This window comes from Streptomyces sp. NPDC057697 (assembly GCF_042799335.1).
In the GTDB taxonomy this organism is placed as follows: domain Bacteria; phylum Actinomycetota; class Actinomycetes; order Streptomycetales; family Streptomycetaceae; genus Streptomyces.
Window position 1 is genome coordinate 439,376 of record NZ_JBHVJA010000001.1, and the last position, 56,575, is coordinate 495,950.

Annotated in this window: 45 protein-coding genes and 1 pseudogene (1 of these 46 only partly in view); 23 read left to right on the top strand and 23 right to left on the bottom strand. The window is 72.7% G+C overall.

Going from position 1 to position 56,575, the window contains the following annotated elements; translation table 11 throughout:
* Positions 1–84: 84 nt before the first annotated feature.
* Entirely contained in the window at positions 85–552 is a 468-nt protein-coding gene (locus ACFVFH_RS01975; protein WP_383762033.1) for an RDD family protein, read from the bottom strand.
* Between the two features lie 256 nt (positions 553–808).
* Here ACFVFH_RS01975 and glnA (ACFVFH_RS01980) point away from each other — a divergent pair, with 256 nt between their 5' ends.
* Complete coding sequence (gene glnA, locus ACFVFH_RS01980) at positions 809–2,218, top strand: type I glutamate--ammonia ligase (protein WP_383762036.1); 1,410 nt, start codon at positions 809–811, stop codon at positions 2,216–2,218.
* Positions 2,219–2,308: 90 nt separating this feature from the next.
* On the opposite strand, the gene ACFVFH_RS01985 is transcribed toward glnA (ACFVFH_RS01980), so the two are convergent.
* Positions 2,309–2,791 (bottom strand): hypothetical protein, encoded by a 483-nt coding sequence (locus tag ACFVFH_RS01985; protein ID WP_383762039.1) that lies wholly within the window; start codon positions 2,789–2,791, stop codon positions 2,309–2,311.
* A 134-nt stretch (positions 2,792–2,925) separates the two neighbouring features.
* Here ACFVFH_RS01985 and ACFVFH_RS01990 point away from each other — a divergent pair, with 134 nt between their 5' ends.
* Positions 2,926–3,363, top strand: a complete 438-nt coding sequence (locus ACFVFH_RS01990) for a hypothetical protein (RefSeq protein ID WP_383762042.1) — start codon at positions 2,926–2,928, stop codon at positions 3,361–3,363.
* Between the two features lie 110 nt (positions 3,364–3,473).
* Here the strand turns inward: ACFVFH_RS01990 and ACFVFH_RS01995 are convergent, their stop codons facing one another.
* Positions 3,474–3,773, bottom strand: a complete 300-nt coding sequence (locus ACFVFH_RS01995; RefSeq protein ID WP_383762045.1) for a hypothetical protein — start codon at positions 3,771–3,773, stop codon at positions 3,474–3,476.
* 119 nt (positions 3,774–3,892) lie between these two features.
* Between ACFVFH_RS01995 and ACFVFH_RS02000 the strand changes: the two genes are divergently transcribed.
* Entirely contained in the window at positions 3,893–4,252 is a 360-nt protein-coding gene (locus tag ACFVFH_RS02000) for an arsenate reductase family protein (protein ID WP_383762047.1), read from the top strand.
* Positions 4,253–4,281: 29 nt separating this feature from the next.
* On the opposite strand, the gene ACFVFH_RS02005 is transcribed toward ACFVFH_RS02000, so the two are convergent.
* The gene (locus ACFVFH_RS02005; protein WP_383762050.1) at positions 4,282–5,139 is read right to left on the bottom strand and encodes an alpha/beta fold hydrolase; all 858 of its coding nucleotides are present in this window, start codon (positions 5,137–5,139) and stop codon (positions 4,282–4,284) included.
* 91 nt (positions 5,140–5,230) lie between these two features.
* On the opposite strand from ACFVFH_RS02005, the gene ACFVFH_RS02010 reads away from it, so the two are divergent.
* Positions 5,231–5,704, top strand: a complete 474-nt coding sequence (locus ACFVFH_RS02010; RefSeq protein WP_383762053.1) for a MarR family transcriptional regulator — start codon at positions 5,231–5,233, stop codon at positions 5,702–5,704.
* Between the two features lie 218 nt (positions 5,705–5,922).
* Here the strand turns inward: ACFVFH_RS02010 and ACFVFH_RS02015 are convergent, their stop codons facing one another.
* Complete coding sequence (locus ACFVFH_RS02015; RefSeq protein ID WP_383762056.1) at positions 5,923–6,834, bottom strand: Gfo/Idh/MocA family protein; 912 nt, start codon at positions 6,832–6,834, stop codon at positions 5,923–5,925.
* Positions 6,835–7,045: 211 nt separating this feature from the next.
* Here ACFVFH_RS02015 and ACFVFH_RS02020 point away from each other — a divergent pair, with 211 nt between their 5' ends.
* From ACFVFH_RS02020 to ACFVFH_RS02035, 4 genes are all read left to right on the top strand, one after another.
* Positions 7,046–8,521: a hypothetical protein gene (locus ACFVFH_RS02020; RefSeq protein WP_383762059.1), complete on the top strand. Its 1,476-nt coding sequence runs from the start codon at positions 7,046–7,048 to the stop codon at positions 8,519–8,521.
* Complete coding sequence (locus ACFVFH_RS02025; protein ID WP_383762062.1) at positions 8,518–9,657, top strand: hypothetical protein; 1,140 nt, start codon at positions 8,518–8,520, stop codon at positions 9,655–9,657. Before ACFVFH_RS02020 ends, ACFVFH_RS02025 begins: the two co-directional genes overlap by 4 nt.
* 93 nt (positions 9,658–9,750) lie before the next feature.
* Positions 9,751–10,794, top strand: a complete 1,044-nt coding sequence (gene glnII / locus ACFVFH_RS02030; RefSeq protein ID WP_383762064.1) for a glutamine synthetase — start codon at positions 9,751–9,753, stop codon at positions 10,792–10,794.
* 452 nt (positions 10,795–11,246) lie between these two features.
* On the top strand, positions 11,247–11,867 hold the full coding sequence (locus tag ACFVFH_RS02035) for a winged helix-turn-helix domain-containing protein (RefSeq protein WP_383762067.1): 621 nt from the start codon (positions 11,247–11,249) through the stop codon (positions 11,865–11,867).
* Between the two features lie 71 nt (positions 11,868–11,938).
* Here ACFVFH_RS02035 and ACFVFH_RS02040 read toward each other — a convergent pair whose 3' ends face one another.
* The gene (locus ACFVFH_RS02040; protein WP_383762070.1) at positions 11,939–12,091 is read right to left on the bottom strand and encodes a hypothetical protein; all 153 of its coding nucleotides are present in this window, start codon (positions 12,089–12,091) and stop codon (positions 11,939–11,941) included.
* 214 nt (positions 12,092–12,305) lie between these two features.
* Between ACFVFH_RS02040 and ACFVFH_RS02045 the strand changes: the two genes are divergently transcribed.
* Positions 12,306–13,574 (top strand): sensor domain-containing protein, encoded by a 1,269-nt coding sequence (locus tag ACFVFH_RS02045; RefSeq protein WP_383762073.1) that lies wholly within the window; start codon positions 12,306–12,308, stop codon positions 13,572–13,574.
* Positions 13,559–14,206, top strand: coding sequence for a LuxR C-terminal-related transcriptional regulator (locus ACFVFH_RS02050; protein ID WP_383762076.1), 648 nt, complete (start codon positions 13,559–13,561; stop codon positions 14,204–14,206). Before ACFVFH_RS02045 ends, ACFVFH_RS02050 begins: the two co-directional genes overlap by 16 nt.
* A gap of 95 nt (positions 14,207–14,301) precedes the next feature.
* Here ACFVFH_RS02050 and ACFVFH_RS02055 read toward each other — a convergent pair whose 3' ends face one another.
* A complete protein-coding gene (locus ACFVFH_RS02055; RefSeq protein ID WP_383762078.1) occupies positions 14,302–14,793 on the bottom strand; it encodes a MarR family winged helix-turn-helix transcriptional regulator in 492 nt (163 codons plus the stop codon).
* A 97-nt stretch (positions 14,794–14,890) separates the two neighbouring features.
* Here ACFVFH_RS02055 and ACFVFH_RS02060 point away from each other — a divergent pair, with 97 nt between their 5' ends.
* From ACFVFH_RS02060 to ACFVFH_RS02085, 6 genes are all read left to right on the top strand, one after another.
* Positions 14,891–15,436, top strand: a complete 546-nt coding sequence (locus ACFVFH_RS02060) for a carboxymuconolactone decarboxylase family protein (RefSeq protein WP_383763494.1) — start codon at positions 14,891–14,893, stop codon at positions 15,434–15,436.
* A 160-nt stretch (positions 15,437–15,596) separates the two neighbouring features.
* Positions 15,597–18,692 carry an alpha-N-acetylglucosaminidase gene (locus ACFVFH_RS02065; protein ID WP_383762081.1) on the top strand — a complete coding sequence of 1,032 codons (3,096 nt, stop codon included), beginning with the start codon at positions 15,597–15,599 and terminating at the stop codon, positions 18,690–18,692.
* 504 nt (positions 18,693–19,196) lie between these two features.
* Positions 19,197–21,128, top strand: a complete 1,932-nt coding sequence (locus tag ACFVFH_RS02070) for a hypothetical protein (protein WP_383762084.1) — start codon at positions 19,197–19,199, stop codon at positions 21,126–21,128.
* A gap of 75 nt (positions 21,129–21,203) precedes the next feature.
* The gene (locus tag ACFVFH_RS02075) at positions 21,204–22,109 is read left to right on the top strand and encodes a metal-dependent hydrolase (protein ID WP_383762087.1); all 906 of its coding nucleotides are present in this window, start codon (positions 21,204–21,206) and stop codon (positions 22,107–22,109) included.
* A gap of 2 nt (positions 22,110–22,111) precedes the next feature.
* Positions 22,112–23,188 (top strand): PDR/VanB family oxidoreductase, encoded by a 1,077-nt coding sequence (locus tag ACFVFH_RS02080; RefSeq protein WP_383762089.1) that lies wholly within the window; start codon positions 22,112–22,114, stop codon positions 23,186–23,188.
* A gap of 60 nt (positions 23,189–23,248) precedes the next feature.
* On the top strand, positions 23,249–23,971 hold the full coding sequence (locus tag ACFVFH_RS02085; protein ID WP_383762092.1) for a TetR/AcrR family transcriptional regulator: 723 nt from the start codon (positions 23,249–23,251) through the stop codon (positions 23,969–23,971).
* Between the two features lie 111 nt (positions 23,972–24,082).
* On the opposite strand, the gene ACFVFH_RS02090 is transcribed toward ACFVFH_RS02085, so the two are convergent.
* The 8 genes from ACFVFH_RS02090 to ACFVFH_RS02125 form a co-directional block, all read right to left on the bottom strand.
* Positions 24,083–26,119 (bottom strand): ATP-binding protein, encoded by a 2,037-nt coding sequence (locus ACFVFH_RS02090; protein ID WP_383762094.1) that lies wholly within the window; start codon positions 26,117–26,119, stop codon positions 24,083–24,085.
* Positions 26,120–26,306: 187 nt separating this feature from the next.
* Positions 26,307–31,628: a pullulanase-type alpha-1,6-glucosidase gene (pulA, locus tag ACFVFH_RS02095; RefSeq protein ID WP_383763497.1), complete on the bottom strand. Its 5,322-nt coding sequence runs from the start codon at positions 31,626–31,628 to the stop codon at positions 26,307–26,309.
* A gap of 251 nt (positions 31,629–31,879) precedes the next feature.
* Positions 31,880–33,586 (bottom strand): carbohydrate-binding module family 20 domain-containing protein, encoded by a 1,707-nt coding sequence (locus tag ACFVFH_RS02100; RefSeq protein ID WP_383762097.1) that lies wholly within the window; start codon positions 33,584–33,586, stop codon positions 31,880–31,882.
* Between the two features lie 404 nt (positions 33,587–33,990).
* Positions 33,991–35,097, bottom strand: coding sequence for a LacI family DNA-binding transcriptional regulator (locus tag ACFVFH_RS02105; RefSeq protein WP_383762100.1), 1,107 nt, complete (start codon positions 35,095–35,097; stop codon positions 33,991–33,993).
* Positions 35,082–36,758, bottom strand: coding sequence for an alpha-amylase family glycosyl hydrolase (locus ACFVFH_RS02110; RefSeq protein WP_383762102.1), 1,677 nt, complete (start codon positions 36,756–36,758; stop codon positions 35,082–35,084). The genes ACFVFH_RS02105 and ACFVFH_RS02110 overlap by 16 nt, the downstream gene beginning before the upstream one ends.
* Positions 36,759–36,936: 178 nt before the next feature.
* Positions 36,937–37,815, bottom strand: coding sequence for a sugar ABC transporter permease (locus tag ACFVFH_RS02115; RefSeq protein ID WP_383762105.1), 879 nt, complete (start codon positions 37,813–37,815; stop codon positions 36,937–36,939).
* Positions 37,812–38,834: a carbohydrate ABC transporter permease gene (locus ACFVFH_RS02120; RefSeq protein ID WP_383763500.1), complete on the bottom strand. Its 1,023-nt coding sequence runs from the start codon at positions 38,832–38,834 to the stop codon at positions 37,812–37,814. Before ACFVFH_RS02120 ends, ACFVFH_RS02115 begins: the two co-directional genes overlap by 4 nt.
* 24 nt (positions 38,835–38,858) lie before the next feature.
* On the bottom strand, positions 38,859–40,133 hold the full coding sequence (locus tag ACFVFH_RS02125) for an extracellular solute-binding protein (protein WP_383762108.1): 1,275 nt from the start codon (positions 40,131–40,133) through the stop codon (positions 38,859–38,861).
* Positions 40,134–40,490: 357 nt separating this feature from the next.
* Between ACFVFH_RS02125 and ACFVFH_RS02130 the strand changes: the two genes are divergently transcribed.
* A complete protein-coding gene (locus ACFVFH_RS02130) occupies positions 40,491–41,528 on the top strand; it encodes a LacI family DNA-binding transcriptional regulator (protein ID WP_383762110.1) in 1,038 nt (345 codons plus the stop codon).
* 267 nt (positions 41,529–41,795) lie between these two features.
* Positions 41,796–42,704, top strand: a complete 909-nt coding sequence (locus ACFVFH_RS02135; RefSeq protein ID WP_383763503.1) for a phosphatase PAP2 family protein — start codon at positions 41,796–41,798, stop codon at positions 42,702–42,704.
* Between the two features lie 36 nt (positions 42,705–42,740).
* Here the strand turns inward: ACFVFH_RS02135 and ACFVFH_RS02140 are convergent.
* Positions 42,741–43,083: pseudogene (locus ACFVFH_RS02140) on the bottom strand (amidohydrolase family protein); the annotation flags it as partial.
* A gap of 38 nt (positions 43,084–43,121) precedes the next feature.
* Between ACFVFH_RS02140 and ACFVFH_RS02145 the strand changes: the two are divergent.
* A complete protein-coding gene (locus ACFVFH_RS02145; protein ID WP_383762113.1) occupies positions 43,122–43,274 on the top strand; it encodes a hypothetical protein in 153 nt (50 codons plus the stop codon).
* A gap of 406 nt (positions 43,275–43,680) precedes the next feature.
* On the opposite strand, the gene ACFVFH_RS02150 is transcribed toward ACFVFH_RS02145, so the two are convergent.
* Entirely contained in the window at positions 43,681–46,671 is a 2,991-nt protein-coding gene (locus tag ACFVFH_RS02150) for a bifunctional [glutamine synthetase] adenylyltransferase/[glutamine synthetase]-adenylyl-L-tyrosine phosphorylase (protein ID WP_383762115.1), read from the bottom strand.
* A gap of 135 nt (positions 46,672–46,806) precedes the next feature.
* On the opposite strand from ACFVFH_RS02150, the gene ACFVFH_RS02155 reads away from it, so the two are divergent.
* Positions 46,807–47,319: a pyridoxamine 5'-phosphate oxidase family protein gene (locus ACFVFH_RS02155; protein WP_383762117.1), complete on the top strand. Its 513-nt coding sequence runs from the start codon at positions 46,807–46,809 to the stop codon at positions 47,317–47,319.
* A 445-nt stretch (positions 47,320–47,764) separates the two neighbouring features.
* Here the strand turns inward: ACFVFH_RS02155 and ACFVFH_RS02160 are convergent, their stop codons facing one another.
* The 6 genes from ACFVFH_RS02160 to glnA (ACFVFH_RS02185) all read right to left on the bottom strand — a co-directional run bounded on the left by ACFVFH_RS02160 (position 47,765) and on the right by glnA (ACFVFH_RS02185) (position 54,745).
* Positions 47,765–48,574, bottom strand: a complete 810-nt coding sequence (locus ACFVFH_RS02160; RefSeq protein WP_383762119.1) for a putative protein N(5)-glutamine methyltransferase — start codon at positions 48,572–48,574, stop codon at positions 47,765–47,767.
* A gap of 170 nt (positions 48,575–48,744) precedes the next feature.
* Positions 48,745–49,809, bottom strand: a complete 1,065-nt coding sequence (locus ACFVFH_RS02165; RefSeq protein WP_383762122.1) for a hypothetical protein — start codon at positions 49,807–49,809, stop codon at positions 48,745–48,747.
* Positions 49,806–51,116: an MFS transporter gene (locus tag ACFVFH_RS02170; protein WP_383762125.1), complete on the bottom strand. Its 1,311-nt coding sequence runs from the start codon at positions 51,114–51,116 to the stop codon at positions 49,806–49,808. Before ACFVFH_RS02170 ends, ACFVFH_RS02165 begins: the two co-directional genes overlap by 4 nt.
* Entirely contained in the window at positions 51,116–52,462 is a 1,347-nt protein-coding gene (locus tag ACFVFH_RS02175) for a discoidin domain-containing protein (RefSeq protein ID WP_383762127.1), read from the bottom strand. The genes ACFVFH_RS02170 and ACFVFH_RS02175 overlap by 1 nt, the downstream gene beginning before the upstream one ends.
* A 283-nt stretch (positions 52,463–52,745) precedes the next feature.
* Positions 52,746–53,141, bottom strand: a complete 396-nt coding sequence (locus ACFVFH_RS02180) for a hypothetical protein (protein ID WP_383762129.1) — start codon at positions 53,139–53,141, stop codon at positions 52,746–52,748.
* A gap of 242 nt (positions 53,142–53,383) precedes the next feature.
* Positions 53,384–54,745: a type I glutamate--ammonia ligase gene (gene glnA / locus ACFVFH_RS02185; RefSeq protein ID WP_093543233.1), complete on the bottom strand. Its 1,362-nt coding sequence runs from the start codon at positions 54,743–54,745 to the stop codon at positions 53,384–53,386.
* Positions 54,746–55,044: 299 nt separating this feature from the next.
* Here glnA (ACFVFH_RS02185) and ACFVFH_RS02190 point away from each other — a divergent pair, with 299 nt between their 5' ends.
* From ACFVFH_RS02190 to ACFVFH_RS02200, 3 genes are all read left to right on the top strand, one after another.
* Positions 55,045–55,722 (top strand): DUF3105 domain-containing protein, encoded by a 678-nt coding sequence (locus ACFVFH_RS02190; protein WP_383762132.1) that lies wholly within the window; start codon positions 55,045–55,047, stop codon positions 55,720–55,722.
* A complete protein-coding gene (locus ACFVFH_RS02195) occupies positions 55,719–56,447 on the top strand; it encodes a DUF305 domain-containing protein (protein WP_383762135.1) in 729 nt (242 codons plus the stop codon). Before ACFVFH_RS02190 ends, ACFVFH_RS02195 begins: the two co-directional genes overlap by 4 nt.
* 127 nt (positions 56,448–56,574) lie before the next feature.
* Position 56,575 carries a 1-nt sliver of a CBS domain-containing protein gene (locus ACFVFH_RS02200; protein ID WP_383762138.1) on the top strand. It continues 425 nt past the right edge of the window, so just 1 of its 426 coding nucleotides falls inside the window; its start codon straddles the right edge of the window (only 1 of its three bases is visible, at position 56,575); its stop codon lies beyond the right edge, outside the window.

Below are 56,575 nucleotides of genomic sequence, written 5' to 3' on the forward strand. Positions count from 1 at the left end.
ATCCGGTTCGCACCCCGCCTCTTCGTCTTCCGCGGTCTTCTGCCGCCTTCTGCGGCCTTCTGCCGTCCGCTGCGCGTCCTCGCCTCAGATGCGGACCTGGACGGCGCGGGCCAGCCGGTCGTGCAGGCCGCGGCCGTCGCGGTCCCAGACCAGGGCCGGGATCACCAGGCAGACCAGCACGCTGCGGACGAGCACCCGTCCGGACGTCAGCCGCCCGCCGTCCTCGGCGACGACCCTGAGGCCCAGGAGGCGCTTGCCCGGCGTACAGCCGATGGTGCCGACGGTGAGCACGCTCAGTACGAAGAAGATGCCGAGCGCCCAGTTTCCGGCCGCCTGCTGGTCACCGCGGGCGAACAGCCCGTATGCGATCAGCAGGCACAGGGCCCAGTCGATGAAGATCGCACCGAAACGGCGGCCGAGCGGAGCCACGGAGCCCGGTCCGTGCTCGGGCAGGCCCAGCCGCTTGCCCCGGTAGCCGAAGTCGGCCCCCATCTCCTCGGCGGCCGCGCGAGGACCGGAGAGCCACGATCCGATTACTTGCCTGTTGTCCACCCGAACACGGTACTGCGCCCGTCCGCCCGCCCGGCCCGGCGGGTGGGTGCAACCGGGCGCCGGAGCGGCCGGGACACGCGCCCCCTACCGGGCCGCGAGGCGCCGGTCACACCCGCCCCGGTTAACTTCTGCGAAACAAATGGGTCATGCTTGAGAAATCCGGTCTGCCTATGGTCGGGTCCAGCGTGTGCCACCGCACTGGCCGCACCACGAGCTACAACCCCGTCCCTCCCGGGCCGGGAGTAGGAGGAGTTGGATGTTCCAGAACGCCGACGACGCGAAGAAGTACATCGCCGACAATGACGTCAAGTTCATCGACGTCCGGTTCTGTGACCTGCCCGGTGTGATGCAGCACGTCACCGTCCCGGCGGCGACCTTCGACCCGGCCGACGAGCTTGCCTTCGACGGCTCGTCGATCCGCGGCTTCCAGGCCATCCACGAGTCCGACATGGCGCTGCGCGCGGACCTGTCGACCGCCCGGCTCGACCCCTTCCGCCGCGACAAGACCGTCAACATCAACTTCTTCATCCACGACCCGATCACCGGCGAGCAGTACAGCCGTGACCCGCGGAACGTGGCCAAGAAGGCCGAGGCGTACCTCGCCTCCACCGGCATCGCCGACACCGCGTACTTCGGCCCCGAGGCCGAGTTCTACGTCTTCGACAACGTCCGCTTCCAGACGTCGGCGAACGAGAGCTTCTACCACATCGACTCCGAGGCCGGCGCCTGGAACACCGGTGCGGTCGAGAACAACCGCGGCTACAAGGTCCGCTACAAGGGCGGCTACTTCCCGGTCCCGCCGGTCGACCACTTCGCCGACCTGCGCGCCGAGATGTCCCTGGAGCTGGAGAACAGCGGCCTCCAGATCGAGCGCCAGCACCACGAGGTCGGCACCGCCGGCCAGGCCGAGATCAACTACAAGTTCAACACGCTGCTCGCCGCGGCCGACGACCTGATGCTCTTCAAGTACATCGTGAAGAACGTCGCCTGGCGCAACGGCAAGACCGCGACCTTCATGCCGAAGCCGATCTTCGGCGACAACGGCTCGGGCATGCACGTCCACCAGTCCCTGTGGGCCGGCGGCACCCCGCTCTTCTACGACGAGCAGGGTTACGCGGGCCTGTCGGACGTGGCCCGCTACTACATCGGCGGCATCCTCAAGCACGCCCCGTCGCTGCTGGCCTTCACCAACCCGACGGTGAACTCCTACCACCGTCTGGTCCCCGGCTTCGAGGCCCCGGTCAACATGGTGTACTCGCAGCGCAACCGCTCGGCCGCGATGCGCATCCCGATCACGGGCTCCAACCCGAAGGCCAAGCGCGTCGAGTTCCGCGCCCCGGACCCGTCGTCCAACCCGTACCTGGCCTTCTCCGCGCTGCTGATGGCGGGCCTCGACGGCATCAGGAACAAGATCGAGCCCGCCGAGCCGATCGACAAGGACCTCTACGAGCTGGCCCCCGAGGAGCACGCGAACGTCCAGCAGGTCCCGACCTCCCTCCCGGCCGTCCTGGACGCGCTGGAGGCGGACAACGAGTACCTCCAGGCCGGCGGCGTCTTCACGTCCGACCTGATCGAGACCTGGATCGACTACAAGCGCACCCACGAGATCGCCCCGATCCAGCTGCGCCCGCACCCGCACGAGTTCGAGCTGTACTTCGACCTCTAGGCCGCGGGGCCCAACACGAGGGCCGCCACCCCACGACCGGGGTGGCGGCCCTCGTCCGCGTTCCGGGGGCCCCGCCGGGGCGCCCGCGCCTCAGTGCCGCAGGGCCGTGCCCACGTCGGCCTTGATGTCGCCCGACAGTCTGCGGTTGCTGCGGGCCACGGCGTCCTTGGTGGAGCCGGCCGGGACGTCGGCGACGGTCACCACCACGGTGTCCTTCAGATTTCCTTGTGCGTCACGGAAGTTGACCTGCACCGCGTACGACTTCGACGAGTCGGTGCTGTTCTTCACGGTGACCTTCGCGGTGACGCGGCCGTCGCCGCCGGTGGCCGGCCGGCCCAGTTCGACGTCGCCCTCGGCGTTCACGCCGTTCTTGAAGTTCTTGAGCTTCTCGCCCGCGGCGGCGGTCGCGGAGGCGACCACGTCGGCGCCCCGGGAGGCGGCCGAGGCCGCGACGGACGCGGCCCTGGACGCGGTGCTGGAGGTGCCGCCGCCGTCGGAGCAGGCGGCGGCCGTGGAGATCACGGCTGTGGTCAGCAGTACGGCCCACACGCCTCGCGCGGCTTTCCTCGTCATCGTGCCTCCAGCGGTTGCCCCTTCGTCCCAGTCAACGGGGCGGTGGTGCGGGGCGCATGCCGTGCATGCCGGACGGGTGAGCCGTGCGGCGGCGCCGATTCGCGGGGTGGCACGGGGTGGCCGAGGCTGGGGGCATGGGCGAGCGGAACCCGGACGGGGCGGTGGAGGCGGTGCCGTGCGGGCGACGGCGGTGGCCCTGGGTGCTGCTGGTGGTCGTGCTCGCGCTGGCCACCGGGGGCGCCGTGGCCGTCGAGCTGGTCGCCGGTGCGCTGTCGCGGGAGGGGACGGAACCGCGCCGGATCGGCTACCGGGTCACCGGCACCGCCAAGGACGTCACCGTCACCTATCCGACCTGGCACGACGGCGACCTCGCGACCGCGCGGCTGAGGCTGCGGACGCTGCCGTGGGCCGCGGAGACACGGACCAGGGGCTTCATGAGCGGCGGCTCCCTCGACGTCGCCCTCGGCGCGTCCGGCGGAGAGGTGGCCTGCGCCGTCACGGTGGACGACGGGACCGTACGGACCGCCACCGCCTCCGGGGCCTTCGCCACGGCGAGCTGCGACGGGTTCTGAGAGCAGGGCGCAGCCCGGCACGGCCGCACCCCGGCCCCAAAGGGCGCAGCCCGGCACGGCCGCACCCCGGCGCCGAAGGGCGCGGGGTGCGGCCGCGGGTGCGTCGGCCGTCAGCGGCCGTAGCGGATCAGGGCACGGACCATGCGGCAGGTGGTGTCGGACGGCGGGTGGATGCCGGTGCTCTCGGCGGTGGCCCGTATCTTGTCGTTGGTCGCGGTCGACGGGTAGTAGACGCCCGTGTCGAGCAGGGCGATCGCCAGCCGCATGGCCTTCAGGCGGCGGTTGTGGGAGATGTACCACTCGCGGGGTCGGCCCGCAGGGAGCGGCTTCTTCGTCAGCGGCTTCTTCGTCTGTGGCTTCTTCGCCGGCGGCTTGTGGAGCGGCTTGGTCGTGACTGCGGCAACGGCCATGGGCAACCTCCTGGCACGGTCGTGGAACCCTCACGAACTGCCTCCATTTTACTGCCCGGCACTGACAATCGGCCCTGGCCAGAGGCGCTTTCGGGAGTACCTCGCGTACCTTGGGCCCCATGGAGATCTGGATCAATCCCGCCTGTTCGAAGTGCCGCGGCGCGGTGCAGCTGCTCGACGCGGAGGGTGCCGAGTACACCGTCCGCCGCTATCTGGAGGACGTGCCCTCGCCGGACGAGATCCGGGCCGTGCTCGACCGGCTCGGGCTGGAGCCGTGGGACATCACGCGGACGCAGGAGGCCGACGCGAAGGAGCTCGGGCTCAAGGAGTGGCCGCGCGAGGCAGGTTCGCGCGAGCGGTGGATCTCCGCCCTCGCCGAGCGCCCCAAGCTCATCCAGCGGCCGATCATCACCGCGGACGACGGGACCGCCGTCGTGGCGCGCACGGACGAGGCGGTACGCGACGCACTGGGGCGCTGAGCCTCCCCCGGCAGCCCCCCGGCGGCCCCTCACCCGAGGAACTCCTCGATCCTGCGGTTCAGTTCGCCGGCCGACGGCGCGTGCAGCGGCAGTGTGTGGTGGGTCGCGTCGGGAAGCGTCGCCGTCGTCACCCGGGGGAGCAGCCGGTTCGCGGCGGCGGCGACACGGGCCGGGTCGTGGGCCCGGCCGCGTCCGGCGAGCAGGACCAGGGTCGGCACCTCCAGTCCGCGCAGGGCCTCCGGCGTCGGGCGGGGTCCGGTGACCGGCCGGGCGGACGGGAATGCGGTGGCCGCCTCGCGCAGGCGCAGCCAGGCGGGGTCGAGTGCGGCGCCGCCCGTCTCCCACTCCAGGAAGGCCCGGGTCCGCCTCGCCCCGGGGCGGAGCAGCATCGGCAGCGCGTGCAGCAGGTAGCCGGGCCGGAACCCGGCGAAGCACTGCGTCGGGTCCACGAGGACCAGCTCCCGGACGCGGTGGGGCGCGTGCAGGGCGTACCGGAGGGCGATCCAGGCCCCGTAGGAGTGGCCGCCCAGCGCGGCGTGGTCGGCGCCCAGCCCGTCCAGTACCCCGTCGAGCCAGGACGTCAGGTCCCGCGCCGTGCGGAGCGGGCGCTCCCCCGCGACGCTGCGGCCCGGGTCGCCGATCAGGTCGACGGCGTGGACGCGGTGGGTACGGCCCAGGTGGGCCACCTGGGCGGACCAGACGGTGGAGGTGGCGCCGCCGCCGGGCAGCAGCACCAGGGGCGGCGCGTCCGCGGGGCCGCAGCTGTTGACGTGGGTCGTGCCGTACGGGGTGGTGATCCGGGAGTGCGTCGTTCCGGCCGGCCAGGCGGTGGCCAGGACCTCGTCGTACGCCGTGAGGAACGACGCGGGTGCCGACGTGACTGTCATGGGTGCTGCCTCCCTGGCCGTACCGGTGCGTGGTCCCGCATATTATCTCGCTCAGCGAGATAATGGAGCCGTACGAGCGGAAGGAGCGTCGATGAGCGACCAGGGAGCGGGGGCGCGGGCGGTGTCGGAGCCGGAGCTGGAGCTCGTGCATCTGCTACGCGGGGTGACCGTCGAATTCGGGCTGCGCCAGGCGGAGTTCGCGGCCCTCCACCACATGCACGGCACCGATGTCCGTGCCCTGATCTGTCTGCTGGACGCCGGGCGGGCGGGGACGGACGCCACCGCCGGGTGGCTCGGCGCGCAGCTCGGCCTCAACTCCGCGGGCACCACCGCCGTCATCGACCGGCTCGAACGGCTCGGTCATCTCACCCGCACCCGCGATCCGCGTGACCGGCGGCGGGTGCTGCTGACGGTCGACGAGCGGGCGGTGGAGCTGGGGTGGGCGTTCTTCGGGCCCCTGATCGAGAATACGGTGGCGGTGCTGCGCGACTTCGACGAGAGCGAGACGGCCGCCGTCCGGCGCTTCCTGTACGCCGCGCACCGGGCGCTGGCCCCGGCTCCCTGACCCATGGGCCGCGTCCGGCCGGGCGGCGCCCGGCGGGCCGGGGCGGGTGTCGAAAGTGGCGTCGTCCGCCGGGGGGGGCGGGCCCGGCGGCGTCCGGTGCGCCCGAGCGCACGGCGGCGGGCTGCCCCGATACCGGGCGTATCAGGGCGATCCCGGCAACAAGGCGAGCGTGGGTGCCGGGCGCCGCCGCCGGGCGGACGGGACCTTCGATACGCGCCCTACGCGCCCGCCTGCTCCTCCGCCCGGGCCAGCAGCTCCGTCAGGCGCAGCCCGAACCGTACGTCGCAGGGGTGCGGGTCCCCCGTGCGCACCGAGTGGATCAGCGCGTCGACCGCCGCCCGGAACGAGCCGACCGCGTCGCCCCAGCGCGGCAGGGCGGCCGTTCCCTGTTCGCCCCTGAGCTCGATCTCCATGGCGGTGGCGCCCACGGGTGCCCCCAGTGCGAGCGTCACGGTGCTGGAGGCGCCGGAGGTGTGGCGGAGGATCAGGTGCGTGGTGTCGGCGGGGCCGCGGGCCGCGGTCAGCTCGGTCACATCGCCCAGTACCGGGATCAGGACCGACAGGACGTGCGGGCCCACGTCCCACAGACCGCCCTTGTCGCGGCGCCACGGCGAGGCGGCGTACTCGCTCGTCGCGCCCGGCGCGAAGAGGGCCCCGATCCATTCGCCCCGGGCGGTGAACCAGCCGTCCACGGCGGCCTGTTCGCCGATCCATTCGGAGGTCCCGGCCGCGAACCGCAGGGTGCAGAAGACGATGGAGGCCACCCCGCTCTGCTCGGCGGCCCGGACCACCTCGCGGGCGCCCGCGACGGTGGTGGCGACCGGCTTGTCCAGCAGCAGATGACGGCCGGTGGCCGCGGCGCGGGCGGCGAGCGGGGCCTGGACGTCCGGCGGCAGCGCGAACGCGACGGCGTCGCTGGCGGCGAAGAGCTCGTCGATGCCCGCCTCTCCGCTGTACGCCGTGGCGCCGTGCGCGGCGGCCAGCTCCTCCGCGGCCTCCGGCCGGCGGCCCCAGACACCGCTCAGTACGGCGTCGGGATGGGCGGCGAGGGCGGGGGCCTGGGTGTTGCGGGCCCAGGGGCCCGTACCGACGAGGCCGATGCGCAGGGGGGTCGGGGGAAGTGTCGTCATGGGGCAAGTCTGCCGGGTGTGCCGGGCCGGACCCGTATTGAGTTGGCGCGGGGCGGTGTCGGTGGTTACGTTTACGGGGCCGGCCGCGGGACTCCGGCTGCGACTTCCGGGACTTGCCTATGAAGCAGTGATTTCGCTGTTCGCGCCCCCATTCCCCGGCCGGCGCCCCGCCCGGCGTGCCGGGCGGCGCGCGACATCACGGGGGGGGACGATGACCACCAGCACCGGTACCGACACGGGCCTCGTCGCGGCCGAGGACGTCCTGCTCTTCGTCAACGCGGCGATCACCGCGACCGGGCAGCGCGAGTTCCGTTCGACCGCTTACCAGCAGCAGCTCTCGCTGGACTTCCTCCATGAGTACGTACGGGTCAACTACCGCCGGGTGTACGCCGCCGCGCTCGCCCTCGACATCAATGACCACAACGCCGCGCTCATCGTCCGGGGACTGCTGGAGCACGCCGCCGACGCGAGCGCCGAGGAGCGGCGCGCCGAGGGCCGGCTGATCGCCGCCCGGCTGGCGAAGCTGCCGCCGCAGCGCGTGTACCGGCTGTTCCGGGCGCTGCGCGCGGCCGGGGTGAACAACCGGCGCACCCGCGCGATCATGCGGGACTGGCTGACCGCCCGGCCCGATCCGGCGCACGACGCGGTGAAGTACCGCGCCGGGCTGAAGTCCGCGGCCCGCCATGTCCATCTGCGGTTCGGGTCCGCCGGGGAGCCGGACGAGACGGGGGACTTCCTGTTCCGGCCGGGGCGCCGGACGAGCTACCGTCACGGGCTGCTCGACGCCTGGCGGCGCGCCCACTACGAGCAGGGGGCCGTCGAGGAGCTGCCGCTCACCGTCGCCGAGGGCTTCGCCGCCCGGCGCGGGATGAAGCGTGAGGTGTTCCTGGAGCGGATGGCGCCGCGGATGACCCGGCTGGAGCGGCTGCGGACCCTGGAGCAGCGCGGTACCGGCAAGGACGCGGCACCCACCGCCGATGTGGACCTGGCCGCGATGCCGCTCACCCGGCTCGCCCTGTACGTCCTCTCGCTCGGCTTCGAGGCGCGGCACCGGCGCCGCGCGGAGCTGACCGGGGCGCTGCGCGCGGCGGCCCGTCGCGCGGCGGGTCCGCACGCCGGGAGCTGGGGCCGGGTCGCCGCCGTGCTGGACGACAGCTACTCCTCCTCCGGGTCGGGCGAGAAGCGGCGGCGCCCGCTCGCCGTGGCGCTGGCCTGTCACTTCCTGCTGGAGGCGCTGGCCGCGCCGGGGGCGTACAGCGCGCTGTGGACCTCGGGCCGTACCGATCCGCTGCTGGTCCGGCCGTGGGGGGCGACCCCGCTCGGCAGCCGTGTGCTGGACGCCCTGGAGCTTTCCCCCGACCGGCTGGTCATCGTCTCGGACGGCTGGGACAACGCTCCGCCGGGTCTCGCCGGTGAGGTGCTGCGGGTCTGGCGGACCCGGATCGATCCGGACCGGCGCACCGCGGTGGTGCATGTGAACCCCGTATACGACGCGGACGGTTTCGACGTGCGGCGCCTGGCGCCGGGGGTGCCGACGGCGGGCGTCCGGGACGCGGAGGACCTGCCGGCGCTGGTGGAGATCGCGGGGTTCGCCGAGGGGCGCACCGGAGCGGCGGCGCTGTACGCCTATCTGGACCGGCGGGTGGCGCGGTTCGTGGGCGGCGACGGGGCGGGAGCGACTGCGTGAACAGGCTCGAACTGACCGGGCTCACCACCCGTCCCGCCCAGGTGTGGGGCGGCGTCCGGCTGGTGCCGCTGGTGCGCGAACAACCCGTCGAGGGGCTGCGGCTCCACGAGGAGCTCTACGCGGACGACGGGTACGGCGTCGTGGACCTCGGGTCGCGCACGCACTACGTCTCGGTGGTCCCGCACGGCTTCGTCGCCGACTGGTCGGGCGAGGGCGAGCAGTCCGCCGCGTACGGGACGCAGCTCGGCGCCGCGGGCTCCCGGCCCCGGACCGCGCGGCTCCCGCGCCACCGGCACCACCGGATGGCGAAGCGCCGGCCGGGCGACCGGCTGCGGTTCCTGCCGCTGCACCTCGCGCTGGAGGGCTATCTCGCCCTGCACTTCGGCGGCCCCGCCGTCGCCTGGGAGGAGTGGTCGCGGCGGGCGCTGCGCGACGGGCTCTCGCCGCGTGCCGAGGACGCGTACCTGGGGTGGTCGGTGCGCGGGCTCAAGGACGCGCTGCGGGTCTTCGAGATCCATCCCGGCCAGTGCGGGGTGATGGTGTACGTGGCCGACGCGCTCGCCGCCGCGTTCGTCGTGCCGCACCCGGACGACTACCGGGCGCTGCACCCCTCCCTCGTGGAGGACCTGTACGGCGAGCTGATCCACCAGTACGCGCTGTACGGGGCGCCCGTGCCGGAGTTCTCGGCGCGGATATCCGACGGCCCCGGCCTGCGGACGCTCGCGGGTCTGCGGGCGGCCGCGCGGGAGCAGGAGCGGGCGTGGGCCGAGGCGCACGACACCCTGTTCGCGGGTGAGCTGCTGGACGGCTCGTACGCCTTCGACCGGGTGTACCGGATGGGGGCGTTCACGCTGTGGCGGTTCCTGCCGCCGTTCCGGACGGGCGGGGCGGGGCAGCACATCGGTGAGACGATCACCGATCACAAGGGGCGGGTCGCGTATCTGAAGACGTTCCGGCTGTCCGAGGCCCAGATCAGGCGCGGCCATCTGCTGCACCGGCTCGCCGCCGCCGACTGGCGGCTCGCGGGGGCGGCCGAGGCGCTGGGCACCACGCCGGAGGAGCTGGTCCGCCGGATCCGCTCGGCCGGTTTCGAGTCGCTGCTGAGCGCCCGTGCGCAGCAGGGAAATGTCCGGTAACACGGGGTTCACATCCGGGCAACGGACGGGAAATCGCGTCTTGCGAAGCTGCGCGGAGAAGACCGGACCGCAGCACCGCAAAGGATGGCTTCCGTGACGTTCAAGGCCGAGTACATCTGGATGGACGGCACCGAGCCGACCGCCAAACTCCGCTCCAAGACGAAGATCATGACCGGGGACTCCTCCCGGGAGCCGGCCGGGCTGCCGCTCTGGGGCTTCGACGGTTCGAGCACCGGCCAGGCCGAGGGCCACGCCTCGGACCGGGTGCTGAAGCCGGTCTTCAGCTGCCCGGACCCGATCCGCGGCGGCGACGACGTCCTCGTGCTGTGCGAGGTCTTCGACATCGACATGACGCCGCACGCCTCCAACACCCGTGCCGCGCTGCGCCCGGTGGCCGAGCGGTTCGCGGGCCAGGAGCCGGTCTTCGGCATCGAGCAGGAGTACACCTTCTTCGACGGCCACCGGCCGCTCGGCTTCCCGGAGGGCGGCTTCCCGGCCGCGCAGGGCGGTTACTACTGCGGGGTGGGCGCCGATGAGATCTTCGGCCGCGAGATCGTCGAGAAGCACCTCGACAACTGTCTGGCGGCGGGCCTCGGCATCTCCGGCATCAACGCCGAGGTCATGCCCGGCCAGTGGGAGTTCCAGGTCGGCCCGCTGTCCCCGCTGGAGGTCTCCGACCAGCTGTGGGTGGCCCGCTGGCTGCTGTACCGCACCGCCGAGGACTTCGGTGTCTCCGCGACCCTCGATCCGAAGCCGGTCAAGGGCGACTGGAACGGGGCGGGCGCGCACACCAACTTCTCCACCCGGTCGATGCGGGAAGGGCCCGACGGCTACGGCGCGATCATCTCGGCGTGCGAGTCGCTGGGCGAGGGCTCGAAGCCGATGGACCACGTCAAGAACTACGGCGCGGGCATCGACGACCGGCTGACGGGTCTGCACGAGACCGCCCCGTGGAACGAGTACAGCTACGGGGTCTCCGACCGCGGCGCCTCGGTCCGCATCCCCTGGCAGGTCGAGAAGGACCGGAAGGGCTACATCGAGGACCGCCGCCCGAACGCCAACGTCGACCCGTACGTCGTCACGCGGCTGATCGTCGACACCTGCTGCACCGCGCTGGAGAAGGCCGGCCAGGTCTGAGCCCGGTCCGCCGTCCGGGCGAGGGGGCACCGGTCCTTCGGGGCGGGCGCCCCCTCGCCGTCGTACGTCGCCGGGCAACCGGCACGGGCCGCCGGGCGGTTGGACGGTTGGACGGTTGGACGGGCACCGGCCGAGGCCGGTGCCGGGCCGCCGGTCGCGGCGGGCCGGGGTGAGGAAGGTAACGCGGAGGGTTGGTACCGGCGGGCGGAAGGGGCCTGCTGCGCCATGCGGTTCTCTGGTTCAATGGGGACATGGCCAGCCTCCAGCACACCTCGACAGGTCGCAGCGACCTCGAACCGTTCTGGCCTTCCCGTCAGCACCATGACTTCGACCGGGTGTGTTGTCGCGCGTCGAACGCGCAGGCCCTCTAAAGCCGCTCACCCCGGCCTTCGGCCCGCGCGCAAGCAAGTCCGTCCACCGACGACTCCTTCGCGCGAAAGAGCTGACCCCTCATGGCGAACACCCGTACCTTCTCCGCCGCGGCCGCTGCCACCTCAGCGCCCCCGGCGTCCGCTGCGGCCACCACTCCCGCCCGCTCCCTCTCCCCCAACCGCCACCGGCTGCGTTCCGTCGCCCCCGACGAGGTCGTGCAGCTGGCCGATGTGGCCGAGTTCCTGCCGCCGGGTGCCACCTGGCTGCCCGCGCCCCAGCACACCCTGCCGGCGCTGCCCGGCCGGCCGCCGATGATCGGCTATCTGGTGCTCGTCCCGGCCGACCAGCAGCCCGCCGTCACCGCGGCGGCCGCCTCGGCCGCCCAGTACGTGGTGCCGACGCCGGTGGAGGAACCGGCCACGGGCCCGGTGCGCATCGATCCCGTGCAGCGCACCGCGGCGGTGGACGGGACCACCCTCGACCTCACGTATCTGGAGTTCGAGCTGCTCGCCCATCTGGTCGCGCACCCGCACCGGGTGCACACCCGCGACCAGTTGGTGACCACGGTCTGGGGCTACGGACACGTGGGGGACGGCCGCACCGTGGACGTCCACATCGCCCGGCTGCGCCGCAAGCTGGGCGCCGAGCACCGCCGTTCGATCCAGACGGTGCGGCGCGTCGGCTACAAATACACGCCCTGACGACAGCGCGCGGCGCGAGGAGCGGCCCCGGCCCGGTGCGTACCGGGCCGGGGCCGCTCCCCCGTGGCGGGTCAGCCGCGGTGACCGGCCACCGCCGGTTCCCGTGCCGGCTCCTCGTGCCCCCGGCCCGGCAGCCGGGCCGGGGCGCGCGGGGTGCGGGCGGAGACCGGGACGATGGCGCGCCCGAGCTGGTCGTCGACGGATCCGGCGGTCTCCCCGGTCACGTACACCTGGGCGCCCGTGCCGTCGGAGGCGGCGGGCGGCCGCCCGTCCCGGCCGCCGAAGCCCCCTCCCGGAGCCCTGGGGCCAGGTCGCGGGGGTGGTGCTGGGTACACCCCGCCCGGGTGTCGAACCGGCTGACACCCGGGGCCGCCGTCGGGTGAGACTGTCTGCGGAACGGGCCCGGTACGAGGGCCCGGCGAGGGGAGACGGGCCGGAATGAACACGGAAAAGGGACGGATACGCGGCGCGGTGCGGGCGGCCGGGCGCGGAATCGTGGTGTCGGTCGCGAGCCTGGCCGGTTCGATCACCCTCTTCGTATGCGCCGTGCTCTCGATCGCCTTCATCCCGCTGGGCGTCGGACTGGTCACCACGCCCCAGGTGCTGGAGCTGGTCCGCAAGCACGCCAACCGGCGCCGGCTGCTCGCGGTCACCTGGTCCGGCGTCCGCGTACCGGTCCCGTACCGCCCCTTCCCGAAGGACGTGCGCTCCGGGTTCACCGGGCAGGTGGAGCGGACCACGCTGATGCTGAAGGACCCGGCGACCTGGCGCGATCTGCGGTGGCTGCTGGTCGACATGACGGTCGGCTATGTGACGGCGACCCTGCCGCCCGCGCTGCTCCTGTACGCGCTGGAGGGGTTCGTCCTGGCGGCGGGCCTGTGGCGGGTCTTCACCGACGACCGCTACTGGTACGGCTTCGTCCCGGTCTCCAGCCAGACGACGGCGCTGGCCGCCGCCGCGCTCGGTGCGGTGCTGTTCACCACGGGGGTGCTGTTCGGCGAACGGCTGCTCCGGCTGCACTTCGTGATCGTCCGCGCGATGCTGGCCCCCACCCAGGAGGAGGAACTGACGCGGCGGATCGACCGGCTGACCGAGACCCGGCACGAGGCCGTGGACACCGCCGCCTCCGAACTGCGGCGCATCGAACGCGATCTGCACGACGGGGCGCAGGCCCGGCTGGTCGCGATGGGCATGAATCTGGGCACGGTGGAGGCGCTGATCGAGAAGGACCCGGCGCAGGCGAAGAAGGTCCTGGCCATGGCCCGGGAGTCGTCGGCGGAGGCGCTGACGGAGCTGCGCGACCTGGTCCGGGGCATCCATCCGCCGGTCCTCGCCGAGCGCGGGCTCGGGGACGCGGTGCGGGCGCTGGCGCTGCGGCTGCCCTTCGAGTCGGAGGTCGTGGCCGAGCTGGGGGGCCGTATGGACGCCGCGGTGGAGTCGGCGGCGTACTTCGCGGTGAGCGAGACGCTGACGAACGCCGCCAAGCACTCGGGGGCGGACCGCGTCTGGGTGGACATCCACCACGAGAACGCCGCGCTGCACATCTCCGTCACCGACAACGGAGGTGGCGGTGCGAGGGTCGGCGGGGGCTCCGGACTGAGCGGAATCGAACGCCGGCTCGGTACATTCGACGGCATCATGGCCGTCAGCAGCCCTGCGGGCGGTCCCACGATGGTGACCATGGAGATCCCTTGCGAGTTGTCCTAGCCGAAGATCTCTTCCTGCTCCGCGACGGTCTGGTCCGCCTGTTGGAGGCGTACGGCTTCGAGATCGCGGCGGCCGTCGAGACCGGGCCCGAACTGACCCGCGCCTTCGCCGAGTCGGAGCCGGACGTCGCCGTCGTCGACGTCCGGCTCCCGCCGTCCCACACGGACGAGGGCCTGCAGTGCGCGCTGGCGGCCCGGCGGGCCAGGCCGGGGCTGCCGGTGCTCGTGCTCTCCCAGCACGTGGAGCAGTTGTACGCCCGTGAGCTGCTGGCGGACGGCAACGGGGGCATCGGCTATCTGCTCAAGGACCGGGTCTTCGACGCCGACCAGTTCGTCGACGCGGTGCGCCGGGTCGCGGCGGGCGGCACCGCGATGGACCCGCAGGTCATCTCGCAGCTGCTGTCGCGGCGGTCGCAGGACAAGCCGATGGGCATGCTCACCCCGCGCGAGCTGGAGGTCATGGAGCTGATGGCCCAGGGCCGTTCGAACACGGCGATCGCCTCGCAGATGGTGATCACGGAACGGGCCGTGGCCAAGCACACGTCCAACATCTTCGCGAAGCTCGCCCTGCCGCCGTCCGACGACGACAACCGCCGCGTCCTCGCGGTGCTCGCCTATCTGGACCGGGGCTGAGCGACCCGCGCGGCGGGGCGGCGCGGGCGACGGGGGCGACCCGCGCGACGGGGTGACGTGGGCGACGGGGCGACGCGTGCGGGGCCGCCGCCGTCTCAGTCGTTGAACCAGCCCGGCGCGTCGAGCCGGAGCGCCTCGGCGGGCACCATCGCGCGCAGATCGTCCTCCATCGCGCGCACCCTCTCGGCGCCGAGCGCCTCGGCCCAGCGGGCCCGCAGCCGGTCGAACCCCTCGGCCGAGGCGACCAGGACGTCGATGCCCCGCGCGGTCAGCCGGACCAGCTTGCGCCGGCCGTCCCGGGGGTCGTCGACGCGCTCCACGTAGCCGAGCCCTTCGAGCTTCTCCACGGTCTTCCCGGCCGCCTGCTTGGAGACCCCGAGCCGTCGGCCGATCTCGCTGGCGGTCGCCCCGTCCCGGCCGACGGCCTGGAGCGCGAAGCCGTACGCGGGGCGGACGTCGGGGTGGCCCCGTTCGGCCAGCTCGCGGTGCAACTCGTCGATGAGCGAACGGAATCCGGCGAAGAGCAGAAGGGGCAGCTCGAAGCCCGCCCCGTCCTCCCGCGCGGTCCCTGCCCGTCGCTCAGCCATTGCAGAACTCGACAACCTGGTTTACCTTTTCGTCAATCACGTTGTCGATTTTAGCGTGTGCACCCGCCTGTGTGCCCACGCACCGGAGAGGTCAGCCATACCCATGTCCGTGTTCCCCGACCACACCCTCGAATCCGCTCCCGCCGCCGCCCGCCGCACCATGGAGGCGGTGACGAGGAAGCAGGGCCATCTGCCTCCCGCCGTCGCCCGGCTCGCCACCTCGCCCGAGCTGCTCGACGGCTTCCTGAGGGCGAGCGCCGCCTTCGAGTCCACCACCCTCGACCCGCTCTCCCGCGAGGTCCTGATCATGACGATGGCCACCCGCAACGACTGCCACGTCTGCGTGGAGATGCACACGGCGAAGCTCACCGCCCTCGGCGCGGACCCCGAGCTGATCGCGGCGCTGCGCGAGCGGCGGCCCCTCGCGGACGAACGGCTGGAGGCGGTGCGGGAGTTCGCCCTGGCGGTGCTCGCGACGGCCGGTGCCGTGGACGACGCCACGCTCCGGGCGTTCCTGGCGCACGGACACACCGCCCGCAACGCGCTGGAGGTGGTCCTGGGCATCGGCGCGTACACGATGTCGACGCTGGCCAACCGGATGACCGGGGCACCGGCCGGTCCCCGGCCCGCCGCCCTCGCCTGACGGCCGGGCGCCCGGCCGCACCGCCGTGACGGCCGAACGGCTGGATCGGGGCGAACCGCCGGACGCCCCATTGCCCGCCTCCTCACCCGTCATTAGCGTGCGCACCGCACGCACTTGTTGTCGCATGCGCCACCATGAACAACACCGAGGAGTGCGGATCATGACGGAACCCTCCCTGCCCTTCGGCTCCTCCCGGCCGACGAGACGTACGCTGCTGGGCGCCGCCGGAGCCCTGGGCGCCACCGCCGTGGTCGGTACCGCCGCCCCCGCGCGCGCCACCGCTCCGGCGCCGGACCTCGCGCCCGCGCACGAGGCGCTGCGCCGGCTGCTGCCGGACCACGCGGACCAGTTCCGGCTCCGTCTCCTCCCCCGGAGCGAGGGCGCGCCGGACCGCTTCCGGGTCACCGGCGCCGCCGGGCGCGTCGAGATCGCCGCGGGCACGCCGGCCGCCGCCCTGACGGGGGCGCACTGGTACCTCAAGTACACCTGTGACGCCGTCATCTCCTGGGCGGGCAGCCGTACCGGACTGCCCCGGCGGCTGCCCGCCCCGCGCACGCCCGTCGAGCGCTCCGCGACCGTGCCGCACCGGTTCGCGCTCAACGACACCCATGACGGCTACACCGCCCCGTACGCCGACTGGCCGCGCTGGGAGCGGCTGATCGACGTGCTGGCCCTGCACGGCTGCAACGAGGTGCTGGTCACCGCCGGGCAGGAGGCGGTCTACCACCGGCTGCTCCAGGACTTCGGCTACGACGACGCCGAGGCCCGCGCCTGGCTGCCCGCCCCCTCCCACCAGCCCTGGTGGCTGCTCCAGAACATGAGCGGATACGGCGGACCGCTCGGCGCCGGGCTGATCGGGCGGCGCGCCGCCCTGGGCCGGAGGATCGCCGACCGGATGCGCGAGCTGGGCATGGCGCCGGTCCTCCCCGGCTACTTCGGCACGGTCCCGGACGGCTTCACGGACCGCAATCCGGGGGCCCGCGTCGTCCCGCAGGGCACCTGGAACGGGCTGCGCAGGCCCGACTGGCTCGACCCGCGCACCCCCGTCTTCGCCGAGGTCGCCGCCGCCTTCTACCGGCACCAGACGGAGCTGTTCGGCCCCGTGGAGCACTTCAAGATGGACCTGCTGCACGAGGGCGGCACCGCCGGTGACGTGCCGGTGCCGGACGCCGCCCGCGCCGTGGAGTCCGCCCTGCACACCGCGCACCCCGGCGCGACCTGGGTGATCCTCGGCTGGCAGGCCAACCCCCGGCCCGCGCTGCTGGAGGCGATCGACACCGACCGTGTCCTGATCGTGGACGGCCTCTCCGACCTGGACACCGTCACCGACCGGGAGAAGGACTGGGGCGGGGCGCCGTACGCCTTCGGCACCATCCCGAACTTCGGCGGCCGCACCACGATCGGGGCCAACACCGACCGCTGGACGGAGAAGTTCACCGCCTGGCGCGACAGGCCGGGCAGCGCCCTGGCCGGAACGGCGTACATGCCGGAGGCGGCCGAGCGCGATCCGGCGGCGTTCGAGCTGTTCAGCGAACTGGCCTGGCGGACCGAGAAGATCGACCGGGAGGCGTGGTTCCGGGCGTACCCGGCGTTCCGCTACGGCGGCCGCGACCGCGCGGCGCAGGCGGCCTTCGCCGCGCTGGCCGCCACGGCGTACCGGCTGACGAGCACCGACGGGCGCCCCGTCGACTCGCTCTTCTCCCGGCGCCCCGACCTCGCCGCCTCGGTCGGCACCGCCTTCGACCCGGCCGGTTTCGACCGGGCGTTCGCGGCACTCCTCGACGTCCACCCGTCCCTGCGCGACTCCGACACCTACCGCCACGACCTCACCGATCTGGCACGGCAGGCGCTCGCCGACCGCTCCCGGATGCTGCTGCCGCAGCTGCGGGCCGCCCGGGACGACCGGGACGTGGCCCGGTTCCGTGTGCTCGCCGCGCTCTGGCTGAAGCTGATGCGGCTGACGGACACGATGGCGGGGTGCCACCGGTCCTTCCTGCTGGGGCCGTGGCTGGAGGACGCCAAACGGCTGGCGACGAGCCCGGCCGAGGCGAGGACGCTGGAGTGGACGGCGCGCACGCTGATCACCACCTGGGCGGACCGGACGGCCGCCGACGACCTCAGCAACTACGCCAACCGCGACTGGCAGGGGCTGATGGGCCAGCTCCATCTCCCGCAGTGGCGGGCGTACTTGGACGAGCTGACCGACGCGCTGGTGGCGGGCCGGGCCGCGAAGCCGTTCGACTGGTACCCGGGCGAGGAGGAGTGGACCCGCCGGACCGACAGCCTTCCGGTACGGGCGACGGGCGATGCCCACCGCACGGCGCGGCGGGTCTTCGAGACCCTGTCCACCGCCCCGTACCAGGGCGGTGTCACGGTCACGGCCGATCCGGTGGTGTTCGCCCCGGGCAGCACCGGCACGGTGACGGCCGCCTTCCGCAATCTGAACGGCCTGCGCCCCACCGGCCGGGTCGACTTCGCGCTCACCGGCCTCGACGCCACCGCGACGGGCCCCGTCCACCTCGACCAGGTCGCGGCCGGCGGCTCCGGCGCGGTGGGCTGGCGGGTCACCGCCCCGTCCGAGCCGCTGACCACGCCGCTGGTGCCGATGGCGTACGGGCTGAGCACCGCGTACGGGCCGCGCGGCGAGGACCGGGTGACCGATCTGCGGCGCGGCGCGCTGTACCTGGCGGCGCCGCTGGAGCCGGGTTGGCTCACCTACACGGCGAACGCGGCGGTCTTCGGGCAGTTGGACGGGCGGTTCGCGATCAACGGGGCGGGCCAGGACCTGTGGAAGGGCACCAGCCAGTTCGGCACCGCGTACCGGGCGGGGGCGTGGACCGAGGGGTCGGAGGTGACCGTGCGGGTCGACGCGCAGGAGAACACCGGGGGCTGGGCGCGGGCGGGGATCGTGGTGCGCAACGGCCTCGGGACGCCGGGGTCCGGCGGATTCCTGAATCTGGCGGTGACCCCGTCCAACGGCGTGGTGCTCTCGTACGACACCAACGGCGACGGCACCCTGGACGCCTACCGGCGGATCACCGGCATCGGGGCCCCGGTGCTGCTCCGGCTGACCCGCTCCGGAACCGGGTGCACGGGCTCCTGCTCCACCGACGACGGGGCGAGCTGGCGCACGGTGGCCACGGTCGCCGTACCCGGCACGGCGACGGTCCAGGACGTCGGGATCTTCATGAGCGCGACGAACGGCGGCAGCGGAGTGCGCGGCACGGCCGGGTTCAGCGAGTGGCAACTGCGGTGAGACAACGACCCGTCGAGGAGCGGAAGGAAACCAGGGCGTACGCACGCCCCTGCGGGCGGCGCACGGCAACTCGTCCTCGGGCGTGGGTCGTTGAGCGGTGCAGGACCGATGCGGCGGACGGGAACCGCGACGGGCACACACCCCTGCGGGCGGCGCACGGCAACTCGACGGTGGGCGTGAGTCGTTGAGCGACGCACGACCGGTACGGCGAGCACACCCCCTTGCGCGGCGTACGGCAACACAGCGGCGCGTGCGGGCCGTTGAACGACGCAGGACCGGCGCGGCGGACGGGAACCGCGACGGGCGCACGCCCCTGCGGCGGCGCACGGCAACTCGGCGGTGGGCGCAGGCCGTTGAGCAGCGCAGGACCGGCGCAACGGGCGGTCACCACGGCGGGTGGGCGGTCCTGCGGGCGGCGTACGGGGTGGTTCGGCGGGCGGGTGTTCCGGTAGAGGTACCGCCGGGCCGGGGTGACCATCCCATGATTCCCTCGTTCTGCTGAACGTGCGTCCACTGCCAGAAGTACCTTCCGCAGCCGCCCCGTCCGGCGGGGAGCAGGCCGGGGCGGCGCTCGTCGAGCACTATCCCCGGCTGGTCCGGCTCGGCTATCTGGTGCTGCCGCCGTCCCTCGGCAGTCATCGCCGGGTGCTGAAGGCGCACGCGCTGGCCCAGCGGTGCCTGCTGTCCGGGCGCCGGGCGGGGCACCGCGACGTCCCCGTGCCGCGCGGCCCCGGCGGCTCGACGGCCCCTGACCCTTCCTACGCGCGGGCCCGGGTGCGGGTGCTGCGGGCGGCCCTGGCGGCGGGCCGTCCGCGCCGGGGGCCCCGCCTCGTCCGGCCGCCGCTGCTGCCGCTGGTGTGGGGGCTGCGGCTCTTCCCGCACTCGGGCGGATCGGACGGACTCGCCCTGGAGAACGCCCTGTCGGCGCTCACCGGTTCGGCGCGCGCCGCCCACGCCCTGCGCGGCCTGGAGGGGCTGGCCGACGCGGAGGTGCGCCGGGTGCTCGCGGCCGCCGGGGTCAAGGACCCGCACGCGGCACTCGCGGCGGCGGAGGGCGTTCCCGCGCCGTACGCGCTCCTGGGCTCCCCGGAGTTCGACCCCTGCTCGCTCCAGGCCCGGCCGCCGGACCTGCTGCGCCGCCGCCAGTACGCGAAGGCGGCGCTGGCGGCCGTCGCGGCGCTGCTGGTGTGCGGGGCGCTGCTGGGGCTGCCCGGCCACGGCTGGGGGCGCGACGGCCGGACCGCGTCCGCGTACACCCATGACGCCGCCGTCCGGCAGGCCCTGGACCCGGGCAGGCTGAGCCGGGTCTCCGCGGGCTTCTGGCACACCTCGCCGCGTACCGACTTCACCGCCTGGCCCACCCGGGGCGACCGCACCGGGGACACCGGGCTGTTGCGCCGCGCGCTCGCCGTCTGGGCGCGCCCGGACGGCGCGGCGCGCATCTCGACCACCCCGGAGACCCCCATCGGACCTCCGATGGGGGCGCCCCAGCTGCTGTACGCGGGCGAGGTGGGCCGGGCGGCGGTGGTGCTGTTCTACGACGGACTGCGTGTCGTGCGGTACGCGGAGCCCCGGGACGCCGGCCGGGCCGAGGGCGTCGCGCTGGACTTCGCCCGGGTCGACGGCGCCGACCCGGCATCGTCCGCCGCCCTGATCGTGGCGCGCGCGGGCGACCGGATCCGCTATCTCACCGCCCCCTGGGTGACCGCCGTGGCGGTGCGGGACCTGCTGGCGCCGGACGGTGCGGCGCGGCCGCTGGCGCGCCGCCCCGACGGGGTGACCGCCGCGCTGACCAGCCCGGTGACGGCCCACGACTGCCGGGCCTGGGAGGCGGTCGAGCTCCACGAGGGCCCTGCGGTCCGGCTGATGGCCGACCTGGGCGAGCTGGCGCCCGCCCGGCTGACCTCGGGCCCGCCGGGCGCCGCGCACGATGTGGCGGGGCGGGCGGAGCGGGACAGCTGGGCGCGGACCGCCTGTCTGCTGCCCGCCGTGCGGTCGCACGGGGTGCGGTCGGTGAACTCCTGGCAGTTCGCCGAACAGCAGCTGCCCGAGGGCAACGGCTCCGCGCGCTGGCTCTGCACCAGGGCGGAGACCTGGCGGGGCACCGGGAGCCGGGTCCTCGCCCAGTTCCAGGGCCCGTCGGCACCGGACGTCGCGACGGGCGGCCCGCCCGGAGCGGTCGCCGCCAGGGCCGAGGACTCCCCCGCCTGCGGAGTGCGCGACCCCCGGGTGCTGGCCGGAGTGCTGTGGAAGTCGCAGGGCGGCCGCTGGTACGTCCTGGCCGCGGGCAGCGAGCAGTTCGCCTCGCTGACCGCGTCGGGCGGGGTGCGGGGGCGATCCGACGGCCGCCTCCTCGCGGTCCCGGCGAGGGCGGGCGACCGGGCCCGGCTCAACGGGACGCTGACGGACGGGAGTCGGGTGGGCGGGCTGCGCTGAGCCCCGGGCGCCGAACCCGCAGGAATTCGCCGCACGCCCCTGTTCCCGCGGACTACCTCTCAGTACATTGACAACATGTCTAACACGCAGCCAGCGCCGGTCGCGTCGGAGCGGACGCCCCTCAAGGCCCGCAAGGTCTCCTTCGCCTGGGAGAAGACCCCCCTGCACTGGGTGCCGGGCGATCCGTTCACCACCCACACCATCAACGTGCTCCACCTCCTGCTGCCCGCCGGGGAACGCTGGTTCATCCATGTGTACCGGCAGGTGCTGCCGTACATCCACGACGAGCGGCTGCGCCAGGACGTCATCGGTTTCATCGGCCAGGAGGCCGTGCACTCCCAGGCCCACGACGACGTGCTGCCCCGCCTGAAGGAGCTCGGTCTCGACCCGACGCCGTACACCGCGCAGGTCGACTGGTTCTTCGAGAAGCTGCTCGGCGACCGGACGCTGCCGCCCGGCCGGGCGGGCACCTGGTGGCTGATGGAGCGGGTGGCGCTGATAGCGGCGATCGAGCACTACACCGCCTTCCTCGGCGACTGGGTGCTGAACGCCGACGAGCTGGACCGGCGCGGCGCCGATCCGATGATGCTGGATCTGCTGCGCTGGCACGGCGCGGAGGAGGTCGAGCACCGCTCGGTCGCCTTCGAGGTGTTCATGCACGTCGACGGCGGCTACCGGCGGCGGGCGCGCACCTGGGCCACGGCGTTCAGCGCCCTGGTCTTCCTCTGGCAGCGTGGCATCCGCTTCTTCATGGAGAACGACCCGAGCCTGCTGGACGGCAAGGGCTCGTTCAAGGAGTTCTACCGCGGCGGCAAGCGCGGCACCCTGCCCGCCACCGGCGACCTGCTGCGCTCGGTGCCCCGCTATCTCAGCCGCGGCTACCACCCCTCGCAGGAGGGCAGTACGGCCCAGGCCATCGACTATCTCGCCCACTCGCCCGCGGCCACGGCCGCCGAGGCCCGTATGACGGGAACCAGCTGACCATGCCGCTCCCCCTGCCCCGCCCGCGTACCGTCGTCCTGGTCGCGGGCGCCGCACTGCTGGCCAGGCGCGCGCTGCGCCGCCGTATCCAGCGCTCCCCGCTGTGGCCGCTCCCGGCGCTGGCCCGGCCGGTCTCCGGTCACGCCGAGCGCCGCACCACCGCCACCCGGCGGCTGCTGGTCACCGAGCGGACCACCCCCGCCGAGGGCGTCGTCCAACTGCGTCTGAAGGGCTCCGGTCTGCCCGCCTGGCAGCCCGGCGCCCATCTCGACCTGCTGCTGCCCTCCGGCCTGGTCCGCCAGTACTCGCTCTGCGGGGACCCGGCCGACCCCGACACGTACACCGTCGCGGCGCGGCTGGTGGAGGACGGCCGCGGCGGCTCCCGCGAGGTCCACGCGCGGCTCCGGGAGGGCGAGGAGGTGGAGATCCGCGATCCGCGCAACCGCTTCCCGCTCGTGGACGCCCCCGCGTACCTGTTCGTCGCGGGCGGCATCGGCATCACCCCGATCCTGCCGATGCTGCGGTCGCTCGCCGCCTCGGGCGCCGAGTGGCGGCTGCTGTACGGCGGGCGGACCCGTGCCTCGATGCCGTTCCTGGACGAGATCGAGGAACTGGGCGCGGACGGCCGGGTGACGGTCGTCGCCGCCGACGAGGCGGGCCGTCCGGACGCCGCCGCGGCCCTGGCGGACACGGTGGAGGGCACGGCCGTCTACTGCTGCGGCCCCGAACCCCTGATGGACGCGGTCGCCGCCGCCCTGCCGCCCGGCCGCACCCTCCATCTGGAGCGCTTCACGGCGGCCGCGTCATCGGCCGGTTCCGCCCCCTTCGAGGTCGAGCTGCGCCGTTCCGGCCGTACGGTCCGGGTACCGGCGGACCGGTCGGTGCTGGCCGCGGTCCGCGACGAGCTGCCGTACGTCTCCTACTCCTGCGAGCAGGGCTTCTGCGGGACGTGCCGGCAGTCCGTCCTGGCGGGCGAGGTCGACCACCGCGACGAGCTGCTGACCGACTCCGAGCGGGACGACTCGATGCTGATCTGCGTCTCGCGGTGCCGGGGCGAGCGGCTGGTCCTGGATCTGTAGGCGTCGGCCGTGGTCGCCCGCCACCCCTCCCCCGGCGCTCCACTCGGTACGCTGTCCACCATGACGACCGGGGTGCGGCGCAGGATGGGCGTCGAGGAGCGCAGACAGCAATTGATCGGTGTCGCGCTGGAGTTGTTCAGTCACCGCGCCCCGGACGAGGTGTCGATCGACGAGATCGCGGCCGCCGCGGGGATCTCGCGGCCCTTGGTCTACCACTACTTCCCGGGGAAGCAGAGCCTGTACGAGGCCGCGCTGCGGCGGGCCGCCGACGAACTGGCGGCCCGCTTCGTGGAGCCCCGCGAAGGGCCGCTCGGTACCCGGCTGCTGCGGGTGATGCGGCGGTTCTTCGACTTCGTCGACGAGCACGGGCCCGGGTTCTCGGCGCTGATGCGGGGCGGGCCCGCGGCGGGGTCCTCGACGGCCAACGCGATGATCGACGGGGTGCGGCAGGCCGCCTGCGAGCAGATCCTGGCCCATCTGGGGGTCGAGCACCCTCCCGCCCGGCTCGAACTGGTGGTGCGGTCCTGGGTGTCGCTGGCCGAGTCGACGGCGCTGATCTGGCTGGACGGGCGGCGGATCGACCGCGCGGAGCTGGAGCTCCAGCTGGTGCACGACTTCGCCGCGCTGGCCGCGGTGAGCGCCGCGTACGACGCGGAGATGGCGGGCATCGTGCTGCGGGTCCTCGGGCAGGAACCGGCGGACGGGCCGTTCGGGGAGCTGCTGGACCGGCTCTCCGCCCTGGCGCCCGCCGTACCGGCCGTTCCCCCGCAGCGGCTGCCGTAGTCCGTGTCCGCGGCGTCCCGCCCGGCGTGCGGCGGGACGCCACGGATACGGCGGGACGCCACGCGTACGGCGGAACGCCGCGGACGCGGCAAGGCACCGGACCGGCCCCCGCTACATGAGCAGTTCGCCCTGGAGCGCCGCCGCCAGGCCCACCTCCGCGTTGTCCGCCCGGCCCCGCTCGAAGGCCCGCTGGTAGGCGGCGTCGCCGACGGCTTCGCGGGCCCGGCGTTCGCACGCCTCGCGCAGCGGTTCCAGTTCCGGGGTGCCGCGTTGCGGCTGGCCGACCATGCGCCAGTACACCTGGCCGGTGCCGTAGACGCGGGCGGCGCGGGCACCGGCGCCCTGGGCGGCGATCGCCGCGGCCAGGATGTCCAGGCCGAGCGCGATGCCGAAGCTGTCGCGCATGCGGTGCTTGCCCGCGAGCATCGAGCGCGCGTGGACGGCGGAGGATTCGGCGTCGCCCTGGAGCAGGGCGATCAGGGCGAGTTGGTAGTCGACGTAGCTGCGGGTCCAGCACTCGTCCAGGGCCTCGCAGGACGCGCGCAGCACCGTGGCCGCCTCCGCCGCCTCGTCCAGCCGTCCGAGCCCGGTCAGGGCGAAGACCGTGATGAGCCTGCACCGCAGCCGGTAGGCCCGCTCCAGCGGGGTGGCGGTGCCGGTCGAGCGCAGGACCCGGTCGACCTCGCGCAGGCCCGCCTCGGGGCGGCCGGTCATCAGATGGGTGAGGCCGCAGAGGTAGGCGGCGGCGAGGATGCCCTCGTCGGTGCCGTCGCGCGCCGCCGCCCTGCTGCACTCCCGGCCCAGTCGGCGGGCGGCCGGGTAGTCGCCCTGGAGCATGACGGTGATGCCGAGCACCCACAGGGCGCGGGTGCGGTGGGGGCCCTCGGCCGGTCCGGCGGCCAGGGCGCGCCGGGCGTACTCGCGGGTCTGCGGGAGGTGGCCGCAGCAGCACCAGAAGAAGCCGATCCGGCCCGCCATCTCCTGGGCGGCCGCGGTGTCGTGGGCCAGCAGGTGGTCGAGGGCGGCGCAGAGGTCGGCGTGCGCCTCGGCGATACGGTGGTACCAGCTGATCTGGTCGTCGCCGGTCCAGCCCGCGTGGGCGTTGCGGGCCAGGCCGAGGAAGCAGGCGGCGTGCCGGTCGAGCGCGGCGCGTTCCTCGTCGAGTTCGGCGAGCCACATCCGGCCGTACTCGCGGATGGTGTCGAGCATCCGGTGTCGTGCGCCGTCCCGGGCGACGACGGACTTGGCGACCAGGCCCTTCAGCGCCCGGCCCACGCCGTCCTCGGTGAGCGGCCCCCCGGCGCAGACCTCGCGGGCCACGGCCTCGTCGAAGTCGCCGCGCAGGACGGTCAGCCGGGCCCAGAGCAGCCGTTCCAGGGGGGTGCAGAGCTCATGGCTCCAGCCGATGGCGGTGCGCAGGGTGCGGTGGCGCGGCGGCCAGAGCGAGGTGTCGTCCGGTACCTCGAAGCGGGACCTGATCCGCGCGGCGACCTGCTCGACGGTGTCCCGGCCGAGGGCTCCGGCGGCGAGTTCGACGGCGAGCGGAATGCCTTCGAGGCGGCGGCAGATCTCGGCGGCGGCCTCGGCGTTGCCCGGTTCTTCGAGGGCGAGTCCGGGGGCGGCGACGGCCGCCCGGTCCCGGAACAGCGTCAGCGCGTCGGCGGCGCCCTCCACGGGCAGCGGATCCACCTCGACGACCTGTTCGCCCTTGATGTCCAGGGGCTGCCGGCTGGTGGCGAGCACGGTGAGGCCGGGGGACGTCGTGAGGATCTCGCCGAGCAGGTGCGCGCAGGCGTGGCGCAGGTGTTCGCACGAGTCGAGGATCAGCAGCATCTCCTTGTCGACGAGCCATTCGCAGAGCGCGTCGATGGGCATGCGCAGGGTGTGGTCGGAGAGCCCGACCGCGTCGGAGACGGTCGCGATGAGCAGTCCGTCGTCGTGGAGCGGTGACAGATCGGCCCACCAGGCGCCGTCGCGGTGGGCGGCCGCCGCCTGCCGGGCCGCGCGGACGGCGAGCCGGGTCTTGCCGACGCCGCCGCTGCCGGTGAGCGTGGTCAGCCGGTGTGTGGCGAGGGTGTGTTCCAGCCTGGCAAGTTCCGCTTTCCGTCCGACAAAGCTGCTTGTCTCCTCGGGGATGTTGCTCGCCATGGTCACCGTCGCCGAAACAGGTGGACCGGCCGGTCCCGGCCCCTGGTTCCCGTACGGCGCAGGCATACGAGGACACCTGGCGTACCGGAGAGGGGCCGGGACCGGCCGGGGGTGGGAGGACGCGCCGGGGGTGCGAGGGTCTGGCATCCCCGGCGGCTGCTGCCTTCCAACCTAGACCTGTCGTGGCTCAGTTCCGGGAGAACACCGCCACCGTACGTCCCGGAACGGTGAAACTTCCCGAACTCTTCTCATAGGCGGCCTTCTTGACAGTAGAATCCGCGCCCGCAGCCTGGACCGGGTGGAGTGCGTACCGCAGGCCCGCCAGCCCGGCGACCGTCTGGCGGGTGGTGCCGGGGGTCGCGTTGAGGACGACGACCAGCTTCCCGAGCCGCATGGTGATCACACCCGGTGTCTCGGCCTTCCCGGAGAGCGGGAAGGACAGGGCGGACTGCACCTGGGCCGTGGTGGCAAGGCCGAAGTCCCGCTCCGTGGCCCGGATGGTGAGCAGGTCCCGGTACGCGGCGGAAGCGGCGTCGATCCGTGCGCAGCCGGGACGGAGCGCGGGATCGGCCAGCAACGGCTTCGCGTAGGACCACTTGGACGCGTTGTCGGCGGCCGGTGGCAGCCCCCGGCCGAAGCCGTTGCCGTCACGGCAGTCCCAGTGCAGGGCGTTGAACCAGTCGCCGCTGTCGTACGAGTTGCGGTCCAGGGACTTGGAGCGCAGCAGGTCGGTGCCCGCCTGGGAGAGCGAGGGGCCCTGCGAGAGGGTGGCGGTCGCCATGGCGAGGACCTGCATCCTGGCCCGGTCGGCCGCCGGGGTGCCCGCCGGGAGCTTGAAGGCGAGGGCGTCGTAGAGCGCCTCGTTGTCGTGGGCGTCCGCGTAGGCGAGGGCGTCGCCGGGGGCGGCGGCGTACCCGGCGGGGGCGCCGTTGTAGTCGACGCCGGAGCCCTTGACCGTGTTCCCGGCGGAGTCGGTGAAGGTGTAGTCGGCGAGGTTGCCGGTGAGGCCGACCTTGATCAGGTCCTGGTAGTGCAGGAGGCGGGCCTTCTGCTCGGCCTTCGTGCCGTTGGCGGCGGAGGTGTTGGGGTCGGTGTAGAGGCCGGTGGCGAAGCCCTGCACGCCGGGGTCCTCGTCGAACGGGGAGCCGCCGCGCACGGCGTCGCGGGAGCGGTCGGAGAAGGTGGCGATGCCGGTGCCGGCCATGTTCTTCTGGGTGGCCTGGACGAACCGGGCGTCGTCGGCGATCTCACCGAAGTTCCAGCCCTCCCCATACAGGATGATCTTCTTGCCGTCCACGCCGTCCTTGGCGACGGTCAGCGCGTCGAGGGCCTTGCGGACGGCCAGGATGTTGGCCTTGGGGTGGTGGCCCATCAGGTCGAAGCGGAAGCCGTCGACCTTGTACTCCTTGGCCCAGGTGACCACCGAGTCGACGACGAGCTTGCCCATCATGGTGTTCTCGGGGGCGGTGTTGGCGCAGCAGGTGGAGGTGGCGACGGTGCCGTCCTCCAGGAGCCGCTGGTAGTAGCCGGGCACGATCCGGTCGAGTACGGACTTGTCGTCCTGGCCGGCGGCGACGGTGTGGTTGTAGACGACGTCCATGACGGTCCGCAGCCCGGCGCCGTTGAGCCCCTGCACCATCTGCCGGAACTCGACGGTGCGCCGGGTGCCGTTCGGGTCGGAGGCGTAGGAGCCCTCGGGGACGGTGTAGTGCAGCGGGTCGTAGCCCCAGTTGAAGCCGTCCTTCGCGGCGGCCTTCGCCACGCAGGCCTGCTGCTCCTCGGAGTCGGGGGCGTACACGGCGAGGTCGCAGGCCGGTCTCTGCTGCGCGGACTTCTTCTCGGGGATGGTGCCGATGTCGAAGGCGGGCAGCAGGTGCACGTAGCCGGTGCCGGAGTCGGCGAGCCGCTTGAGGTGCTTCATCCCGTCGGAGCGGGTGTCGGTGAAGGCGAGGTACTCGCCGGGGTGCTTCGAGGTGCGGTCCGCGATCGAGAAGTCGCGGATGTGCAGCTCCTGGATCTGCGCGTCGCGCAGCGGCACGGCGGCGGGCTTGCGGAGCGTGTCCCAGCCCTTGGGCGCGAGCTTCCGGTCATCGAGGTCGACGACGAGGCTGCGGGCGGAGTCGGTGGTCAGGGCGGTGGAGTAGGGGTCGGTGACCTTGTTGGTGACGAGCTTCTGGACGGTGGGCGCCCAGACGTCCACGACGTACCGGTAGGGCTTGCCGGTCCAGCTCTTCCTTCCGGTGACGGACCAGACGCCGGTGCGGTCGTCGCGCCGCATCGGGACGGTCCGGCCGTCGAGTTCGAGCGCGACGGTACGGGCGGTGGGCGCCCACACCGAGAGGGTGGGGGTGCCGTGGCGGAAGACCGGGCCGAGGGCGGCGCCGCTCGCCTTCGCGCCGTAGAGGTCGTCGAGCACACCGGCGCTCTGCACCCCGGTGGCGGCGAGCAGGGCGCCGTTGGCGGCGCGCTGGGTGGCGATCAGCTGGCCGCGCAGGGCCTCGCGGACCCTGTCCCGGTCACGGGCGTCGACGGTGAAGGCGGGGTAGTCCTTGAGGTGCGGGTACTTCGCCTTCTGGGCGTCGCTCAGCGCGGACGGGGTGAGCCGCAGCCACTGGCCCTCGTCGCTCAGGGCGCCGTCGACGACGGAGATGCCGCCGCTCGGTGCGTGGACGAGCTGCTGGCTGGTGGCCGCGGTGGCCTTGACCTTCCAGACGACGGTGTCGGCGTCGATCCACTGGGCCTCGGCCTTGGTGAGGTCGGGCGTCGGGACGCCACCGGCCTGCGGGAGCAGATAGCCGGCCGTGCCGCCGAGCATCCACACCTCGTGGCCGTAGGTCGCGAGGTCGAGCGACTGGTCGCTGGGCAGGTCCTTCTCGTCGCCCCGGTGCAGGATGTAGCTGAGCGAGGTGGCCCCGTCGGTGAGCGGGACCTCGAAGGTGAGTCCGGAGGCGTCCTTCTTCGCGGGCTGGAGCGGCTTGGCCCAGTCGGTGGGTTCCTCGGCGCCGGTCCAGGTGTGCAGGCCCCAGCCGTCGTAGTCGCCGTCGGCGCGGTAGTAGTGCAGCACGGCCTTGGAGGTGTCCGGTGCCGGGTAGGCGCCTTCGGGGGCGGTGTCCGCCTGGCCGTCCTCGCCCTGTGCGATCCAGACCTGGCCGGTCTTCGCGAGGTCGACGGTCCGTTCCGGCCCGTCGGCGGTGCCGGACTTCTCGACGGTGTACGGGACGGTCGCGGCGTCCTCGGGCACCTTGATCCAGGCGAAGGCGCCGTAGGCGTCGCGTCCGGTGAACGCGGCGGTGGTCCCGCCGGACTCGACCTGCCAGCCGTCGTAGTCGCCGTCGGCGCGCCGGTAGTGGATGACGGCGTAGTCGCGTTCGACGGCCACGGGCTTCGCGGGGGCGGGCGCCTGTCCTGCGGTGGAGGAGGCGGTGGCGCTCGCGGTGCGGCCGGTGCGGTCGACGACGACGGCCTTGTAGCGCAGGGGCGTTCCGGCGGTGGTCCTGGCGTCGATGGTCTGGGTGACCTTGTACGGGGCGTGGTCGGCGGATCCGAGGGTGGTCCACTTCCCGTTGCCGGTCTGAGCGGCGAAGACCACCCGGTCGAGGGAGCCGCCGTCCACGTCGGCGGTCAGCTCGACGGTGCCGGTGGCGCCGGCGGGCGGGGCCTTCAGCGTGACGGAGGGCTTGGTCGCCGGGGCCGCGAGGGGCTTGGCGGCGCGGAGCACGACGCTCGACAGGGCCGGGACGGTGACCGTGATCTTCTGGTCGGCGCCGCTGCGGACCGTGCCGGAACCGCCGTACAGGGTGCGGAAGTCCATCCGGGCGGACCCGGTGGGCAGCTCGACGGTCTTCGGGCCGGTGCCGTTGTTGGTGGCGACGACGTACTCGGTGCCGCGCGCCGCGTCCGTACGGGAGAAGGCGTAGACGGAGCCCTCGGCGTACCGCTCGGTCTGCACGCCGTCGCGGAGCGCCGGGTTGTCCCGGGTCAGCTTCGAGAGGGCGGCGATATTCCGGTAGAGCGGGTGGGTCTCGTCGTACGCGTCGAAGGCGTGGGTGCGGTCGGTGCCCAGCTCGTCGTCGTCGAGGTAGTCGGCGGTCTTCGAGGCGAACATCGTCTGGCGGGCGTCCTTGTCGCCGCCCGCGCCGGTGAAGCCCTGCTCGTCGCCGTAGTAGACGACCGGGTTGCCCCGGCCGAGGAACATCAGTTCGTTGGCGAGCTCCGCGCGCTTCACCAGCTCCGCGTCACCGGCCTTCGGGTTGTCCTGCTTCAGGAAGGTGCCGATGCGCCCCATGTCGTGGTTGCCGAGGAAGGTCACCTGCTCGTAGGCGTTGGCCTTGTCGGTGGTGTACCGGTAGTCGTCGCCGAAGACGGCGGCGAGCTTCGAGGCCGGGGCGCCCTGCGAGGCGTACTGGCGGGCCGCTTCCTGGAACGGGAAGTCGAGCGTGGCGTCCAGCCGCCCCCGGGTGACATAGGGCGAGGTGACGGCGGTGTCCGAGGAGTAGACCTCGCCGAACATGAAGAAGTCCTTGCGGCCGTGCTTCGCGGCGTACGCGTCCAGGGCGGTGGCCCACTGGGTCCAGAAGTCCATGTCGACGTGTTTGACGGTGTCGATCCGGAACCCGTCTATCCGGAAGTCGCGGACCCACTTCTCGTAGATCTTCTCCATGCCGGAGACGACCTCGGGACGCTCGGTCCACAGGTCGTCGAGCCCGGAGAAGTCGCCGTACGTGGTGGACTCGCCGGCGTACGTGGAGTCGCCGCGGTTGTGGTACATCGTCGGGTCGTTCAGCCAGGACGGCGTCTTGCCGCCGCCGCTCACCGGCTCGTACGGGAAGGAGTCGGCGTCCACCTTCGCCATGCCCGCCGCGTCGTCGAAGGGGCGGCCGTCGCGGTCGAGGTAGGGGTAGGCGCCCTTGGGCCGGTAGCCGTACGTCTTCTCCGCGTAGTCGACGGTGTCCGCGGTGTGGTTGGTGATGACGTCGAAGAAGACCTTCATGCCCTTGCCGTGGGCCTTGTCGATCAGCTTCGTCAGATCGGCGTTGGTGCCGAAGTGCGGGTCGACCCGGGTGAAGTCGGTGATCCAGTAGCCGTGGTAACCGGCCGAGGCGTCCTTGCCGGTGCCCTGGACGGGGCGGTTCTTGAAGATCGGGGCGAGCCAGATGGCGGTGGTGCCGAGCCCCTTGATGTAGTCGAGCCTGTTCGTCAGGCCCTTGAGGTCACCGCCCTGGTAGAAGCCCTTGTCCGTGGGGTCGTAGCCGGTCTCCAGACGCGAACCGGTCAGCCCGCCGCGGTCGTTGGAGGTGTCGCCGTTGGCGAACCGGTCCGGCATGACGAAGTAGAACTGCTCACGTGTCAGGTCGTGGCGGGCGGGTTCGGCGGCCAGCCGGGCGTCCGAGGGCGCGGCGGGCGGCCTGGCCGCCGCGGCGGGGAGCGCGGGCACGAGGGCCGCGCACAGGGCGGCCGCGACGACGGCGGTCGCCGTTCTTCGCGCGGGCGCGCGCAGGGACGGACGTATCACTCGGGTTCTCCTCGAAGGGGGTACGGGGCTCGGGGCGGGAGTGCGGTGTGCCGGAGGGGGCCGGGCCGGTCCCTCCGGCACACCGGGAGCCTGGTGCGGGGTGCGGGCCGAAGCGGCGGTGTCCGCCCGGAGGCCGGGCGGGACGTCCGACGCGCGCCCCAGGGCCTTTCGTCCGGATCGGTGCGGGTCCGCGTGCCCCGGTGCCCGATCCGGCCCGATCGGGACGAGAGCCCCGCGCGTCAGTACGGTCAGCCGCGCCAGACGTCCGAGGTCAGGACGGCCCTGCCGGAGGACGGCACCGTGGCCGTGCGGTTGGCGCCGCTCTCCCAGGTGACGTTGCCGCTCGCGTCCTTGCGGACGTACTTGTACGCGAAGGACGTACCGGCGGGCAGGCTCACATCGAGTTTCCAGACGGGGTACGCGGCCGGGTCCAGCTTGGGCGCGGCGGCGGGGTCCCAATTGCCGAGGGCGGGCTGGTCGCCGGTGACGTAGATGTTCTGGCCGGGCCGGGTGGTGGCGTCGACGCCGAAGGAGGCGCCGGACGTGCCCGTGCCGGGCTCGCTCGGGGTGGTGCCGGAGCAGGTGCGGGCGCCGGTCTGGAGGGCGAGCGCCGTGTCGGCGCCCAGCGTCGCGGTGAACCGGCCGGAGCCGTCGACCGTGACGCCGTTGCCGGACTGGATGTCGCAGTAGTCGCCGGCGGGCAGCGAGGTCTGGAACGTCCGGGTCAGCGCGGAGCCCTCGTGGTTGATGGCGACGTACGCCTTGGAGCCCCGGCCGAAGGCGATCCGGTTGCCGCCGTCGTCCCACCAGTCGGTGACGGCCTCGCCGCGCGCGGTGTTGCGGAAGCCGACCATGGAGGAGATCTCGCGCCAGGCGTGCTGGCACTTCCAGCCGTCGCTGTAACAGGCGTTCACCGTGCCCCCGTTGGGCGGACCGGCGTCCTTGTCGGACCACTCGTAGCCGGAGTGGACGTCGGGCGAGCCGTAGGGCCAGGCCAGCATGAAGACGTTGGCGAGGGTGTAGGCGGCGCCGTTCTTGTAGTTCAGCGTGTCGCCGCCGCGCTCGGTGTCGTGGTTGTCGACGAAGACCGCGGAGCCGGACGAGGGCATGAAGCCCCAGCCCTCGCCGAAGTTCTTCAGGGAGGCGAGGTTCCCGCCGGTGAGGACCTGCTTGAGGCCGCGGGCGTAGCGGAATTCCTGGACGTCGCCGGTGCCGGTGTACTCGTCGGGCTGGACCGCCTCGCCCGCTCCGTATATCGCCTCCTGCTTCCAGTAGACGTCCGGGTCGCTCAGCCGTGACTTGATGTTCGCCAGGTCGGTGGCGGGCATGTGCTTGGCGGCGTCGATGCGGAAGCCGTCGACGCCCAGCGAGAGCAGGTCGTTCAGGTATCCGGCGATCTTCCCGCGGACGTACTCCTCACCGGTGTCCAGGTCGGCGAGGCCGACGAGTTCGCAGTTCTGGACGTTGGCGCGGTCCTGGTAGTTGCTGATCTGCGCGGTGCAGTCGTCCATGTCCGGCGCGGAGTACAGGCCGGGGTAGTCGTACTTGGTGTACGAGGAGCCGCCGGTACCGGTGCCCGAGCCCGCGGACATGTGGTTGATGACCGAGTCGGCCACGACCTTGACGCCCGCGGCGTGGCAGGTGCCGACCATGGCGGCGAAGGCGGCGCGGTCGCCGAGCCGCCCGGCGATCTTGTAGCTGACCGGCTGGTACGAGGTCCACCACTGGCTGCCCTGGATGTGCTCCTGGGGCGGCGAGACCTGTACGTAGCCGTAGCCGGCCGGGCCGAGGGTGTCCGTGCACGCCTTGGCCACGGAGTCGAACTTCCACTCGAAGAGGACGGCGGTGACGTCCTTGCCGCCGGGGGCGGCCGCCTGGGCGGTGGTGGCCGGGGCCATCAGGGCGGTGGCGCCGGCCGCCAGAGCGAGCGCCACGGACAGTGGTCTGCGTGCCATGCTTCCTCCTGCTGTGGGGGGAAATGCGGGTGACGGTGCAGCCTCACATGGCAACGCGCCCTGCCTTCAAGGCTCCTGAAGGTTCTTGCTGCAAGAATGCAAACCTTGCCGCGACGCAGACCGTACGAGCCCGTCAGCCCCTGGTCAACCCCTTGGACACCGTCCGCTCACATCCAGGAAACAAGGCAGTTTTCTTTCTGCAAGGGCTTACGCAAAACATTGCAGCGCTGTTACGTTGCTTCCGACTCCGGTCCGGTCGGCCGGGGGTTCCGGCGACCCCGGACCCCACGCGCCCGGCCGGCCGGGCCGGTCACGGACAAGAGAGGCACCCGGAGTCGCACTCCCCGCCGGCCCACCCAGGGCCGACTCCCGGTGCCTCTCCTGTACGCCCGGCCCCGCGGGCCTCAGAGCCCCCGGAGCGCCGCCGTGGATCCCCGTACCACCAGCTCCGGCTGGAACACGTACTCCGTACGCTGCACCGGGCTGCCGCCGATCTCCTCCAGCAGGGCGCTCACCGCCGCTCCCGCCATGGCCTGCACGGGCTGGCGCACCGTGGTCAGCGGCGGATCGGTGAACGCGATGAGCTGCGAGTCGTCGAAGCCCACCACCGACACGTCGCGCGGCACGCCGAGCCCGCGCTCCCGGGCCGCGCGCACCACGCCCAGCGCCATCAGGTCGCTGCCGCAGACGATGCCCGTGCACCCCTGGTCGAGCAGCGCACCCGCCGCGACCTGGCCGCCCTCGACGCTGAACAGCGTGGGGCAGACCAGGAGTTCGGCCTCCGCCCGGTCCAGACCCAGCAGCCCCACCGCGGCGTCGAGGAACCCCTCGCGCTTGCGCCGGGAGGGCACATAGCGCTGCGGCCCGATCGCCAGGCCGACCCGGCTGTGGCCGAGGTCGGCGAGGTGCCCGACGGCCATCCGCACCGCGGCGGCGTCGTCGGGCGAGACGAACGGGGCGCTGATCCGCTCGTTGTAGCCGTTGATCAGGACGAACGGCACACCGCGGTCGGTGAGCGTGGCGTACCGGGCCGGGTCGGCCGACAGGTCGGCGTGCAGCCCGGAGATGAAGACGATCCCGCCGACCCCGCGCTCCACGAGCTGCTCGACGAGCTCGTCCTCCGTGGCGCCGCCGGGCAGCTGGGTGCAGAGCACCGGGGTGTAGCCGTGTCCGGCCAGCATCTGTTCCACGGCCTGCGCGAACGCCGGGAAGATCGGGTTGGTGAGCTCGGGCGTCACCAGCCCGATCAGCCCGGCGCTGCGCCTGCGCAGCCGTACGGGACGTTCGTAGCCGAGGATGTCCAGCGCCGCGAGCACCCGCTGGCGGGTGGGGTCCGCGACGCCCGGCTTCCCGTTGAGCACCCGGCTGACGGTCGCCTCGCTGACCGCCGCCTGACCGGCGATGTCCGAGAGCCTCGGCGCACCGCCGGTCCCGGGGCCTCCCTTCCGGGTCCTGACCGGCTCGTCCGGCAGGGAGGCCCTGGGCAGGGGGACGGTCACACCGTCCACCACACCGTGGTGTCCGCGGGCAGCTCGATCTCGGCGCCGTCGGTGACGACCGGGCTGCTGGACAGCAGGACGGTGCCGCGCACCGGGATGCGCACCGGGCTGCCCGTGGTGTTGACGGTGCAGACGAAGCCGGGGCGGGCGAAGACCAGCAGCCCCTCCGGGGCCGCCCGCCACTCCACCGAGGAACCGGCACCGAGCCCCGGGTGGGCCCGGCGGGCGGCGATCGCGGCCCGGTACAGCTCCAGGGTGGAGCCCTCCTCGCCGGTCTGCGCCTGGACGCTCAGCTCGCCCCAGCCCTCGGGCTGGGGCAGCCAGCTGCCGCCGTCGCCGAAGCCGTACGAGCTGCCCTCGCGGGTCCACGGGATCGGCACCCGGCAGCCGTCGCGGAAGCCGTCCTGGCCCTCCGCGCGGAAGAACGAGGGGTCCTGGCGGACCTCGTCGGGCAGGTCGGTGACGTCGGGCAGGCCGAGTTCCTCGCCCTGGTAGACGTAGGCGGAGCCGGGCAGCGCCAGCATCAGCAGGGTGGCGGCGCGGGCCCGCCGCAGGCCCAGGCCGCGGTCGCCCGCGGTGCGGATCTGGGTGCCGAGGCCGGGCGGGTTGGCGAACCGGGTGGCGTGCCGGGTCACGTCGTGGTTGGAGAGCACCCAGGTGGTGGGGGCGCCGACCGGGCGCATCGCGTCGAGCGAGGTGTCGATGACCTTGCGCAGTTCGGCGGCGTCCCAGGCGGTGGAGAGGTACTGGAAGTTGAATGCCTGGTGCATCTCGTCGGAGCGCACGTAGTTGGCGGTGCGCTCGACGGTGGGGGTCCATGCCTCGGCGACGGCGATCCGGTCGCCGGGGTACTCGTCGAGGATGGTGCGCCAGGAGCGGTAGATCTCGTGCACCCCGTCCTGGTCGAAGAACGGCATGACGTCGTTGCCGAGCAGCTTCAGCTGGTCGTGGCTGCCGAGGTCGGGCAGACCGGCGGCCTTGACCAGGCCGTGGGCGACGTCGACCCGGAAGCCGTCGACGCCCATGTCGAGCCAGAAGCGCAGGATCGAGCGGAACTCGTCGGCGACGGCCGGGTGTTCCCAGTTGAAGTCGGGCTGTTCGGGCGCGAAGAGGTGGAGGTACCAGTCGCCGGGGGTGCCGTCGGGGTCGGTGGTCCGGGTCCACGCCGGGCCGCCGAAGATGGACTCCCAGTCGTTGGGCGGCAGTTCGCCGTCCGCGCCCTTGCCGGGGCGGAAGTGGTAGCGCTCGCGCAGCGCGGAGCCGGGGCCCTCGGCGAGCGCGCGCCTGAACCAGTCGTGCTGGTCCGAGGAGTGGTTGGGCACCAGGTCCACGATGATCCGCAGGCCCAGGTCGTGGGCGTCCCGGATCAGCGCGTCGGCGTCCAGCAGGGTGCCGAACATCGGGTCGATGGCACGGTAGTCGGCGACGTCGTAGCCCGCGTCGGCCTGCGGGGAGGCGTAGAACGGGCTGAGCCAGACCGCGTCCACACCGAGGTCCTTGAGGTACGGAAGTCTCCCGCGTACGCCGGCGAGGTCGCCCATGCCGTCGCCGTTGCCGTCGGCGAAGCTCCGCGGATAGACCTGGTAGATCACCGCGTCCTGCCACCAGCCGGTCTGGTGGGCCGGAGCGTCGCCGGACGTGCCGGTGGAGGGGGCAGCGAGGTGCTGGGTCATGTCGTCCCTGGGGTGTCGGGGTGGGAAGCGGCGCCGGGACCGGGTCGCGATGCCGGCGACCGCCCGGTCCGGGATCGGCCCGGACCGGGGGTGGTCGGCTGCGGTGGGGAATGCGATTCCCCGGGTACCGGCGGACCGCCGTGACGTGGTGCGTGCGGGTCGTGCGGGGCGTGCTGGGTCAGCCCTTGACGGCTCCGGCGGACATGCCGGTGACCAGGTGGCGCTGGGCGAAGAGGAAGACCAGGGCCGCGGGTATCGCGATCAGCACGGACGCGGCGGTCATCGGGCCCCACTGGGCCCCGTACCGGTTGACGAACAGCTGGAGTCCGCCCGCGAGGGTGAGGTTGTCCTCGCCGACCATGAAGGCGGAGGCGTACGCCACTTCGCCCCAGGCGGTGATGAAGGAGTAGAACGCGGTGACGGCGAGGCCGGGCTTGGCGAGCGGCAGGACGAGCCGCCAGAACGTGCCGAACGGGGTGAGGCCGTCGACCTGGCCCGACTCGTCGATCTCGCGCGGGATGGTGTCGAAGAAGCCCTTCATCATCCAGGCGCAGAACGGCACCGAGATGGTGAGGTAGGTGATGACCAGACCGGCGGGCTGGTTGAGCAGCCCCATGGTCGCCATGATGTTGTAGATCGGCACGATGAGGACGGCGACCGGGAACATCTGGGTGATCAGCAGCGTCCACATCAGCCCGCGCTTGCCGGGGAACCGGAAGCGGCTGACGGCGTAGCCGGTGGAGGCGGAGACGATGACGCCGGCCAGGGTGGTGAGCCCGGCGATGAGCAGCGAGTTGCCGAACCAGGTGAGGAACTTCGTGTTCTGGAGGAGGTTCGTGTAGTTCTCGAACGTCGTCTCCCTGAAGAAGTCCGTGGTCGTCGCGTACGCGGCGGGCTTCAGCGAGGTGAGCAGCACCCACAGCACGGGGAAGACGGCGATCACGGACGCGACGATCAGCGTCAGGTGCAGCGCGGCGGAGGCCAGCGGCGAACGCTCGCCGCGCGGCCGGACCTTGCGCGCGGAGTGCCGCGCGGCGGGGGCGGGGGCCGTGGTCACCAGTCATCTCCCTGGGTGCGGAGGACTCGCCGGTAGACGGTGGCGAAGACCATCAGGAGTACGAGGATCAGCACGCCCCAGGTGGAGGAGAGCGCGAAGTCGCGCGGGCTGATCTCGAAGGAGAACTTGTACGCCTGCGTCACCAGGATCTGGGTGGCGTCGCCGGGTCCGCCGCTGGTCAGCAGGAAGATCACCGGGAACATGTTGAAGGTCCAGATGGTGGAGAGCAGGATGACCGTCGTGGAGACGGGGCGCAGTCCGGGCAGGGTGATGTGGCGGAAGCGCTGCCAGGCGCCGGCGCCGTCCATCTCCGCGGCCTCGTAGTGCTCGCTGGGGATGGACTGGAGCCCGCCGAGGAGGGCGACCATCATGAACGGCACGCCGAGCCAGACGTTGACGGCGATGACGGAGATCTTCGCCCAGGTGGGGTCGTTGAGCCACGGGATGCCGTCGAAGCCGGACCCCGAGAGGATCTTGTTGAGCAGCCCGCGGTCCTCGTTGTAGAGGAAGCGCCAGGCGAAGACGGAGACGAAGCCGGGGATGGCCCAGGGCAGGATGAGCGCCATCCGGTACGCGGAACGCCCGGCGATCCTGCGGTTGAGGATGTTGGCGAGCGCCATGCCGAGGGCGAAGGTGATCGCCACGCAGGAGACCGTCCACACCAGGGTCCACCCGAGCGTGCCGAGGAACTCGTTGCCCGTGAGCACATCGGTGTAGTTGTCCAGCCCCACGAACTTGTACGACGCGGGGATGTGGTTGACGCCGATGGACCGTTCGACATTGCGCTCGTTGGCGTCGGTGAGCGACAGATAGATGCCGCGGACCAGCGGGTACCCGATGATCACGCCGATCACGACGACGACGGGGGCGACCATGGTCCAGGCGTACCAGTGGGTCGACAGCGCCCGCCGGAGCCTGCCCGGCCGGGGTGGGTTACCAGTACCGCGGCTCCGGCCGCGGGCGACGACGTCGTCGTCGCCCGCGGCCTTCGCCACCGACTGGCTGGTGTGGACAGCCATCATCAGCCGGCCTGCCTTCCTGGGTTACTTCCAGCCCTTGAGGAGCTTGCGGTAGGAGTCGCCGGTCGTCTTGACGGCCTTCTCCGGCGTGGCCTGCCCGGTGAGGACCTTGGTGTACTCGGTGACGAGCGGGGCGAAGAGGCTGCCGGTCTCCGGGATCCAGGGGCGCTCGACGGCGGTCTCGACGACGGGCTTGAAGAAGCCGACGATCTCGTTGTCGACGACGTCCTGCCGGGCGTAGGCGGAGGTGCGGGTCGGCAGGAGGCTCAGCTCCTTGGTGACCTCGGCCTGGGTCTCCGTGGACGTCATGTAGTCGACGAACGCGTAGGAGGCGTCGAGGTTCTTGGAACCCGCGTAGACGGCCAGGTTGTGACCGCCCTGCGGGGCGCCCTGCGCGGCGGAGCCGGCCGGGACGGGGGCGATGCCCAGGTTGGCCTTGTCCTTGAACTCCTTGCCGGCGAAGGTGTCCGCGACGGCCCAGGGGCCGTTGATCATCATGGCGACCTTGCCGTCCTTGAAGGACGCCTGCATGTTCTCCCAGCCGTCCGTGGCATCGGTCTTGGCGGCGCCCGAGTCGACGAGGTCCTTGACGACCTTCATCGCCTTGACGCCCTCGGGGTTGTCGATGGTGACGGACTTGGTGGAGGCGTCGACCATGTCGCCGCCCTCGCCGTACAGGAAGGAGAGGAACCAGTAGGCGTCGTCACCGCGCAGGTACATACCGGTCTTGCCGGTCTTGTCCTTGATCTTCTTGGCGACGGTCTTCAGCTCGTCGACGGTCTTGGGGACCTCGACACCGGCCTCCTTGAAGATCTTCTTGTTGTAGAAGACGCCCATGGAGTCGATGACCTGCGGCACCGCGTACGTCTTGTCCTTGTACTTGGTGGAGGCGGCGGCCTGCTTCAGGAAGTCGTCGGGGTTCTTCAGCGCGGTGGTGCCGTCGAGCGGGGCCAGGTAGCCGAGGTCGGCGAACTCGGGGGTCCAGGCGACCTCGGAGCGGATGACGTCGGGGGCGTCGGAGCCGGCCTGGGCCGCGTTCTTGAACTTGTTCTGCGCGTCGCCGAAGGGCACGTTGACGTACTTGACGTGGACCTTCGGGTGCTTCTTGGTGAAGCCCTCGGCGATCTTCTTGAAGACCTTGTCCTCGCTGCCCGCGGTGGAGGTGTCCCACCACGTCACGGTGCCGGAGAGCTCGCCCGAGCCCTTGCTCGTGCCGTCGGACTCGCTGTCGCTGCCGCAGGCGGTCGCCGCGAACGCCAGGGTCGCGACCAGGGCGGTGGCCGTTATGCCACGTCGCATCTGAACTCCTTCAACTGCCGTACCGCTCCGTCGCGGCGCCGGGTCGACGTGAACGTAACAAGGATGAAAGAACGCCGAAAGAGTTTGCGGAAGATTTCTGCAAGCGCCGACGATCGTTACATTCGCGTGTCCTCACAGTTGCCGTCAAGCCCCTTGACGACGGACACCTCGCCCTGGCAGCGGCGGGCCACACCCCCGGGCCGCACGGTGCGAAGATCCGCTCGCCCTCCGCAAACCCGTCCCGCAAGTCCTTGCAAGATGTTGCCGGAAGGCCACGGCGGAGCGCCGCACGGGGGCGGTCGTCCGATTCATGCGCATGGTGGGCAATCCGACATACGCCCGGTACAGTCCACTTCCATGACCGCACGGCTTGCCGATATCGCAACTCAGGCGGGGGTCAGCGAAGCGACGGTCAGCCGCGTACTGAACGGCAAGCCCGGTGTTGCAGCGGCCACCCGCGAATCCGTTCTCGCCGCGCTCGACGTCCTCGGCTACGAACGGCCCGTACGGCTGCGCAGGCGCAGCGCGGGGCTGGTCGGGCTGATCACGCCCGAGCTGGAGAACCCCATCTTCCCCGCGCTCGCCCAGGTCATCGGCCAGGCGCTGACGCGGCAGGGCTACACGCCGGTGCTGGCGACCCAGACCCCCGGCGGCTCCACCGAGGACGAGTTGACCGAGATGCTGGTGGACCGCGGTGTCGCGGGCATCATCTTCGTCTCCGGGCTGCACGCCGACACCTCGGCCGACATGCAGCGCTATGAGCAACTGCGCGCCAAGGGTGTTCCGTTCGTCCTGGTCAACGGCTTCTCGCCCAAGGTCCAGGCGCCGTTCATCTCGCCGGACGACCGGGCGGCGATGCGGCTCGCGGTGACGCATCTGGTGTCGCTGGGCCATCAGCGGATCGGACTGGCGGTCGGCCCGAAGCGGTTCGTGCCGGTGCTGCGCAAGATCGAGGGCTTCCGCGCCACCGTCCAGGAGCAGTTGAACCTCGGCCCGGACGCAGCGGAGGAGCTGATCCAGCATTCGCTGTTCACCCTGGAGGGCGGACAGGCCGCGGCGTCGGCACTGATCGAGCGGGGCTGCACGGCGGTGGTGTGCGCGAGCGACATGATGGCGCTCGGCGCGATCCGGGCCGCCCGCCGGCTGTCGTTGGACGTGCCGCGCGATCTGTCGGTGGTCGGTTACGACGACTCGCCGCTCATAGCGTTCACCGATCCGCCGCTGACCACGATCCGTCAGCCGGTGACGGCGATGGGCCAGGCCGCGGTGCGCACGCTCCTGGAGGAGGTCGGCGGCACCCCCGCCCCGCACAGCGAGTTCGTCTTCATGCCCGAGCTGGTCGTTCGCGGTTCAACGGCCGCGGGCCCCGGGCCCGCTCCGGCCACCACCGCCTGACCCGCCCAGGATCCCACGCCCGTTCGCGGCACGCAGTCCGGGCGCGCGCACCCGGGCCCTCCCCTCCGAACACACGCGCCCCGGACCGCTCCGCGGCGCTTCTGACGTGCGCCTTCCCGGTGGCCCCGGGGGCGCTCCTGATGTGCGGCCCGGACCCGGCCGGAGGTTCATCGGGCGGAGGGGCATTTTCTGGCAGACTCTGTGCCTATGGGTGAATTGAGCGTGACATCACAGGAAGGCCGGTCGGAGGCCACCCCGTCACCCATCGTGAACGAGGCGGCCACCGCGGCGAACCCGAAGCGGAACACCGGACGGCGCATCAGCGGCCCGGTGGGACTGCACTCCCTGCGCTCCCTGCGCTCCCCCCGCCGACCGCGCATCTGGTTCGAAATCCTGCTCGTCGCCGCCAGTTACTGGGTGTACTCCCTGGTGCGCAACGCCGTTCCGGAGCAGCGGACCGAGGCCCTGCGCAACGCCGACCGGATCTGGTCGGCCGAGCGGTATCTGGGCATCGCCGTGGAGCAGTCGGTCAACCACGCGGTGGATTCCGTGACATGGCTGATCGTCTCGATGAACTACTACTACGCGACGCTGCACTTCGTCGTCACGGTCTGTGTGCTGGTGTGGCTGTTCCACTGGCACCCCGGCCGGTACGCGGCGGCCCGGCTGGCCCTGTTCGCGACCACGGGCGTGGCACTGCTCGGCTACTACCTGTATCCGCTGGCGCCGCCCCGGCTGATGAACGGCGGCCACTTCATCGACACCGTCCTGGTGCACCACACCTGGGGCTCGATGGCCTCGGGCAACTTCAAGAACATGTCGAACCAGTACGCGGCGATGCCGTCGATGCACATCGGCTGGTCGCTCTGGTGCGGGCTGACGGTCTTCGCGCTGGCCTCCGCGCCCTGGGCCCGCGTCCTGGGCCTGCTCTACCCGGCGCTCACCCTGGTCGTCATCGTGTCGACCGCCAACCACTTCTGGCTGGACGCGCTGGGCGGGATGGCGTGCCTGGCCTTCGGTTACGCGGTGTCGTACACCTGGTACGCATCGTTGCCGCACCATCTTCCGAAGCGGGTCCCGGTGCCGTGCGGGCGGGCACGGCTGGCCGGGCTCTCCACGCGTACGCCGGTCCGGGCGGGGCGCCCGGCGGCGGACGCGGCGGCGGGCCGCCGCTGAGCGCGCGTCCGGCCCGTGCCCGCCGCCGGAGGGCCACCCCCGGTGCACCACGCGCCCCCCGCGCGCCGTGAGCCGCACCGGCGCCTCGGACAGCTCGTCCGCCGGTGCCGCCACCGGATCGACCCCGAGTGCCGTCGGATCGGCCCGGAGGCCCACGGCGCTCCGGCCCGCGAACCGCTGCTCCCCCGGCGGCGACGGCCACGTACGAGGTGCAGCCCTCCAGCGCCATCAGCCCGGTCAGCGCCTGTTCGGCGGTGACCGGCTCGGTGTCGTACGCCCCGGGCAGCCGCCGCAGCCGGGCCGTGGCCGGCACCTGTCGTACGTCGTAAGGGGCGATCGGCCGGTCCGAGCCCAGCGCACGCGGGTGCGCGCCGCGATCGACTCCACGACCCTCGACGCGGGCCCCGGGACACGGCGATGACGGCCTGGGCCCGCTCCTACCGTGCCGCGTTCGCCGCGCGGGCGCGGGCGACCCCGCTGCTGATGACGCCCCCGGCGCACGCCCCGAAGGTCCTGGACCAGTACGAGCGGGCCGGTCCGGCTGCTGCTGGGGCGGGCACGCAGGCGTGACCACGCAGGCCACGCGAGTCACGCGGGCGCGGGCACACGGGCCACGCGAGTCGCGCGAGCACGGGCACACGGCTCACGCAGGCACAGGCACGCAGGCGTGGGCCGCAGCCCACACCCACCCGGGCGTGGGCACACAGCTCACGCGGGCGCGGGTACCCGGGCCGCGCGAGCACGGGCACGCACGCGCGGACACGCAGTCCACACGGCTCACGCGGGCGTGGGCACACAGCTCACGCGGGCGCGGGTACCCGGGCCGCGCGAGCACGGGCACACACGCGCGGACACGCAGTCCACACGGCTCACGCGGGCGCGGGAACACGGCTCAGGCGCCGTACGGGCGCGGGCACGCAGTCCACACGGTTCACGCGGGCGCGGGAACACGCCCCACGCGGGCCGGGCGCGCGGCTCACGCCCCGTAGAACCGCTCCTCCATCACCGCGCGCGCCCGCCGGGTGATCCGCCGGTAGTCGTCCAGCATGTCGCCGACGTGTCCGGGTTCGTATCCCAAGTACCGTCCGACCGCGGTGAGTTCACGCGGCCCGGACGGGAAGGTGTCGCCCGGTCGGCCGCGTACCAGCATCACCGCGTTGCGCACCCGGGTCGCCAGCACCCACGCCTCGTCCAGCGTCTGCGCGTCCTCGGCCGGGATGAGGTCCGCCGCGCACGCCGCCGCCAGCGCCTCGCGGGTGCGGGTCGTCCGGAGGCCGGGCTCCGCCCAGCCGTGCTGCATCTGCATCAGCTGTACCGTCCACTCGACATCGCTCAGCCCGCCGCGCCCCAGCTTGGTGTGGAGCGTGGGATCGGCGCCGCGCGGCAGCCGCTCGGACTCCATCCGGGCCTTGAGGCGGCGGATCTCCCGGATCGCGTCCTCCCCCAGGCCCTCCGCCGGGTAGCGCAGCGGATCGATCGACTCGATGAACGCGCGGCCGAGTTCGGCGTCGCCCGCGACCGGCTCGGCACGCAGCAGCGCCTGGCTCTCCCAGACCAGCGACCAGCGGCGGTAGTAGGCCTCGTACGACGCCAGCGTCCGCACCAGCGGGCCGCTCCTGCCCTCCGGGCGCAGATCCGCGTCGATGATCAACGGCGGGTCTGCGGTGGGCAGTTGGAGCAGTCGGCGCATCTCGGAGACCACCGCGTTCGCGGCCCGCCCCGCCTCCTGCTCGTCGACCCCCTCGCGCGGCGCGTGGACGAACAGCACATCGGCGTCGGAGCCGTAGCCGAGCTCATGGCCGCCGAACCGGCCCATGCCGATGACCGCGAACCTGGTGGGCAGGGTGTCCCCCCACTGTTCGCGCACGGCGGCGCGCAGGGCGCCCGCGATCGTGACGGCGGTCAGATCGGTGACCGCGTTGCCCACCCGGTCGACCAGGGCGCCCGGATCCTCCTCGGCGGGGCGCTCCTCCGTACCGTACGAGCGGATCAGGTCCGCCGCGGTGGTCCGGAACAGCTCGCGCCGCCGCACTCCGCGCACCGCCGCCACGGCGGTCTCGGCCCCCTCCGCGCGCCCCACCGCGGCCAGCACCTCCTGGTGCAGGTTCTCCCGGGTGCGCGGCCGCAGCCCCTGCGGGTCGCCGAGGAGCGCCACCGCCTCCGGGGCCCGCAGCAGCAGGTCGGGGGCGAGCCGGCCGGCCGACAGCACCCGGGCCAGGTTCTCCGCCGCGGCGCCCTCGTCCCGCAGCAGCCGCAGGTACCAGGGGGTCTTGCCCAGCGCGTCGGACACCTTGCGGAAGCCGAGCAGCCCGGCGTCCGGGTCCGCCGAGTCCGCGAACCAGCCGAGCAGCACCGGGAGCAGGGTGCGCTGGATGGCGGCCTTGCGGGACACGCCCGAGGACAGCGCCTCCAGATGCCGGAGCGCGGCGGCCGGATCGGCGTAGCCGAGCGCTTCGAGCCGGTGCCCGGCCGCCTTCGCGCTGAGCCGGGACTCGCCCGGGGCGAGCTGGGCGACGGCGTCGAGCAGCGGCCGGTAGAACAGCTTCTCGTGCAGTCGCCGCACCACCGACGCGTGCCGCTTCCACGCCTGGTTGAGTTCGGTGATCGGGTCCGTGCGCATCCCGAGGGAGCGTCCGAGCCGCCGCAGGTCGGGGGCGTCCTCCGGGACCAGATGGGTGCGGCGCATCCGGTAGAGCTGGATGCGGTGCTCCATGGCGCGCAGGAAGCGGTAGGCGTCGTCCAGCTGGGCGGCGTCCACCCGTCCCACGTAGCCGCCCTCGGCGAGGGCGCGCAGGGCCTCCAGCGTGGTGCCGCTGCGCAGGGTGGGGTCGCTGCGGCCGTGCACCAACTGGAGGAGCTGTACGGCGAATTCGACGTCCCGCAGCCCGCCGGGGCCGAGCTTGATCTCGCGGTCGACCCGGTCGGCGGGGATGTTGTCGACGACGCGGCGGCGCATCTTCTGCACGTCGGGGACGAAGTTCTCGCGGTCCGCGGCCTGCCAGACGAGCGGCGAGACGGCCTCGACGTACTCCGCGCCGAGTTCGGGGTCACCGGCCACCGGCCGGGCCTTGAGGAGCGCCTGGAACTCCCAGGTCTTGGCCCAGCGCTGGTAGTACGCGAGATGCGAGGACAGCGTGCGCACCAGGGGGCCGTTGCGGCCCTCGGGGCGGAGGTTGGCGTCGACCGGCCAGATGGTGCCCTCGACGGTCGTGTCGGAGCAGATCCGCATCATGTGCGCGGCCAGCCGGGTGGCGGCCTGCACGGCCTCGCTCTCCTCGGAGCCGTCGGCCGGTTCCGCGACGAAGATGACGTCGACGTCGGAGACGTAGTTCAGCTCGTGCCCGCCGCACTTGCCCATCGCGATGACGGTGAGCCGGCACCGGGCGGCGTCGGCGGGCGCGGCTGTACGGGCGATGGCGAGCGCCGCCCGCAGGGTCGCGGTGGCCAGGTCGGCCAGTTCGGCGGCGGCCTCGGCGACATCGGTCGTGCCGCACACGTCACGGGCCGCTATGGCCAGCAGGCAGCGGCGGTAGGCGACGCGCAGCAAGTCGGGGTCGTCGGCCCCGGCGAGGCCCTGCTCGAATTCGGCCACGCCCGGGTGGAGATCGGTGGCCTCGTAGGTGACGAGGGCCTGCCAGTCGCGGGGGTGGCGGGCGAGGTGGTCGCCGAGCGCCTCGGACGCCCCGAGCACCCCGAGCAGCCGGTCCCGCAGGGGCTTGGCGGTGACGAGGGTGTCCAGCAGGATCTGCCGCTCGTCCGCCTCCTCGGCCTCCACCAGCCGGGCCAGTCCGCGCAGGGCCAGATCGGGGTCGGCGGTGGCGCCGAGCGCTTCGAGCAGCACCGGATCGGCGCGCACGGACGACAGTTCGGGCAGGTCGAGCAGCCGCTCGGCGGCGGAGGGATCGGTGAAGCCGTGTCGCAGCAGTCGGGTGAACGTGCTGCTCCTGCGCCCCGGCACCGTCGTCATTCCGTGCTCTCCCGCTCGCCGCTCACACACCATCCAGCGTTCCGAGCCTAGCCCGGGACCGATGAATTCGGAGCGGGTGCACGGTCTGCACTTCGCAGGCACGATCGTTCTCAGGACCCGACCGGGAGGCCCCGTATGTCCGGATTCCAACCCTATGCCGAGCTGGACGGCAACTACAGCGACGCCGGCGCGACGGCCTGTCCGTGGCCGGTGGCGAGGGACCTGCTGAGCGGGGCGGAGGTGTACTGGCTGTCCACGGTCCGCCCGGACGGCCGCCCGCACGTCACTCCGCTGATCGGGGTGTGGGCGGAGGGCGCGCTGCACTTCGCGACCGGCGCCGAGGAGCGCAAGGCCAGGAATCTGGCCGCCAACCCCGAGGTGGTGGTGACCACCGGCAACAACACGATGGGAGAGGGGCTCGACGTGGTGGTCGAGGGCCGGGCGGAACGGGTGCGGGACGACAGCCGGCTGAGCCTCCTGGCCACGGTCTGGGAGGCGAAGTACGGACCGGAGTGGCACTTCGACGTCCGGGACGGCGCATTCGCGAGCGGCGGCCGTTCGGCGCTGGTGTTCCGGGTGCGCCCCCGCACGGTGTTCGGTTTCGGCAAGGGCGCCCTCTTCAGCCAGACGCGGTGGCGGTTCGGCTGACCCGCGCGGCCGGACGCGGCGTACCCGCAGGCGCACCCGCAGGCGCACACGCAGGCGGGCCACCATGCCGGAACGGCACGGACACAGGCACAGACACAGGCACCGGCACAGGCACAGGCACAGGCACAGATGCAGCCGAGCCGCCCGGCCGGACACGGCGGCCGGGGGGGCCGTCCGTCCATCCCGGCTCCCGCCCGCGCGCCCGCCCGTCCGCCCGTCCCGGACCCGGCGGCTTTGGCGGCTTGAACGACTTCGGCCGTCCCAGGACCCGGCGGCTCCGGCCGTCCCGGCTGCCGTCCATCCATCCGTCCCGGACCCGGCTGCCCCAGCCGCCCCGGCCGCCCCGGCCCTGACGGCTCCGGCCGCCCCGGCCGCCCCGGCCGCCCCGGCCGCCCCGGCCGCCCCGGCCGCCCCGGCCACCCTGGCCTCCCCGGCCCCCCTCGGCTCAGCCGGCGGACGGAGCCGCCGGGTCCGGTCTGGTCGCGATGACGACGGTGGCGTACAGCTCCTCGGAGCCGACCACCCTCGGGATCAGACCGCTGCGGGCGACGGTCTCCTCGGCCCGCGCCGCCTGCCGTTCGCTCGTCTCGACCAGCAGGTGCCCGCCCGGCGCCAGCCAGCGCGGGGCCTCGGCGGCGACCCGGCGCAGGACGTCCAGGCCGTCCGGGCCCCCGTCGAGCGCCACGCGCGGTTCGTGGATGCGGGCCTCCGGGGGGAGCAGCCCGACGTCGTCGGTGGGGACGTACGGCACATTGGCGAGCAGGATCTCCACCCGGCCGCGCAACGACCGGGGCAGCGGCTCGAAGAGGTCGCCCTCGTACACCGCGCCCGCGCCGGCGAGGTTGCGGCGGGCGCACCGCACGGCGGCGGGTTCGATGTCCGTGGCGTGCAGTTCGACCCGGCCCGGCATCGCGGCGAGCGCGGCGCCGAGCGCCCCCGACCCGCAGCAGAGGTCGACGACGACCGCTCCGGGCCCGGCGAGGGCGGCGGCCTGCCCGACCAGGAACTCGGTACGGCGGCGGGGTACGAAGACGCCGGGGTCGACGGCGATCCGCAGACCGCCGAACCCGGCCCAGCCGAGGACGTGTTCCAGGGGGAGACCGGCGGCCCGGCGTTCGACCATCTCCGCGAGGGAGGCGGGGTCGGCGGCGGTGGCGACGATCAGTTCCGCCTCGTCCTCGGCGAACACGCAGCCTGCGGCGCGGAGTGCGGTGACGATGGTGGAGACGGCGAGCGGTGATACGGAAACCGACATGTGCGGAGCCTTTCGGGGAAGCCGATGGGCGCTCCGCGGCCGACTATGTCGGGTCGACCACGCGATCGTGCGGAGGGAGCACCCAGCCTGATCCAGCGGTAATGGGTCTCACCTCCTCGGTCGGCCCCCGTGCGGGGATGCGTCACATTACACCGCTCGCCGTACGGGCATCAGCCGGTGGTTCCCGCCACCGCCACCGGTGACGCCCCTCCCTCGACGGCCACGGCAGGAGTCCCCGTCCCGTCCGCGGGGACGGTCCAGACGTCGCTCCCCCGGCCGGACGCGCCGGGCAGCGCGTAGGCGAGCGTGTCGTCGTCCAGCCAGGCCGCCTGGTCGTCGACGCTGTGTTGTTCCGCGAGCGGTGTCTCGCGCATGGTGCGCAGGTCCAGGACGTACAGCCGCCAGGGTGCCGCCGGGTCGTCGGAGACCTTCTTCTTGAAGGCGAGCCGGGTGTTGTCGGGCGACAGGGAGGGGCATTCGACGTTCTGCCGCAGCGCCTTCGCCGTCCAGTCCCGCATGTTGCCCTCGACGAGGTAGGTGCGGCCCTTGGTGGAGACGGTCGCGTAGAAGCGGTTGTCGTCGCGGGCGAAGGTCACGCCCCAGTAGTTGACGTCGGGGGCGTGGTAGCGGGCGCCGTCGATGGTGAGCTGGATGTTCTCGATGGACTTGATGAGGTATCCGGTGCGCAGATCGAGGATGGCGGTGCGGGTGGAGAAGGCGGTGGTGGCGTACGAGTCGCCGGTGGCGAACACCGTCCAGGAGAGCATCCGCCCGGAGACCGAGACCCGGGCGCGGGTGGGGACGCCCGGCACGGTGATCCGGCGTTTCTCGCGCAGCTGCCGGTCGAGGACGATCGCGTACGTCTTCGGCAGCACCCCGGGCTTGGCGCGCAGGCAGAGCGCGCCGTCCTCGGAGGCGTAGAACCGGTCGCAGACGGGTCCGCCGGTGGTGCGGGCCCCGCCGGTCCGGACAACCGCGGGGCGGGCCCCGGGCGGGCGGGCCCCGGCGAGCGGCTGGTGGGCGACGCGCCCGCTGGCGGTGTCCCGGAAGTACAGCGCGGGCCCGCCGAGGGCGAACGAGGCGTCGGCGCCGGTCCGTTGCCCCTCCGTCCGCTGCCGGGCGTGCAGTACGTACCCGACGGAGCCGCCCACGAGGAGCAGCACCGCGGTCACCACGACGGCGATCCGGGCCCGGGGACCCAGCGGGATCGCGGATTTCGGGGAGCCGGCACTCATGCGGTCCGCCTTTCGGGGATCTTCGGTCCCGGTTCCCCGGGAGCGGGGGCGTCGACGGGGTTGCGCGGCAGCAGCGCCCAGCCGCCCGCGAGGGCGACCAGCAGGGCCGAGAGCGCCGCCCACAGCGCGGGGCCGGTCCCCCACAGGGTCCAGGCGGCGCCGAAGCCCGCCGCGGCGAGCATCCGGGCCAGCGCCTGGCCGGTCTGGAGCACGGCGAGGCCGCCCGCCCTGCCGTCGGCGGGCAGCACCGGTCCGGCAAGGGCCATCAGCACCCCGTCGGTGGTGGCGTAGAAGACGCCGAGCAGGGCGAGGACGGGCACCAGGAGCAGCAGGGCCGGGCCGCCGACCGGGGCGAGCAGGGTGGCGTACACGCCGAGCAGGGCGAGGTGTCCGTGGAGGAAGGGCAGTCGTCGGCCGACCCGGTCGGCGATCCGCCCGGCCGGTACGGCCAGCAGCAGGTAGCAGGCCGCGGCGCCGAGCGGCAGCAGCGGGAACCAGCCGACGGGGAGGTCGAGCCGTTGCTGCAGCAGGAGGTAGACGAAGGCGTCGCCGACGGTGGCGGCGCCGAGCAGGGAGGCCGCCGCGAGGATCCGCCGGAAGGCGGGGTCGCGGAGCGCCCCGAACGCCTTGTACCTGCGCGGGGCCGGCACCGGCGGCGGGGCAGGGACCAGGGGCGGCTGGTGCGCGGGGACGTAGAGCACCAGGAGCAGCACCCCGAGCAGGCCGACGCAGAAGCTGACGACGAACACCGCGTCGTAGGCGTCGGCGGTCGCCCAGAGCAGGGCGAACGCGGCGAGCGGGCCGAGCAGCGCACCGGTGGTGTCCATCGCGCGGTGCACGCCGAAGGAGCGGCCGAGTGCCTCGGGCGGGCTGCTCAGGGTGATCAGCGCGTCGCGGGGTGCCGTGCGGATGCCCTTGCCGACCCGGTCGGTGGCGAGGGCGGCCGCGATCCCGGCGGTGGCGCCGCCCGCGAGGAGCAGGCCGATCCGGGAGAGCGCGGAGAGGGCGTAGCCGAGTCCGGCGACGCGTTTGTGTCCGCGGCCCCGGTCGGCGGCGTATCCGCCGAGCAGCCGCACGATGGCGGCGGCGCCGTTGAACAGGCCGTCGAGGAAGCCGAATTGGAGGGGTGAGAGACCGAGTCCGAGGACCAGGTAGAGCGGCAGCACCGCGGTGACCATCTCGGAGGAGATGTCCGTGACGAGGCTGACCGTGCCGAGTGCGAGGACGGTGCCGGGGACGCGCCGGCCCGCCCCGCCGCTGCGGGGCGGGGCCGGCGTGTCCCGGCGGCCTGTGGTCGCCAGGTACATCAGTGGCAGGTGTACTTCGGGCTGGTGTCCTTGGTCTTGCCGTCGGTGCCGAGGTAGTCCCAGCTGTAGCCGGTGTCGGTGAAGTTCATCTTCAGCACGCCGTACTCACCGCTGATCCGCTTCTGGCTGTTCGGCTGGACCTCCTCGATCGGGTAGGGCTCCGCACCGCCCATTCCGCCGACGATCTCGGTGATCCCGTCCGCGACGGCCTTCCCGTCGGGGTTCTGCGGGGCGAACCGCTCGTAGTGGTGGTCGTGTCCGTTGAGCACCAGGTCGGCCTTGGCGCCGTAGAGGATCTTCCAGACGGGCCTGCTGACCGGGTCGTTGCCGTGTCCGCCCGAGGAGTACAGCGGGTGGTGCCAGTAGGCGGCGATGCACGCCTTGCTGTTCTTGGCGATGTCGGCCTTGAGCCAGTCGATCTGGGCGCTCTTGTCGAAGGAGTTGGAGTCGAGGGCGATGAAGTGCCAGTTGCCCTCGTCGAAGCTGTAGTAGGTCTTGCCCTGGGGGTACGCGATGGCCCCGAAGTACGCCTTGTAACCGGCGAGCGAACCGGCGGGGTCGTACGTCTCGTGGTTGCCCGGCACCGGACGCGTCTTGTCCTTGAAGGCGCCCCAGGTCTTGTCGTAGTAGGCGCGGAAGTCGGAGATGCGGGCGTCGTCGTACTGGCTGTCGCCCATCGTCAGATAGAACTTCGGGTTGATCTTCTGGGCCAGCGCCGCGGTCTTGGGGTGGGCGCAGCCGCTGTCGGACGCGGTGCACTGGGCGGCGATGTCACCCGCGGCGACCACGGTGAAGCCTCCGGTCTGCGGGGGCTCGCTGCCCGCGGTGCCGTACACCTCCACCTCGTAGAGCGAGTAGCCGTAGGCGGTGCCGCGCGCGGTGCCGTACACGCGCAGGTAGCGGCCCTTGCCGGAGAGGGAGGCCCAGTCGTCGGTGCCGCCGTTCCCGGCCGTCTCGTCGGCGAGCCGGGTCCAGTTGGTGTTGTCGGCGGAGATCTCGATCCGGTACGCCTTGGCGTAGGCGTCCTCCCAGCTCAGCTTCACCCGTGTGACCTCGGCGCCGGCGCCGAGGTCGACGGTGAGCCACTGCGGGTCCTTGCCCTCGGCGCTCGCCCAGCGGGTGGCCGGGTCGCCGTCGAAGGCGTTCTGGGGTCCGAGGTCGGAGCTTTCGTCGGAGGAGGCGGTGGCGGTCTTTCCGCGCGAGATGAGGGGGTCGGCGGCGGCGCCAGCCCGTTCCGGGTAGGCGAGCAACAGTCCGCCGACGAGAACGAGTACGGCGGCGACGACCACGCCCACCGTACGGCGCCGCGTGGGCGTGAGGAGCAAAGCTGAGCCGTTCGGGTGCATCCCTGGACTCCTGGCCTTGTGGGGGTGGCGAGAGCTGGGCATCGGTGCGTGTGACCCCGCACCCGGTCCGCGCACGGGCCGGAGGACGGGGTCGTGGTGGCCGGGCCAGAGCTCTCACTGAGCGCGTCATACCCGAGCGGCGGGCACCGCGCCGAGCCACCGCCGGGAATGCTAGCGAACAGGAAAGTTTCCTACCAGTCCCCCAACTGGCTTCGTTCCACGGCCTGTTCGACACCGTTCGCACGGCTCCACGCGCCCGGTCCCGGCCGATCCGGTGCCGGAGCTACTCGCCGAGCATGTCGGCATGTCCACGAGACTTCGATGCCCTGCCGGACACGCGCGCGAGCAGTCGGCCCGCGCCGACGGCGACGTAGAGCACGACCAGGACCCCGAGCGCGAGGCCGAGCCAGTCATGGCCGGTGCCTGCGCGGAGCGAGGCCCACGCCCTGTACCCGGCGACGGACCCGGCGACCACCAGCAGCACCGACGCCACGGCGTACAGCACCCGCGCGGCCCCGGGCCTCCGCTCCTTGAGCAGCTCGCCCCCGGCACCGAGCGCCACCAGCGCGGCGAAGGCGTGGTGCGGCTCCAGATGCCCCGACCCGATCACGTCCACGAGGTCGATCAGGACACCGATGGAACCAACGGCCAGGGCACCCTGGGATATACGGCGGCTCATCGGCCCTCACTCGTAGTCAAACTCGGCAGCAACAGTCCAATCTTCGCATTTGCAGATCAATGGGCACCGGGGCCCTTCCCCGGCCGGGGCCCTTCCCGGGCAGCGACCCGGCGAGCGCGGGGCAGGGCAGCCCGGCGCACGGCGGGCCAGGGCAGCGCAGGGCAGGTGAAGCCTTCGGACCGACGGTGTCGCACGGTCGACCCGAAGGCCAGGCACAGGGGCCGCGCCCCTCCGGCCAGGTACTACAGCACCGGCAGCAGCGCCTTCAGCTCGAAGGCCGTGACCTCGCTGCGGTACTCCTCCCACTCCTGCTTCTTGTTGCGGAGGAAGAAGTCGAAGACGTGCTCGCCGAGCGTCTCGGCGACCAGTTCGCTCTTCTCCATCAGCGCGATGGCCTCGCCCAGGTTCTGCGGCAGCGGCTCGATGCCCATCGCGCGGCGCTCCGCGTCGGAGAGGGCCCAGACGTCGTCGTCGGCGCCGGCCGGGAGTTCGTAGCCCTCCTCTATGCCCTTGAGGCCCGCGGCGAGGAGCACCGCGTACGTCAGGTAGGGGTTGGCGCCGGAGTCGATGGAGCGGACCTCCACGCGGGCGGATCCGGTCTTGCCGGGCTTGTACATCGGGACGCGGATGAGCGCGGAGCGGTTGTTGTGGCCCCAGCAGATGTACGAGGGGGCCTCGCCGCCGGCGCCCGCGGCGCGGGAGGAGCCGCCCCAGATGCGCTTGTAGGAGTTGACCCACTGGTTGGTGACGGCGGAGATCTCCGCCGCGTGGGTGAGCAGACCGGCGATGAAGGAGCGGCCGACCTTGGAGAGCTGGTACTCGGCGCCCGACTCGTAGAAGGCGTTGCGGTCGCCCTCGAAGAGGGAGAGGTGGGTGTGCATGCCCGAGCCGGGGTACTCGGAGAACGGCTTCGGCATGAAGGTGGCCTGTACGCCCTGCTCCAGCGCGACCTGCTTCATCACCAGGCGGAAGGTCATGATGTTGTCCGCGGTGGAGAGCGCGTCCGCGTACCGCAGGTCGATCTCCTGCTGGCCGGGGGCGCCCTCGTGGTGGCTGAACTCGACCGAGATGCCCATGGATTCGAGCATGGTGATGGCCTGGCGGCGGAAGTCCATGCCGACGTTCTGTGGGGTGTGGTCGAAGTAGCCGGAGCTGTCGGCGGGGGTGGGGCGGCTGCCGTCGACCGGCTTGTCCTTCAGCAGGAAGAACTCGATCTCCGGGTGGGTGTAGAAGGTGAAGCCCAGGTCGGAGGTCCTGGCGAGGATGCGCTTGAGGACGTAGCGGGGGTCGGCGAAGGAGGGCGAGCCGTCGGGCATCAGGATGTCGCAGAACATCCGGGCCGTGCCCGGGGCCTCCGCCCGCCACGGCAGGATCTGGAACGTGCCCGGATCCGGCTTGGCGATCATGTCGGACTCGTACACCCGGGCGAAGCCCTCGATGGCCGAGCCGTCGAAGCCGATGCCCTCGTCAAACGCCTGTTCCAGTTCGGCGGGGGCCACGGCGACGGATTTGAGGTAGCCCAGGACATCGGTGAACCACAGCCGTACGAAGCGGATGTCGCGCTCCTCAAGCGTCCTGAGGACGAATTCCTGCTGCTTGTCCATAGCCACATCCTTGCAGTTCAGACGGTCCGTGCACCACCACCCGGGGTAGGGGAGGAACTCCAGTATCACGACCCGGGATTTCACCCAGATTACGCACACGGAGTGAGATGGAGCACCCTGCCACCCACTACCATCGGCGCCCATGGCGCGCAGGGGGTGGAGCGGCTCCGCCACGGCCCCGCGCAGGCCGGTTCTCCCAGGGTCCCACCTCGGGTCCCTGCCCGATCCGGACGGGAGGCCCCGGCCTTCCGCCATCCGTTCCCGCCCGTTCCCACCCCTTCCCAGAAGGACCTGACGACATGAGTCTCGACCCCAGGACACCCATGGCTCAGCAGCACGACGCCCACCGCGCGCGGCAGCGCCGCGACCGTGCCCTGGCCATAGGCCTGAGCGTGCTCGTCGTCGTGGGCCTGGTCGGCTTCGGCTCGTACCTGCTGCTGGAGAAGTCCGAGGCGTCCGACCAGGAGCAGGCGGCCCCGGCCGGGGGTGCCGGGGCGTCCTCGGAGAAGCCGGTGGAACCCGCCGACGGACCGATCGCGGGACTGCGGACATGGGACGCGGCGAAGCTGACCCGCAACCACGTCACCGGGAACGTCGCGTACCCGATGAAGCCCCCGGTCGGGGGTGACCACAACCCCGTTTGGATGAATTGCGACGGCGAGGTCTACAAGAAGGCCCTCCCCGACGTGAACGCCGTGCACTCGCTGGAGCACGGATCGGTGTGGGTGACGTACACGGACAAGGCCCCGGAGGCCGATGTGGCGAAGCTCGCCGAGCGGGTCGGCCGGACGCCGTACTCGCTGATGAGCCCGTACGAGGGCCAGTCCGGCGCGATCATGCTGACCGCCTGGGGCAACCAGGTGACGGTGGACGGCGCCGACGACCCGCGGGTCGGCCGGTTCTTCTCGAAGTTCGTGCAGGGCCCGCAGACGCCCGAGCCCGGTGCGCCGTGCACGGGCGGGCTGGGGGCGCCGTGACCGCGCGAGCACGCGACCGGCGCGTCGGGTGGGTGGCGGGCTCCGTCGTGGTGCCGGCGCTGCTGTTCGCGGGGGTGGCGACGGTCGCCTCCGCGCGCGGCGACGGGACCGGGGCGGACCGTACGGCGGCCGCGCCGCACACCCCGTCGGTGGATTCGGCGGACGCCGGTTTCGCCCGCGACATGGCGGTCCACCACCAGCAGGCCGTGGAGATGTCCTTCATCGTGCGCGACCGCACACAGGACGAGGAGGTCCGCCGTCTCGCGTACGACATCGTCAACACGCAGGCCAACCAGCGCGGCATGCTGCTCGGCTGGCTGGATCTGTGGGGGCTGCCGAAGGCGGCCGCCGGGCGGGAGCCGATGGACTGGATGACGGCGGCCGGGCACGGGGGCCACTCGACGGACGGCATGGAGGAGATGGAAGGGATGGAGGGGACGGGGCACGGTTACCGGCCCCATGACGGCTCCCTCATGCCCGGCATGGCCACCAGGACCGAGCTCGACCGGCTCCGCACGGCGCACGGCAGGGCGGCCGAGGTGCTGTACCTCCAGCTGATGACCGACCACCACAAGGGCGGCATCGACATGGCCCGCGGCTGCGCCCGGCTGTGCGCGGTCGGGGCGGAGCGGCGGCTCGCCGAGGGAATGGCCGCGGCCCAGCAGTCGGAGCTGGACGCGATGGCCGGGATGCTGACCGCACGAGGGGCCGCCCCCCGGCCCTGAGAGATTCCCGCCATGCCTCAGGTGCACCCGAACGGGTGATAGCGGTCGCGTCGCCCGAACGGACCCATGACGATGGGTTCGCTCGGGGTCGTACAGCATGCCCATCGGCACGCAGGAGGAATCCCTCA

What these genes read in the sequence shown, in the direction of transcription:
- glnA (WP_383762036.1), top strand. Translation starts at nt 809, where the DNA reads ATGTTCCAGAACGCCGACGACGCGAAGAAGTACATCGCCGACAATGAC.
- ACFVFH_RS01985 (WP_383762039.1), bottom strand. Translation starts at nt 2,791, where the DNA reads ATGACGAGGAAAGCCGCGCGAGGCGTGTGGGCCGTACTGCTGACCACA.
- ACFVFH_RS01990 (WP_383762042.1), top strand. Translation starts at nt 2,926, where the DNA reads ATGGGCGAGCGGAACCCGGACGGGGCGGTGGAGGCGGTGCCGTGCGGG.
- ACFVFH_RS01995 (WP_383762045.1), bottom strand. Translation starts at nt 3,773, where the DNA reads ATGGCCGTTGCCGCAGTCACGACCAAGCCGCTCCACAAGCCGCCGGCG.
- ACFVFH_RS02000 (WP_383762047.1), top strand. Translation starts at nt 3,893, where the DNA reads ATGGAGATCTGGATCAATCCCGCCTGTTCGAAGTGCCGCGGCGCGGTG.
- ACFVFH_RS02005 (WP_383762050.1), bottom strand. Translation starts at nt 5,139, where the DNA reads ATGACAGTCACGTCGGCACCCGCGTCGTTCCTCACGGCGTACGACGAG.
- ACFVFH_RS02010 (WP_383762053.1), top strand. Translation starts at nt 5,231, where the DNA reads ATGAGCGACCAGGGAGCGGGGGCGCGGGCGGTGTCGGAGCCGGAGCTG.
- ACFVFH_RS02015 (WP_383762056.1), bottom strand. Translation starts at nt 6,834, where the DNA reads ATGACGACACTTCCCCCGACCCCCCTGCGCATCGGCCTCGTCGGTACG.
- ACFVFH_RS02020 (WP_383762059.1), top strand. Translation starts at nt 7,046, where the DNA reads ATGACCACCAGCACCGGTACCGACACGGGCCTCGTCGCGGCCGAGGAC.
- ACFVFH_RS02035 (WP_383762067.1), top strand. Translation starts at nt 11,247, where the DNA reads ATGGCGAACACCCGTACCTTCTCCGCCGCGGCCGCTGCCACCTCAGCG.
- ACFVFH_RS02045 (WP_383762073.1), top strand. Translation starts at nt 12,306, where the DNA reads ATGAACACGGAAAAGGGACGGATACGCGGCGCGGTGCGGGCGGCCGGG.
- ACFVFH_RS02055 (WP_383762078.1), bottom strand. Translation starts at nt 14,793, where the DNA reads ATGGCTGAGCGACGGGCAGGGACCGCGCGGGAGGACGGGGCGGGCTTC.
- ACFVFH_RS02065 (WP_383762081.1), top strand. Translation starts at nt 15,597, where the DNA reads ATGACGGAACCCTCCCTGCCCTTCGGCTCCTCCCGGCCGACGAGACGT.
- ACFVFH_RS02075 (WP_383762087.1), top strand. Translation starts at nt 21,204, where the DNA reads ATGTCTAACACGCAGCCAGCGCCGGTCGCGTCGGAGCGGACGCCCCTC.
- ACFVFH_RS02080 (WP_383762089.1), top strand. Translation starts at nt 22,112, where the DNA reads ATGCCGCTCCCCCTGCCCCGCCCGCGTACCGTCGTCCTGGTCGCGGGC.
- ACFVFH_RS02085 (WP_383762092.1), top strand. Translation starts at nt 23,249, where the DNA reads ATGACGACCGGGGTGCGGCGCAGGATGGGCGTCGAGGAGCGCAGACAG.
- ACFVFH_RS02090 (WP_383762094.1), bottom strand. Translation starts at nt 26,119, where the DNA reads ATGGCGAGCAACATCCCCGAGGAGACAAGCAGCTTTGTCGGACGGAAA.
- ACFVFH_RS02100 (WP_383762097.1), bottom strand. Translation starts at nt 33,586, where the DNA reads ATGGCACGCAGACCACTGTCCGTGGCGCTCGCTCTGGCGGCCGGCGCC.
- ACFVFH_RS02110 (WP_383762102.1), bottom strand. Translation starts at nt 36,758, where the DNA reads ATGACCCAGCACCTCGCTGCCCCCTCCACCGGCACGTCCGGCGACGCT.
- ACFVFH_RS02120 (WP_383763500.1), bottom strand. Translation starts at nt 38,834, where the DNA reads ATGGCTGTCCACACCAGCCAGTCGGTGGCGAAGGCCGCGGGCGACGAC.
- ACFVFH_RS02125 (WP_383762108.1), bottom strand. Translation starts at nt 40,133, where the DNA reads ATGCGACGTGGCATAACGGCCACCGCCCTGGTCGCGACCCTGGCGTTC.
- ACFVFH_RS02130 (WP_383762110.1), top strand. Translation starts at nt 40,491, where the DNA reads ATGACCGCACGGCTTGCCGATATCGCAACTCAGGCGGGGGTCAGCGAA.
- ACFVFH_RS02145 (WP_383762113.1), top strand. Translation starts at nt 43,122, where the DNA reads ATGACGGCCTGGGCCCGCTCCTACCGTGCCGCGTTCGCCGCGCGGGCG.
- ACFVFH_RS02150 (WP_383762115.1), bottom strand. Translation starts at nt 46,671, where the DNA reads ATGACGACGGTGCCGGGGCGCAGGAGCAGCACGTTCACCCGACTGCTG.
- ACFVFH_RS02155 (WP_383762117.1), top strand. Translation starts at nt 46,807, where the DNA reads ATGTCCGGATTCCAACCCTATGCCGAGCTGGACGGCAACTACAGCGAC.
- ACFVFH_RS02160 (WP_383762119.1), bottom strand. Translation starts at nt 48,574, where the DNA reads ATGTCGGTTTCCGTATCACCGCTCGCCGTCTCCACCATCGTCACCGCA.
- ACFVFH_RS02165 (WP_383762122.1), bottom strand. Translation starts at nt 49,809, where the DNA reads ATGAGTGCCGGCTCCCCGAAATCCGCGATCCCGCTGGGTCCCCGGGCC.
- ACFVFH_RS02170 (WP_383762125.1), bottom strand. Translation starts at nt 51,116, where the DNA reads ATGTACCTGGCGACCACAGGCCGCCGGGACACGCCGGCCCCGCCCCGC.
- ACFVFH_RS02175 (WP_383762127.1), bottom strand. Translation starts at nt 52,462, where the DNA reads ATGCACCCGAACGGCTCAGCTTTGCTCCTCACGCCCACGCGGCGCCGT.
- ACFVFH_RS02180 (WP_383762129.1), bottom strand. Translation starts at nt 53,141, where the DNA reads ATGAGCCGCCGTATATCCCAGGGTGCCCTGGCCGTTGGTTCCATCGGT.
- glnA (WP_093543233.1), bottom strand. Translation starts at nt 54,745, where the DNA reads ATGGACAAGCAGCAGGAATTCGTCCTCAGGACGCTTGAGGAGCGCGAC.
- ACFVFH_RS02190 (WP_383762132.1), top strand. Translation starts at nt 55,045, where the DNA reads ATGAGTCTCGACCCCAGGACACCCATGGCTCAGCAGCACGACGCCCAC.